The sequence below is a fragment of the Microbacterium luticellae genome (assembly GCF_050408645.1).
Lineage (GTDB): Bacteria > Actinomycetota > Actinomycetes > Actinomycetales > Microbacteriaceae > Microbacterium.
In genome coordinates this window covers 1-55709 of the sequence record NZ_JBNTKE010000006.1, presented here as the reverse complement: position 1 = coordinate 55709, position 55709 = coordinate 1, and the positions used below count along the sequence as shown (strand labels likewise).

General features: G+C 61.2%; 55 protein-coding genes (1 of these 55 running past the window's edge). 26 read left to right on the top strand and 29 right to left on the bottom strand.

Translation table 11 applies throughout. The annotated features are described in order from the left end of the window. Window positions 1–311, top strand: the 3' portion of a protein-coding gene (gene mnhG / locus ACQUSW_RS12725; protein WP_428932684.1) for a monovalent cation/H(+) antiporter subunit G. Its footprint begins 82 nt before the window's first position; the window shows 311 of its 393 coding nt (coding positions 83–393); the start codon falls outside the window, past its left edge; the stop codon is at window positions 309–311. Between the two features lie 4 nt (window positions 312–315). On the opposite strand, the gene ACQUSW_RS12720 is transcribed toward mnhG, so the two are convergent. The 5 genes from ACQUSW_RS12720 to argG form a co-directional block, all read right to left on the bottom strand. Then, on the bottom strand, window positions 316–2970 hold the full coding sequence (locus tag ACQUSW_RS12720; RefSeq protein WP_428932683.1) for a penicillin acylase family protein: 2655 nt from the start codon (window positions 2968–2970) through the stop codon (window positions 316–318). Between the two features lie 117 nt (window positions 2971–3087). After that, complete coding sequence (locus ACQUSW_RS12715) at window positions 3088–4905, bottom strand: YhgE/Pip family protein (RefSeq protein ID WP_428932682.1); 1818 nt, start codon at window positions 4903–4905, stop codon at window positions 3088–3090. Beyond that, complete coding sequence (locus ACQUSW_RS12710) at window positions 4902–5567, bottom strand: hypothetical protein (RefSeq protein WP_428932681.1); 666 nt, start codon at window positions 5565–5567, stop codon at window positions 4902–4904. Before ACQUSW_RS12710 ends, ACQUSW_RS12715 begins: the two co-directional genes overlap by 4 nt. Continuing rightward, window positions 5564–6271, bottom strand: coding sequence for a TetR/AcrR family transcriptional regulator (locus ACQUSW_RS12705; RefSeq protein WP_428932680.1), 708 nt, complete (start codon window positions 6269–6271; stop codon window positions 5564–5566). The genes ACQUSW_RS12710 and ACQUSW_RS12705 overlap by 4 nt, the downstream gene beginning before the upstream one ends. A gap of 149 nt (window positions 6272–6420) precedes the next feature. Next, entirely contained in the window at window positions 6421–7854 is a 1434-nt protein-coding gene (gene argG, locus ACQUSW_RS12700) for an argininosuccinate synthase (protein ID WP_428932679.1), read from the bottom strand. Between the two features lie 68 nt (window positions 7855–7922). On the opposite strand from argG, the gene ACQUSW_RS12695 reads away from it, so the two are divergent. After that, the gene (locus ACQUSW_RS12695; RefSeq protein WP_428932678.1) at window positions 7923–8258 is read left to right on the top strand and encodes a PadR family transcriptional regulator; all 336 of its coding nucleotides are present in this window, start codon (window positions 7923–7925) and stop codon (window positions 8256–8258) included. 163 nt (window positions 8259–8421) lie between these two features. Beyond that, window positions 8422–8598 (top strand): hypothetical protein, encoded by a 177-nt coding sequence (locus ACQUSW_RS12690; RefSeq protein WP_428932677.1) that lies wholly within the window; start codon window positions 8422–8424, stop codon window positions 8596–8598. 20 nt (window positions 8599–8618) lie between these two features. Here ACQUSW_RS12690 and ACQUSW_RS12685 read toward each other — a convergent pair whose 3' ends face one another. The 7 genes from ACQUSW_RS12685 to ACQUSW_RS12655 are packed head-to-tail and all read right to left on the bottom strand — an operon-like array spanning window position 8619 to window position 14830. Further along, complete coding sequence (locus ACQUSW_RS12685; protein ID WP_428932676.1) at window positions 8619–9746, bottom strand: hypothetical protein; 1128 nt, start codon at window positions 9744–9746, stop codon at window positions 8619–8621. Next, window positions 9740–10513 carry a hypothetical protein gene (locus tag ACQUSW_RS12680; RefSeq protein ID WP_428932675.1) on the bottom strand — a complete coding sequence of 258 codons (774 nt, stop codon included), beginning with the start codon at window positions 10511–10513 and terminating at the stop codon, window positions 9740–9742. The genes ACQUSW_RS12685 and ACQUSW_RS12680 overlap by 7 nt, the downstream gene beginning before the upstream one ends. Further along, entirely contained in the window at window positions 10513–11526 is a 1014-nt protein-coding gene (locus ACQUSW_RS12675) for a vWA domain-containing protein (protein WP_428932674.1), read from the bottom strand. Before ACQUSW_RS12675 ends, ACQUSW_RS12680 begins: the two co-directional genes overlap by 1 nt. Beyond that, the gene (locus ACQUSW_RS12670; RefSeq protein WP_428932673.1) at window positions 11523–12506 is read right to left on the bottom strand and encodes a vWA domain-containing protein; all 984 of its coding nucleotides are present in this window, start codon (window positions 12504–12506) and stop codon (window positions 11523–11525) included. Before ACQUSW_RS12670 ends, ACQUSW_RS12675 begins: the two co-directional genes overlap by 4 nt. Then, window positions 12497–12988, bottom strand: a complete 492-nt coding sequence (locus ACQUSW_RS12665) for a hypothetical protein (RefSeq protein WP_428932672.1) — start codon at window positions 12986–12988, stop codon at window positions 12497–12499. The genes ACQUSW_RS12670 and ACQUSW_RS12665 overlap by 10 nt, the downstream gene beginning before the upstream one ends. After that, the gene (locus tag ACQUSW_RS12660) at window positions 12972–13862 is read right to left on the bottom strand and encodes a DUF58 domain-containing protein (RefSeq protein ID WP_428932671.1); all 891 of its coding nucleotides are present in this window, start codon (window positions 13860–13862) and stop codon (window positions 12972–12974) included. The genes ACQUSW_RS12665 and ACQUSW_RS12660 overlap by 17 nt, the downstream gene beginning before the upstream one ends. 5 nt (window positions 13863–13867) lie before the next feature. Continuing rightward, complete coding sequence (locus ACQUSW_RS12655; RefSeq protein WP_428932670.1) at window positions 13868–14830, bottom strand: AAA family ATPase; 963 nt, start codon at window positions 14828–14830, stop codon at window positions 13868–13870. On the opposite strand from ACQUSW_RS12655, the gene ACQUSW_RS12650 reads away from it, so the two are divergent. The 7 genes from ACQUSW_RS12650 (at window position 14811) to ACQUSW_RS12620 (ending at window position 21672) form a co-directional block, all read left to right on the top strand. Beyond that, window positions 14811–15110: a hypothetical protein gene (locus ACQUSW_RS12650; protein WP_428932669.1), complete on the top strand. Its 300-nt coding sequence runs from the start codon at window positions 14811–14813 to the stop codon at window positions 15108–15110. The genes ACQUSW_RS12655 and ACQUSW_RS12650 overlap by 20 nt on opposite strands. 725 nt (window positions 15111–15835) lie before the next feature. After that, a complete protein-coding gene (locus ACQUSW_RS12645; protein ID WP_428932668.1) occupies window positions 15836–17122 on the top strand; it encodes an adenylosuccinate synthase in 1287 nt (428 codons plus the stop codon). Between the two features lie 88 nt (window positions 17123–17210). After that, window positions 17211–18242, top strand: a complete 1032-nt coding sequence (locus ACQUSW_RS12640) for a lactonase family protein (RefSeq protein ID WP_428932667.1) — start codon at window positions 17211–17213, stop codon at window positions 18240–18242. A 247-nt stretch (window positions 18243–18489) separates the two neighbouring features. Next, a complete protein-coding gene (locus ACQUSW_RS12635; RefSeq protein WP_428932666.1) occupies window positions 18490–19302 on the top strand; it encodes an ABC transporter ATP-binding protein in 813 nt (270 codons plus the stop codon). 1 nt (window position 19303) lies between these two features. Next, a complete protein-coding gene (locus ACQUSW_RS12630) occupies window positions 19304–19966 on the top strand; it encodes an ABC transporter permease (RefSeq protein WP_428932763.1) in 663 nt (220 codons plus the stop codon). Continuing rightward, window positions 19963–20706, top strand: a complete 744-nt coding sequence (locus tag ACQUSW_RS12625) for an ABC transporter permease (protein ID WP_428932665.1) — start codon at window positions 19963–19965, stop codon at window positions 20704–20706. The genes ACQUSW_RS12630 and ACQUSW_RS12625 overlap by 4 nt, the downstream gene beginning before the upstream one ends. Window positions 20707–20733: 27 nt before the next feature. After that, window positions 20734–21672: an ABC transporter substrate-binding protein gene (locus ACQUSW_RS12620; RefSeq protein ID WP_428932664.1), complete on the top strand. Its 939-nt coding sequence runs from the start codon at window positions 20734–20736 to the stop codon at window positions 21670–21672. 76 nt (window positions 21673–21748) lie between these two features. Here the strand turns inward: ACQUSW_RS12620 and ACQUSW_RS12615 are convergent, their stop codons facing one another. From ACQUSW_RS12615 to ACQUSW_RS12600, 4 genes are read right to left on the bottom strand one after another with little or no spacing between them, the layout of a single operon-like run. Next, window positions 21749–22027 carry a metal-sensitive transcriptional regulator gene (locus tag ACQUSW_RS12615; protein WP_428932663.1) on the bottom strand — a complete coding sequence of 93 codons (279 nt, stop codon included), beginning with the start codon at window positions 22025–22027 and terminating at the stop codon, window positions 21749–21751. Next, on the bottom strand, window positions 22014–23714 hold the full coding sequence (locus ACQUSW_RS12610; protein ID WP_428932662.1) for an FAD-dependent oxidoreductase: 1701 nt from the start codon (window positions 23712–23714) through the stop codon (window positions 22014–22016). The genes ACQUSW_RS12615 and ACQUSW_RS12610 overlap by 14 nt, the downstream gene beginning before the upstream one ends. A 9-nt stretch (window positions 23715–23723) precedes the next feature. Next, entirely contained in the window at window positions 23724–24104 is a 381-nt protein-coding gene (gene trxA / locus ACQUSW_RS12605; RefSeq protein ID WP_428932661.1) for a thioredoxin, read from the bottom strand. Between the two features lie 34 nt (window positions 24105–24138). Continuing rightward, window positions 24139–25308: an AI-2E family transporter gene (locus ACQUSW_RS12600; RefSeq protein ID WP_428932660.1), complete on the bottom strand. Its 1170-nt coding sequence runs from the start codon at window positions 25306–25308 to the stop codon at window positions 24139–24141. Between the two features lie 108 nt (window positions 25309–25416). Between ACQUSW_RS12600 and ACQUSW_RS12595 the strand changes: the two genes are divergently transcribed. Together ACQUSW_RS12595 and ACQUSW_RS12590 are read left to right on the top strand one after the other, a co-directional pair. Then, window positions 25417–25716: a chorismate mutase gene (locus tag ACQUSW_RS12595; RefSeq protein WP_428932659.1), complete on the top strand. Its 300-nt coding sequence runs from the start codon at window positions 25417–25419 to the stop codon at window positions 25714–25716. A 2-nt stretch (window positions 25717–25718) separates the two neighbouring features. After that, a complete protein-coding gene (locus ACQUSW_RS12590; RefSeq protein WP_428932658.1) occupies window positions 25719–26885 on the top strand; it encodes an ROK family transcriptional regulator in 1167 nt (388 codons plus the stop codon). On the opposite strand, the gene ACQUSW_RS12585 is transcribed toward ACQUSW_RS12590, so the two are convergent. After that, on the bottom strand, window positions 26882–27385 hold the full coding sequence (locus ACQUSW_RS12585) for an Lrp/AsnC family transcriptional regulator (RefSeq protein WP_428932657.1): 504 nt from the start codon (window positions 27383–27385) through the stop codon (window positions 26882–26884). The genes ACQUSW_RS12590 and ACQUSW_RS12585 overlap by 4 nt on opposite strands. Before the next feature lie 147 nt (window positions 27386–27532). Between ACQUSW_RS12585 and ACQUSW_RS12580 the strand changes: the two genes are divergently transcribed. Next, window positions 27533–28756, top strand: a complete 1224-nt coding sequence (locus ACQUSW_RS12580) for an NAD(P)/FAD-dependent oxidoreductase (protein WP_428932656.1) — start codon at window positions 27533–27535, stop codon at window positions 28754–28756. Here the strand turns inward: ACQUSW_RS12580 and ACQUSW_RS12575 are convergent. Then, the gene (locus tag ACQUSW_RS12575) at window positions 28707–30068 is read right to left on the bottom strand and encodes an MFS transporter (RefSeq protein WP_428932655.1); all 1362 of its coding nucleotides are present in this window, start codon (window positions 30066–30068) and stop codon (window positions 28707–28709) included. The genes ACQUSW_RS12580 and ACQUSW_RS12575 overlap by 50 nt on opposite strands. 73 nt (window positions 30069–30141) lie before the next feature. Between ACQUSW_RS12575 and ACQUSW_RS12570 the strand changes: the two genes are divergently transcribed. The 5 genes from ACQUSW_RS12570 (at window position 30142) to ACQUSW_RS12550 (ending at window position 35619) form a co-directional block, all read left to right on the top strand. Further along, entirely contained in the window at window positions 30142–30738 is a 597-nt protein-coding gene (locus tag ACQUSW_RS12570; RefSeq protein ID WP_428932654.1) for an ArsR/SmtB family transcription factor, read from the top strand. After that, a complete protein-coding gene (locus ACQUSW_RS12565) occupies window positions 30735–31934 on the top strand; it encodes a class I SAM-dependent methyltransferase (RefSeq protein ID WP_428932653.1) in 1200 nt (399 codons plus the stop codon). Before ACQUSW_RS12570 ends, ACQUSW_RS12565 begins: the two co-directional genes overlap by 4 nt. Before the next feature lie 368 nt (window positions 31935–32302). Then, complete coding sequence (locus ACQUSW_RS12560; protein WP_428932652.1) at window positions 32303–33595, top strand: quaternary amine ABC transporter ATP-binding protein; 1293 nt, start codon at window positions 32303–32305, stop codon at window positions 33593–33595. After that, on the top strand, window positions 33592–34593 hold the full coding sequence (locus ACQUSW_RS12555) for an ABC transporter permease (protein ID WP_428932651.1): 1002 nt from the start codon (window positions 33592–33594) through the stop codon (window positions 34591–34593). The genes ACQUSW_RS12560 and ACQUSW_RS12555 overlap by 4 nt, the downstream gene beginning before the upstream one ends. Window positions 34594–34701: 108 nt before the next feature. Next, entirely contained in the window at window positions 34702–35619 is a 918-nt protein-coding gene (locus tag ACQUSW_RS12550) for a glycine betaine ABC transporter substrate-binding protein (protein ID WP_428932650.1), read from the top strand. Between the two features lie 13 nt (window positions 35620–35632). Here the strand turns inward: ACQUSW_RS12550 and ACQUSW_RS12545 are convergent, their stop codons facing one another. From ACQUSW_RS12545 to purL, 5 genes are read right to left on the bottom strand one after another with little or no spacing between them, the layout of a single operon-like run. After that, the gene (locus tag ACQUSW_RS12545) at window positions 35633–36430 is read right to left on the bottom strand and encodes a hypothetical protein (protein WP_428932649.1); all 798 of its coding nucleotides are present in this window, start codon (window positions 36428–36430) and stop codon (window positions 35633–35635) included. Window positions 36431–36468: 38 nt separating this feature from the next. Continuing rightward, window positions 36469–36828 carry a TraR/DksA family transcriptional regulator gene (locus tag ACQUSW_RS12540; RefSeq protein ID WP_428932648.1) on the bottom strand — a complete coding sequence of 120 codons (360 nt, stop codon included), beginning with the start codon at window positions 36826–36828 and terminating at the stop codon, window positions 36469–36471. A 33-nt stretch (window positions 36829–36861) separates the two neighbouring features. Then, window positions 36862–37563, bottom strand: a complete 702-nt coding sequence (locus ACQUSW_RS12535; RefSeq protein ID WP_428932647.1) for an SGNH/GDSL hydrolase family protein — start codon at window positions 37561–37563, stop codon at window positions 36862–36864. Window positions 37564–37590: 27 nt separating this feature from the next. After that, window positions 37591–37734, bottom strand: coding sequence for a hypothetical protein (locus ACQUSW_RS12530; RefSeq protein WP_428932646.1), 144 nt, complete (start codon window positions 37732–37734; stop codon window positions 37591–37593). Further along, entirely contained in the window at window positions 37731–40058 is a 2328-nt protein-coding gene (purL, locus tag ACQUSW_RS12525) for a phosphoribosylformylglycinamidine synthase subunit PurL (protein WP_428932645.1), read from the bottom strand. The genes ACQUSW_RS12530 and purL overlap by 4 nt, the downstream gene beginning before the upstream one ends. 101 nt (window positions 40059–40159) lie before the next feature. Here purL and ACQUSW_RS12520 point away from each other — a divergent pair, with 101 nt between their 5' ends. Continuing rightward, the gene (locus ACQUSW_RS12520) at window positions 40160–40957 is read left to right on the top strand and encodes an alpha/beta fold hydrolase (RefSeq protein ID WP_428932644.1); all 798 of its coding nucleotides are present in this window, start codon (window positions 40160–40162) and stop codon (window positions 40955–40957) included. Between the two features lie 2 nt (window positions 40958–40959). Here ACQUSW_RS12520 and ACQUSW_RS12515 read toward each other — a convergent pair whose 3' ends face one another. Continuing rightward, on the bottom strand, window positions 40960–41751 hold the full coding sequence (locus ACQUSW_RS12515) for a class I SAM-dependent methyltransferase (protein ID WP_428932643.1): 792 nt from the start codon (window positions 41749–41751) through the stop codon (window positions 40960–40962). Further along, window positions 41741–42643 (bottom strand): LLM class flavin-dependent oxidoreductase, encoded by a 903-nt coding sequence (locus tag ACQUSW_RS12510; RefSeq protein ID WP_428932642.1) that lies wholly within the window; start codon window positions 42641–42643, stop codon window positions 41741–41743. Before ACQUSW_RS12510 ends, ACQUSW_RS12515 begins: the two co-directional genes overlap by 11 nt. Before the next feature lie 111 nt (window positions 42644–42754). Here ACQUSW_RS12510 and ACQUSW_RS12505 point away from each other — a divergent pair, with 111 nt between their 5' ends. Beyond that, window positions 42755–43069, top strand: a complete 315-nt coding sequence (locus tag ACQUSW_RS12505; protein ID WP_428932641.1) for a hypothetical protein — start codon at window positions 42755–42757, stop codon at window positions 43067–43069. Here ACQUSW_RS12505 and ACQUSW_RS12500 read toward each other — a convergent pair. The 4 genes from ACQUSW_RS12500 to ACQUSW_RS12485 all read right to left on the bottom strand — a co-directional run bounded on the left by ACQUSW_RS12500 (window position 43026) and on the right by ACQUSW_RS12485 (window position 46570). After that, the gene (locus ACQUSW_RS12500; protein WP_428932640.1) at window positions 43026–43196 is read right to left on the bottom strand and encodes a hypothetical protein; all 171 of its coding nucleotides are present in this window, start codon (window positions 43194–43196) and stop codon (window positions 43026–43028) included. The two genes, ACQUSW_RS12505 and ACQUSW_RS12500, sit on opposite strands and share 44 nt — an antisense overlap. Window positions 43197–43221: 25 nt before the next feature. Then, on the bottom strand, window positions 43222–43749 hold the full coding sequence (locus ACQUSW_RS12495) for a single-stranded DNA-binding protein (protein ID WP_428932639.1): 528 nt from the start codon (window positions 43747–43749) through the stop codon (window positions 43222–43224). Window position 43750: 1 nt separating this feature from the next. Beyond that, entirely contained in the window at window positions 43751–43975 is a 225-nt protein-coding gene (locus ACQUSW_RS12490; protein WP_428932638.1) for a hypothetical protein, read from the bottom strand. Window positions 43976–44053: 78 nt separating this feature from the next. After that, window positions 44054–46570: a DEAD/DEAH box helicase gene (locus tag ACQUSW_RS12485; RefSeq protein WP_428932637.1), complete on the bottom strand. Its 2517-nt coding sequence runs from the start codon at window positions 46568–46570 to the stop codon at window positions 44054–44056. Between the two features lie 101 nt (window positions 46571–46671). Here ACQUSW_RS12485 and ACQUSW_RS12480 point away from each other — a divergent pair, with 101 nt between their 5' ends. The 6 genes from ACQUSW_RS12480 to ACQUSW_RS12455 all read left to right on the top strand — a co-directional run bounded on the left by ACQUSW_RS12480 (window position 46672) and on the right by ACQUSW_RS12455 (window position 55006). Next, entirely contained in the window at window positions 46672–47733 is a 1062-nt protein-coding gene (locus ACQUSW_RS12480; RefSeq protein WP_428932636.1) for a DUF998 domain-containing protein, read from the top strand. A gap of 57 nt (window positions 47734–47790) precedes the next feature. After that, complete coding sequence (locus ACQUSW_RS12475) at window positions 47791–49440, top strand: SulP family inorganic anion transporter (RefSeq protein WP_428932635.1); 1650 nt, start codon at window positions 47791–47793, stop codon at window positions 49438–49440. Between the two features lie 69 nt (window positions 49441–49509). Further along, on the top strand, window positions 49510–49719 hold the full coding sequence (locus ACQUSW_RS12470; protein WP_428932634.1) for a heavy-metal-associated domain-containing protein: 210 nt from the start codon (window positions 49510–49512) through the stop codon (window positions 49717–49719). Window positions 49720–49784: 65 nt separating this feature from the next. Next, the gene (locus ACQUSW_RS12465) at window positions 49785–52040 is read left to right on the top strand and encodes a heavy metal translocating P-type ATPase (protein WP_428932633.1); all 2256 of its coding nucleotides are present in this window, start codon (window positions 49785–49787) and stop codon (window positions 52038–52040) included. A gap of 47 nt (window positions 52041–52087) precedes the next feature. Next, window positions 52088–54274 carry a heavy metal translocating P-type ATPase gene (locus ACQUSW_RS12460; RefSeq protein ID WP_428932632.1) on the top strand — a complete coding sequence of 729 codons (2187 nt, stop codon included), beginning with the start codon at window positions 52088–52090 and terminating at the stop codon, window positions 54272–54274. 60 nt (window positions 54275–54334) lie between these two features. Beyond that, window positions 54335–55006 carry a GTP pyrophosphokinase gene (locus tag ACQUSW_RS12455; RefSeq protein ID WP_428932762.1) on the top strand — a complete coding sequence of 224 codons (672 nt, stop codon included), beginning with the start codon at window positions 54335–54337 and terminating at the stop codon, window positions 55004–55006. The last annotated feature ends 703 nt before the right edge of the window (window positions 55007–55709 follow it).

The following is a 55709-nucleotide window of genomic DNA, read 5'->3' as shown; positions in this document are numbered from 1 at the left end:
GCCTGACAGCAGCGATTGGTCTGCTGCGTTTCCGCGATGTCCCCACCCGCCTGCACGCCGCAACCAAACCGCAGGTGCTCGGGCTCGTCTTTATTTGCGCGGCGGTGGCGCTGTCACAGCGGAACGTTCTAGGGATTTTGCTGGCCGCGCTCCTGGTCTTCCCCGTGATTCTCATGCAGTTTGCTACAGCACCGCTAGCCGCACACATGATCGGCCGTCAGGCGTACCGCAACGGACGCATCGAACGGCACGAAATGGTGATCGACGAGCTGGCAGAGTCAAAAAAGACTCCACCAGCAGCGGGCGGCTAGAGCGCTACTTTTTTGGGGTGAGCGTGAGCGTATTCGTGATCGTGGGGCTCACAGCATCCGGAGTAAACGCCCACGGTCGCTGAATACCCGCCGCCCAATCTTCCGCCTGGTCGACATAGTTGTCATGAAAGGCATGACCGCTCGTGCCGCTGAGGTTGATCCAGGTGGAGCGGTCGAAGTCGTCAAGGTCGATCACCATGCGGAATGAGGGCACCGTGGCGGTGGCGTACGATTCGCCGAGCACCCAGCCGGTGGCATTCACAACCGATGTGCCGCCGCCCGTCGCATATGGTCCGCGGTTGAACAGCCACTCAATGGGCGCGATACCCGATGTGCCGAGGGTGGCGTGTGTGAGTGTGAGGGCGTGAAGATCGCCCCAGTTCCAGCGCTCAACCTTGTCGCCCTGCAGTTCGCGAAGCTCGTCGTAGGCCTGCTCGGCCGAGAGCGCGAGCATCTCATGCATAGAAGAAACCCCGAGTGATTCGTTCACCCATCGTGGGTCATCGGGGTTGTCGAGCATGGGGCCAACGATGGTGAACAGGCGGCCGTGGTCGGTCAGGGGAGTGGGGTTCTCGCGCTCGGCAAAGACGTTGTCGGCTATGCGCGACCACAGCACATTGGCGTAGGCAGCGGCAGCCGAATCGGCGTTGTTTTGGGCATCCCAGTTGCCGAGCAATGCAATGGCTGCGCGAACCCCCTCATGAGAGACCGGCACGCCGGGCATAACGGTGGCCAACTTCTTGCCCAGCCACATCTCGTTGTCGTTCTGAATATTTTGCATATCGGCAACCGTGACGGGCCCCGCTGCTATCGCACGCTCGACGAGGTAGGTGATGCGCGCGGCACGGTAGCCGTAGTCCCAATCGCGCGACAAGAAATACGGATAGTTTTCGTCGACGATGGCGTTATTTGCCGTCACAATGTAGCCCTGCGGCGGGTTATACGAAACGGGCAGGTCTTCAAAGGGGATGAACCCGGTCCAGTCAAAAGAGCTATCCCAGCCCGGCTGCGGCAGTGTGCCATCGCCGCCCGAACGAATGGGAAGACGCCCGGGCGCCTGATAGCCAATGTTGCCGTCGATATCGGCATAGATCAGGTTTTGGGCAGGCACGTCAAACTGGGCCGCGGCGGCACGAAAGTCACCAAAGTTCTCGGCCGTGTTCATCGCAAAGATTGCTGATGCGGTTGTGCCGGGGTCAAGAGCCGTCCAGCGCAGGCTGATGGCGTACTCTCCTGGCATCTGTTCGTCGGGCGCCGCCTGCATTCCGCTGTCTTGTTCGAGGTCGTGGATGGCGTCGATGATGCCGGTGAAGTCGGCGGTGAGGCCCGAAACAATGGGGCCGTGTACGGTTGAGCGAATTTCAAGCGGCACGTCTTCGCCACCTGCTACGCGGATCGTGTCGGTGCGGGTCTCTAGCGGCACCCGAGCACCGTCGCGCCAGTAGTCGTCGCCATCGACGCGTTCAACATAAAGGTCGGCCACATCGGTGGTGAGGTTGGTAAAGCCCCACGCGATGCGCTCGTTGTGACCAATCACAATGCCGGGTAGACCGGAAAAGCTGTATCCCGCGACTGCAAAGGGGCAGTCGTCCGAGACGGTGCCGCATCGCAGCTGCATCTGGTGCCACACCGACGGCATAGCAGCACCCAGGTGCGGGTCGTTGGCCAACAGTGGCATTCCGGTTTTGGTATGTTGACCCGAAACGACCCACGAGTTCGAACCGATTCCTTCGCCGGCGCCGCTCACCAGCGTGCTGACGGCATCAACAACGCTGGCCACCTGCTCCCATTCAATGACCGATTCCGCAGGTGCTCCACCACCTGCGCCTTCGCCGCCGGCTTCGTCGTCACTGTTATCTGCGGCATCCGGGGCAGTGGCTTCGGGGTCTGTGGGCTCGGGCGCGGGGAGAATTCGCGGCACGATCACGGGGTTGGTGCCGAAGGGGTAGGGCGGGAAGAGGGCGTCGATCTCTTCGCTGTCGTAGGCAGAGAGAAGCAGTGCCCGCTGGGTTTCTTCTTCGACGTTGGTGCGAAGATCCCACGCCATGGCTTTCAGCCAGGCGACGGAGTCGGCCGGTTGCCACGGCTCGGGATCGTACTCGGGGTTCATTATGCCCAAAACGGCATATTCGAGTGAGAGGTCGGCTCCGCGATGTTCGTCGAGGTAGGCGTTCACGCCCTCGGCATAGGCCTCGTACATGCCGCGCGTTGCGTCGTCCATGGCTTCGACCTCTTGTTCGGCAACAACGCGCCAGCCGAGGGTGCGCAGAAAGGCGTCGGTGCCCACCTGTGATTCACCGAACAGCTCGGCCATGCGCCCCGAGGTCACGTGGCGCCGAAAGTCCATTTCCCAAAACCGGTCTTGAGCATGCACATAGCCCTGAGCCCGAAAAAGGTCGTGAGCGTTGTCGGCGGTAATGGTGGGAATACCCCGGCCGTCACGCTGCACGGTCACGGGTGAATCGAGCCCGGCAAGCGCTGCCTCGCCCGAGAGCTGCGGGAAGGAGCGCTGCACTGTCCATGCGCCAAAAGCACTGCCGGCCGCGGCAATAACAAGCACGATGGCAAGCACCCACAGCACGACTTTGACGATAACTCGGCCGGGGCGACGCCGTGCATTGCCGTCGGAGTATGTGGTTATGCTCGCGGTCGACGTCATCGCTGACCCTTTCGGTAAAGACAACACCCTCCTCGAAGAGGAGCATGCATTCGGGTGTGTCGAAAGCCTAGCGCGTCTGTTCGCCATGCCTCGAACTGATGGCGCTCGCTTGATTCTCTACCCGATAAGGCTCGGTTCGAGGTCGCGCAGGGTTCTGCGCTGTGTCATGCGCGACACACCCAACATGGCGAGTACGAGCGCGCCCGCCAGCCACGCCAGCAACACCGCAATATCAACGCCCACGCGCGAAAGGTCACCGCCGTACATCACCTGCCGCATGGCATCGACCACGTATCCCATGGGTAGTACGTGGTGCAGCCATGTGAGCGGCGCGGGTAGTGTCTGCCAGGGGAAGGTGCCGCCGGCCGTTACGAGCTGCAAAACCATCAGCACGAGCCCCATAAACTGCCCGACCGAACCGAGCCAGACGTTCAGCGCCAAGATAATCGCGGCATAGGTTGCCGAGGCGAGCACCATAATGCCGAGCGATGCCAGTGGGTTATGAAAGGTAAAGCCGAGAGCGACAGCGAGCACACCCAGTAGGCCCACCATTTGCACGCCACCAAACATGGCGGGTGTGAGCCATCCGGCCAGGGTGATGCGAACGGGGGAGTGCAGTGCTGTCACTGCGCGCCGCGAAATGGGTTTGACGATGAGAAAGAGCGCATAGATGCCAATCCACCCGGCAAGGGCGGCGAAGAATGGCGCGAGCCCCGCACCATAGTCGGGCGCGGCGGCCACTTTGTCAGAAGAAATTGTGACCGGGTCGGCGATGGTTTTCGCCTGGGCAGTGCGCAGCTGTGCCGTGGAGGCGGGAATCTCTTCGACACCGTCTGCGAGCCCATCGCGCAGGTCACTGCTGCCGGATGCCAGTTGTGAGAGCCCATCGCGCAGCGATAGCGCGCCCTCGTGGGCCGATGACGCGCCCTGCGATGCGGTCTCTGCACCGGCAGCAAGGTCTCCGGCACCGTCGGCAAGCTGCCGGGCTCCATCGGCCAGCAGATCGATCTGGCCAACAGCGTTTTGGGCGGCGTCGTTGCCCTCACGCAGGGTGTCGGCGAGTGGATCAAGCTGGGCGAGAACGTCGGCCACCTCTTCGGGAGTAAGGCCGCTGTCGTGCAGCATCCGGGATATTTCTTCTCGAATTTCGGGCAGTGAGTCGGTAGCGTTTTGTAAGGAGGCGGCCACATCGTCTGCTTTGTCCGACAGCGTTGAGTTGCCGTCGCGCACGCCACGGGCTCCCTCGGCCACCTGTGAGGCGCCCTCAGCCAGCGTGCGAATACCGTCGGCGAGGGTTCCCGTACCCTCAGCCAGGTCGCCGCTGCCCGTGTGCGCTGTCGACGCGCCGTCGGCAAGTTGCCCGGCGCCGTCGGCGGCATCGCTCAGGCTCGATCGAATATCGCTGAGCGCCGTCAGCATGGTGTCGGCGGCTTCTTTACCCACCATTTCTGCCACCGACCGGCGAATGCGTTCAACGGTTGTCGACCCAATCGATGAGGCTAGGTAGTTATTGGCGTCATTGGTTTCGAGCTCGATGCGGGCCTGCCGCGGATTATCGGTGCTGACCGAGACGAGGGCGTCAGAGAAGTCGGCGGGCAGGGTCACAACAAAATCGACACTGCCTTCGTGCAGCGCCTGGGTTGCTTCTTCACCCGTCATGCGCTGCCAGTCGAAGGCTCCGCCGTCGAGCAGGGTGTCGGCGACTTCTTCGCCAAAGTTGGTCCATTCACCGCTGCGAGCATTCGTGGCGCCCGTGTCGTCGACCACAAGCCCCACGGGTACATCCGGAAAACGACCGTAGGGGTCTTGGTTGGCCCACAGGTATAGTCCGCCATACAGCACAGGAACGGCGATGAGCGCCACGAGGGCGAGCACGGCCATGGGGCTCGCGGTGAGCCGCCGAACTTCGGCGGCGATCATCGAGGGAACCTTCATGCTGTGGTCTCCTTCACAGCCTCATCGGGCGTGATTTCGGCTGCCGAACGCGTATCGGTATACACCGTTTCGGGCATGCTGGCGATGACGGATGCAGCGGCACCGCCCACGATCACAAGCACGGCCTGCCCGCGGTCGGCAAACTCGCCCGCAATGCGCCACCACCCTTCGGGTGTTCCCCCGTGACGGTCGGGCGCAACAATGATGAGCCCGTCGATGTCGGGGCGCAGAACAGCCAGTTCACACATGATGCGCAGCCGCGCAGCCGGGTTGACATGGCCTATGGCAGTCGATGCAAGCTCGTCAAAACCCATGTCGCGCAGCCAGCGACGAGCATGACGCGGGGTCGCCGGCAGCCCCGCAAACATCAGCTCCTCGCCCACCACGGCAGCAACAGAAACACCCGGATGCGGGTCGCTGACCTCGGGCGCATCAACAAGCGCCGTGCGCCGGCGCAGCTGCGCAGCATCCGGAACCCCATCGATAAACACCGTGCCCGTGTCGGGGCGCATGCGGCCTGAGGCGATGAGGCCAAGAACAGTGGGGCGCATTTGGGTTTCGGCGATGGCAAAGCGGGCGTGCCCCGACTCGCAGGCCAGTGACGTTTCGGGCAGTGCGGCGCCGTCCTTGCCCTTGCTGACGTTGTGCAGTGTGATTCTCATGACTGAATTTCGGTTGTGACACCACCGGCGTCGGTGAGGTCGGGAGTTGTGCGCAACAGCTCTGCCGATTCTCGCCACGATAGGCCCGCAATGCTCAGTACTGCGTGAACCACTACCGTGGCCGTGTTGCTGCTGGGGTTGTCTTCGCTGGTGTGGCTGCGTGACGGTGTGCGCGTGACGATCGTGCGAGCGACCTCTTCGATCAGGCGCGATAGGGTTTCGGCCGCCATATCGGTGCGCAGTTCGTGGGCGCCTTGCCCGCGGCGAACAATGCTCAGCAGGCGCTCGCGCAGGGGTGCCAGGGCGAGTGCGGTTTTATGCACGTGGGCATCGTCGAGAGCGAGCGCGGCAGCGACCTGCACGTGCGAGGCCTCGGCCCATAGGTGTGCTGCCATGCGCGCCAGAGCCACACGAGAATCGCTGTCGCTAATGCTCGCGGCGATGCGGTTAAAGCGCTCGGCGCTCTGCTTGATGAGCGCGTGGACGAGGGCGTCGCGATCAGCAAAGTGGCCATAAAGAGTGCGGCGGCTAAGGCCCGCTTCGCGAGCGATGCCATCGAGTGAGGCGTGGGCGTCGCGCGCTAATGCGTCGGCTGCTGCCCGCAAGATTCCGGCACGGTTGGCGCGGGCGTCGCTGCGTGGGCGGCGTGACGGTACTGATCCGGATGCTGCGGGTGCTGCGGAAACCGTGGGTGTTGCGGGCATGAAGCCAGCATAAGTAACTTGCATATCTATGTGCAAGATAACGCCGGGACTACCAGACAACTGCCAGACAACTGCCAGAAACAGGCCAGAAACAACTGTGCTGCGCGGGCGTTTCCACCCACGCAGCACAGTGCTTGATAATGCGGCGTTTAGTCGGTGCCGGTGTCAAATGAGGCTGATACCGAAGCCTCGGCCACCGCCTCGGCGAGCTGAGCATCGCCTTCAATTTCTGACGTCGCGATTTCATCCGCGCCGCCGGAGGTAACACGACCCACGAGCTCGCCCGTCGGGCCGCCCACCAGGCCGAGCCCTGCGTACTGCTCGAGGCGCGAGCGTGAATCCGCGATGTCGAGGTTGCGCATGGTGAGCTGTCCGATGCGGTCAACGGGCCCGAAGGCAGAGTCACCCACGCGCTCCATCGACAGTTTGTCGGGGGCGTACGAGAGGTTGTCCGAAACCGTGTCGAGAATTGTCCAGTCGTCGCCACGGCGCAGACGCAGTGTGACGGTTCCCGAAATCGTGGAGCCCACCCAGCGCTGAATCGACTCGCGCAGCATGAGTGACTGTGGCTCGAGCCAGCGGCCCTCGTACATGAGGCGACCCAGGCGACGACCCTGTTCGTGGTAGGTGGCCAGAGTGTCTTCATTGAGAATGCCGTTGACCAGGCGCTCGTAGGCAATAAACAGCAGTGCCATACCGGGGGCCTCGTAGATGCCGCGCGATTTGGCCTCGATGATGCGGTTCTCAATTTGATCGCTCATGCCTAGGCCGTGTCGGCCACCGATCGTGTTGGCCTCGTGTACCAGTGCAACGGGGTCGCCATATTCCACGCCGTTGATGGCTACGGGGCGGCCGCCGTCGAAGGTGACCGAGACGTCTTCTGTGGCAATGGCAACAGATTCGTTCCAGTAGCGCACGCCCATGATGGGCTCGACGGTTTCGAGGGATACGTCGAGATGCTCGAGTGTTTTGGCTTCGTGCGTGGCGCCCCAGATGTTGGCGTCGGTTGAGTAGGCCTTTTCGGCCGAGTCGCGGTAGGGAAAACCGTGCTCGATGAGCCATTCGCTCATTTCTTGGCGGCCACCGAGTTCGGTAACAAAGTTTTCGTCGAGCCAGGGCTTGTAAATGCGCAGGCGCGGGTTGGCCAGCAGGCCGTAGCGGTAGAACCGCTCGATGTCGTTGCCCTTGTAGGTCGATCCGTCGCCCCAAATGTTGACGCCGTCGTCGCGCATGGCGCGTACGAGCAGGGTGCCGGTAACGGCACGACCGATGGGGGTGGTGTTGAAGTACGTCTTGCCGCCCGAACGAATGTGGAAGGCGCCGCACGAGAGAGCAACTAGGCCCTCTTCTACCAGGGCTGTTTTGCAGTCGATCAGTCGAGCCTTCTCGGCGCCGTATTCGAGTGCGCGGCCAGGGATCGACTCAATGTCGTCTTCGTCGTACTGGCCGAGGTCGCCCGTATATGAATACGGGATGGAACCCTTGTCGCGCATCCAGGCGACAGCTACAGAGGTATCGAGGCCGCCCGAGAAGGCGATGCCGACGCGCTCGCCGACAGGAAGAGACTGGAGGACTTTGGACATGGCTTCCATCCTAATCGGCGACACACGCTCCCATGACGATACTTGTATTGCATGATATGATGTATTGCATGCTGCTCGAAGATCGTGCACTGATTAACCTTCGAAAAGGCGTGAGCGAGTATTGCGTGCTCGCGATGTTGCGGCAGAGTCCGGCCTACGGCCTAGAACTCGCGCGGCGACTCGAAAGCGACGGGCTCATCGCCAGTTCCAGCACGCTCTACCCCCTGCTCTCACGACTCAGTGCCGCAGGCTTCGTCGACAGCGAATGGGGAGAATCCGACCGCGGTCGGCCCCGCAAATACTACGTACTCACGTCAACAGGCGAACGAGCGCTCGAAGCGTTCCAGTCCATCTGGATTCCACTGCGCGACGCCGTTGACCGCACCGTGAAAGGAGGACCATAATGACACTTCGATACGAACTATCCACGAGCGACAGTCACGCGCAACGCCGTTTTTCGGTGGGCAGCGCTAAACGTGCCATGCAAGTGGCGGGCGCCACACCTTCACCAGCGACACCGTTCTCCACGTTGTCGGGCCCGCCGTCCTCGGACTCCTGGCCATTCCGTTGATCGTTGCCGCCCTACCCCTGTTTGCTCGCGATCACGCATGGCAGCCAGCATCCATCGCCTCGGCGATTCTGCTCGCCGCCTTCGCGCTCGTTGCCGTCTTCACCGTAGGAATCTTCTATATTCCCGCCGTTATTGCGGCGATCACGGCCGCGAGCATGAAACCCCGGCAGTAGCATCCGGAACACACGGAGCGTTATTGGTACTCGGCCATCCGCCGCTCAAACTCGTCGCGATCAGCGTCACTGAGCAGCGGATCGCCGAGCACCATCAGCTGTAAAGCCTCGGCCGGTTCACCCGTCCGCGCCTGCGCATCGGTACGCTGCTGCCGAATAATGTCGCTGTCGCCCGCGCTCAAGTCATAAATATCGGCATAAAAACGCATCGGCCCCGGAAAATCAGTGGCATATGCTTCCCACGCCGGCTGATTGCGAGGCTCGGTGCCACCAAAAAGTTTCTCTTTCATCTCGGGCGTGATCGATAGGCCGTCACCATTGAGCTCATACAGCCGATACAGTCCGTGATCAGCAATAACATCGGCGATCGTGTCGAGCACATCCATTTTCAGGTCATAGCCACGAACCGGCTCATTCGTCGACCAGCGCACCGACGTGAACTGCTGCAGCATCGACTCACCGCCATAACCATTGCGTTCAGGACGCAAATCTTCTTCAGCAATCTGCGTCCACGTAAAGCCATACTCCTGCGACAAACGTTCACGCACATCCGCCATCAGCTCTTCAGACCAGTCGCGGGCCTCCTCGAGCGAACGCTGCTCAAGAACCTCCCACCGCGACACATCCTTCATGCCCGGATAAGCCTCCCAAAACAGCTGCTCATCCGACTTCACGCCCGCATATGTGCCCGTCGCGTCAGCACTCACCGAAGCCAGCGCCCCCGTCGTCACCACATTGATCAGCAGCGCCGCCGTCAACGCCATAGCACCCCACAGGCGTGACCGCTTCGACACCACCGCCACAATCACCACCGCGAGCACCAGCACCTGCACCAGCACACTCGTGACGTTGTAAATCAGATCACCACGACGAAAACCAGCCAACACCAGCAGCACAAAACCAAAAACACTCGCGGCAGTCAGAGCAACCATGCCCATCGCCGTCATCTGTGCGCGAGGCCGCGGCACCACCTCAACCGTCGCAGCAGCATCCGGAGTGGTTGCCTCTGCACGGGTGGCATCCGGATGCGCCGTGCCCCGCCGCGTCAAGGTGACGCGCTGAGCACCCCGATAGCCCCCCGGTGGCGGTAGCGGCGGCGCACCCTCAGCGCTACCGACATAGCGAGAACCCGAATCACGAATCACCACGGTTTATCGGTCCCCCAACCAGACTCGCCGTCGCCACGATCATGCTCTTGGCGCTCCTGCTCACCCTGCTCGAGGCGATCCTGCAACTCATCCAGCGCCGAGTCATCGGGCTTCGGCTTCTGCTGCTCGTCATCCCCCTGAGACTCGCCCTGCTCCGGCGGCGGATCAGACTGCTCCTGCTTCTCTTGCAACCGCTGCCGCTGCTCTTCCAGAGTGTCATTCATGCTGCGCTGCGAATCCGACGACTCATCATCAGCCGATGGATCATTGCACTCCTCAGGCGCCTCCACATTCACCTCAAGCGCACGACCATAAAACTCCACCGACGCAGCACCCAAGCCGTCTCTACGAGCCGCATCACCCTGCCACTCCAGTACAAGCGCCAAATTCACGCGAATATCGCACTCCTGCACACCCGAAGCCCAGTCAAGCGCCTGCGTAAACCGCTCCTCAGCGCCCTCAAGATCACCGGATGCCGCCAAACCCACCCCAACATTAAAAGGGGCCTTGCGTTTCTCAAACCAGTTCGCAAAATCCTGGCCCTGCGCAGCCCGCGTGCTGCCCGCATAATCGCCGGCGATAAAAGAACTAATCGACTGATAGGCAAAGCCATACATACTCAACAGCTTCGCCGAAAAAAGAATCGCCGCCAGAGCAAAAGGTGCCAGGCCAATAAACAACCAGCGCCGCACCGCACGAATGCGCCGATTCGCGGAAAGAAGCCGATGCGCCTCGCTATCAGTACGCACGTCACGATCGACGCTCATCACGAGACCCCCTCACTCGCGTGCGAACCCGAACGAGTCGTCGGTGCCGCAAGCTGCCGCATCCGGAAAATACGTGCGGCCGCCGCTGCCACCTCAACCCCAACCAGCACAACGATCACAAGAGCAAGAATCCACGAGACATCATCAATTGCCCCGGTCGTGCCCGCATCGCGATACGCCGTCGTTGTTGTCGGCGCCTCGGGCAACTCGATCGGGTTCGCTGCCGAACGGTGCTCATAATCAACACCCAACTGCTCGGCAATTGCCCGCAAATTGTCTTCATCAATCGTCGACAGCGCATCGGCACCCTCGTACTGAATGTACTCATCGTCGCTACCCCACCGGCCCGAAGTCACAGCCATACGCCCACCCTCGGCCGTACCGTAACCGAGCACAGCCCCACCACTAATGTGCTGGGCGCTGCGCTCAAACGATTCCGGCGACTTCGACACCGTCTGCTCGCCATCACCCAGATAAAACACCATGCGGGCACGCTCAGGCGCAGCATCCGCAGCTCTCGACACCGTGTCGGCCACAACCGAATGCGCAATACCAATAGAACTACCCTGCGAATTCGCCGTCACCTCGGGTGTTAACACATCGACCGCAGAAATCAGCGCCGTCGTATCCGTCGTTAACGGCAACCGTAACTGCGCCGAGGCGTCAAAGGTCACAAGCGCAAAGCGCGCACCCGGATACTGCGCAACAATCGCCCGCACATCATCACGCACGCCCTCCAGCCGCGGTTCACCCTCGCCCCAGTCTTCAGCCACAATGCTCGCCGTTGTATCAATAGCAATAACCACATCGACATCGGTCGCGAGAGTCTGCAACTCGCCGCCAGGAATCCCCGGACGCAACAGCAAACCCACCGTCGCAACCGCAATCGCCGTACGCACCGCCCACAGCGGACGCTGACCCGGCGAACGAACAAGCATGATCACCGTCACAGCAATCAGCGCAGCACCCACCAGAACAATCACGAAGAGCGGAAGAATCGGTTGAAAAATCACAGCCTCACCCGCCACAGCAGAACAACGAACCCGCCAATCAGTGTCAGCAGCGCAGCAATCCACAACCCCGGTGCGTCATTCCGCACCACCTGGGCTTCACCGCGCATCAGCGAAGCCTCCTGCTTGTGCACCTCATCAATAATCGCGTCGACCGTCGCCGTGTCACGCAGCGCAAAACCTTCACCGCCCGTGAGCGCGGCAGCATCCGCCAACTCTGACGTGTTGTCGGCATCTTTACCATCAACCGGGTTAATGGAATACACCCGGATGCCGCGCTCCGCAGCATACTGCGCGGCTTCTTCCAACGTCACAATCGCCGTGCCATTGGGCTCATTATCGGTAGCAAAAATGATCGACCGTGCCCGGTCGTCGTCGCCATGATCAAAACGCATGGCGCACGAAGCCAACCCATCACCGATCAGCGACGCCCCCGGCGCATTGAGAGTGCCCACCCAGTGCTCGGGCGTGACATCGGCATAGTCAAAACTCTTGCGAATGTTGGCCAGATGCTCGCGCACAAAGTCATAGTCGTCGGTGAGTGGAAAAATCTGCACCGAAGAACTGTTAAAAATCATCAAACCAATGCGTTCACCCTCAAAACCATCGGTCAGTTCTTCAAAAATACTCAGCACTTCAACATCAACATCAGCCATCGAACCCGAAACATCCAGGCACAGCATCACATCACGGCTCGTATTTTCGGGCTGAATAGTCTGAGCCACCTGCGGCCGGGCAGCAATCACACCCGCCACCGCCATCGCGGCAACACCCACCACCACAATCGCCGTCAAAGCCAGCATCCGGCGCTGCACAGCCCTACGAAAAGACGGCAGCGAACGCAACCGCTCAGCCCGCGAAAGAGGCGCACCGGATATCTGTCGGCCACCACCCGCTCGCAGCGCGACAACAATGCCGACCACCAGCGCCAGAGCAATAAGCGCCAGCACAATCCACAGCACCCACGCCTGTTTTAATACCACGTTGACACCACATTTCGAGCGGCTGCGACACTAGCATCCGGATCAACAGAAGCATGACGACGAAAAATACTCGGATAGTAGTGGTGCCGCAGTGCCCCAAGCAGCGAAGGATGCACGCCGCGCTGCTCAAGATCACGCAGCGCCAGCACAGGAGCCTCAATACCGCTGTATTCATTAGCGAAAGTACGCACCGTACGACTCAGTTCCGCACTCAGCTGGCGGTCGCTGAGCTCACCACTCCAATACGCCAGCTCAATTTGCGCAATTTTTTCGAGGTATTCATTGCGCAGCACAGCAATAACATTGTCAGGCGCCAAAGGAACATTTGCGTCACCGGCTGCCGCCGCCACCGTAGTTTTTGTGCGCGTCAACAGCGTAATAAGCCACGCTGCCAACACCACAAGCGCGAGCACACCGAGGGCAATCAGCAACCACCACATCTCATACTGCGCAGGCGGATACAGCTCATCGGGCGCGGGCATGCGACCTCCTGTTGAGCATATGCAACAGCTGCGGCACGGCCTCGTCCTGGCTGCCTAGAGCGACATGGTCGATCTCAAGACCATCAAGCACACGCGCGCGCGCCGCCTCGATCTCCGCATCGAGTCGCGCCAGTTCGCGCACCAACTCGGTATCACCATGCACAAAATCGGGCACACTCCAGCCCGTCACAACATCGGTGCGAGCACCAGGCTTCGCGCTTTCCAACACCGGCCGGGCATCATTCAGCGTCGCCCATAAAACATCGTGCTGCACCCGGATGCGGCGCAAAAGACGCTCCGACTCGGCATCAATCGGCGACTCATCCGTCACCACCACGACAATCATGCGCCGCTTGACCGAACGGATAACCGTGCGCAGCAACTCTTCACGACTGCTCGGCTGCGTTGCCCCGGCAATTGCCGTATCAATGTCACGCAGAGCATGCTCGAGAGCCGACTCCGAGCGGCCAATCGCCGTGCTCTTCGTACTATGACTATCCCCGAACACGACAGCAAAATCGTCACCATGACGCAGCGTCAACAAACCCAACGCACCCACCGTGAGTACAGCCAGCTCACGCTTAGGTTTTTCGTCAAAAGCCAGAGCAGACATCGATACGCCCGTGTCGACAACGAACAGCACGGTATGCATCCGGTTCGCTCGTGTGCGTTTTACTAGCGGCTCGCCAAACCGGGCCGTCGCCCGCCAGTCAATATCGCGCACGGGATCCCCATATTCGTACGAACGCAGGTCTTCAAAGTCCATGCTGCGCCCACGCATCAGCGACGCATGGGCACCATCGAGTGCATGCGTTGATTTACGTGACGAGTGGATGAAGAGTTTGCTCTTCACGGGCGTGAGCAGCATAGCCATAACGATCAGGGTGTTGGAACAGCACCAAAAATGGCGTCAATAATCTCTTCACTGTGCACACCCTCGGCCTCAGCCTCATACGTGAGCAACACACGGTGACGCAGCACAACATGGCGCAGTGCACGAACATCTTCCGGCACCACATACGAACGCCCCGACAGCAACGCTAACGCGCGAGCCGCCTGCAAGAAAGCGATCGAACCGCGCGGGCTCGCCCCATATTTGATGTAGCCGCCCAGCTTGTCGCCGATATAGGCGTTGGGGTTTCGGCTGACGTAAACGAGCGACACAATATAGTTGCGAATGGCCGGATCAACATAGATGCGCGACGAAATCTCTTGCAGCTTCTCAATATCGGCCAGAGTCACCGACGCCTGTTCATGCTGAGCAGAGAACACTCCCGCGTCGAGCCGGTCAAGAATCTCGAGCTCATCAGCCGGACTCGGATACTCCACAATTTCTTTCAACAAGAAACGGTCCATCTGCGCTTCAGGCAGCTCATAGGTGCCCTCCTGCTCGATCGGGTTTTGCGTGGCGATCACCAAGAACGGTTGCGGAACCGGATGCACCTCGCCACCGATCGTTGTTTGGCGCTCCTGCATGGCCTCCAACATGGCGCTCTGCGTTTTCGCGCTCGACCGGTTAATTTCATCCAGCAACACAAAGTTCGCGTGCACCGGACCCAAAACGGTGCGGAAAGACCCCGTTGACGCATCGTAAATTTGCGTGCCCGTAATATCGCCCGGCAAAAGATCGGGCGTGCACTGAATACGCTTAAAGTCGGCCTGCACCGCGGCCGCAAGAGTGCTCGCCGCCGTCGTTTTCGCCAGACCAGGAACACTCTCGAGCAGCACATGGCCGCCCGCAATCAGCGCAATCAGCAAACTGGCGCGCAGCCGTTCTTGCCCGACCATCGTGGCCGAATAGGCTTCGGAAACCGCGGTGATAATGCGTGAAGCCTCACTCATCTCCGATGGTGTCGGAGCCTTATCGCGGCTGGCCGCCGATGCGGCTGCGTCACTCGCGGAGGTTGAGGCCGACGAGTTGGTGGAGGGGGTCGGTGGCGCGGTGGGCGATGCCATCGAGGTCGGTGCCGGTGCGGGTGTTGGTGCGGGTGCGGGTGCTGGCGCACTGCCGGACGAGGCTTGTGGCGCGGCAGGGGATGCCGCTGGTGCTGGTGGCGCTGGGGGTGCTGAGGCCGGTGTTGGTGCTGCGGCCGGTGCTGGTGCTGGTGCTGCGCCATGCTGAGAGGGTGTGCTCAGTGGCCCGGGCGGGGGCGGCGGAACTACCATGCCCGCGCCTGCGGGTGATTGTGCAGGGCTGAACGCATCACGATGATTCTCCACGGACGGGCCGCCTCTCGTCTCCGGTCGTTTGTCGGCTCGGTCAGGTGCCCAGGTTACCCGTCACCCCTGTCAAATCTGTACAGAATGGCACCGCTGTTGTTCCCGTGCGGTGCAGGTAGGCCGAAACTCGGCAGCCCTGTCCTCACCCTGTTGGTTCCACCCTTACCAGGTACTCCTGCCCGCCAACCCGTTGGTTCCACCCTTACCAGGTACTCCTGCCCGCCAACCCGTTGCTTCCACCTCCTGCCCGCCAACCTGTTGCTTCCAACTCCTGCCCGCCAACCTGTTGCTTCCACCTCCTGCCCGCCAACCCCCGTTGCCGAGAACAGGAAAATTGCCGAATGGCGCATGATTTGGCGTGAATCGTCCGTCTTTGGGCAATTTTCCTGTTCTCGGTCAACATCAGGGCCGACGAGGTGAGGGGGGAGGGGTGCGACGCCAACGGAACAGGCCAGGGAGCCAGGGGGGAGGGGCGCTGCGCCACGGGAACAGGCCGGGGAGCCAGGGGGTGCGGCGCCAACGGAACCGGCCTGGGGCGCGGCGAAATGGGTCGTGTCGGTCATGCCCGGTAGGATGGTGCCGCCCGGTCGGGCCATCTACACGGCAGAGACCCAAGGGGGTTCACGCATGCCAGGAATCGTGATCGTCGGCGTCCAGTGGGGCGATGAAGGCAAAGGGAAAGCCACCGACCTGCTCGGCGAACGCACCGATTGGGTGGTGAAGTTCAACGGCGGCAATAACGCGGGCCACACGGTTGTTGTCGGCGACGAAAAATACGCCCTGCACCTTCTTCCCTCAGGAATTCTTACTCCGGGGGTTACTCCGATCATCGCTAATGGCGTTGTCGTTGACCTTGAGGTGCTTTTCCACGAGCTCGACGGCTTGGCCGCCCGCGGCGTTGATGTTTCGAAACTGAAGGTGAGCGCTAACGCGCACATTATTACTCAGTACCATCGCACGCTCGATAAGGTGACCGAACGTTTCTTGGGTAAGCGTCAGATTGGCACGACGGGTCGCGGTATTGGCCCGGCCTATGCCGACAAGATCAACCGTGTTGGTATCCGCGTGCAAGACCTCTTTGACGAAAATATTCTGCGTCAAAAAGTTGAGGGCGCTCTTGATCAGAAGAACCACCTGCTGGTTAAGGTGTTTAACCGCCGGGCGATCACGTGCGACGAAATTGTCGACGATCTGCTGTCTTATACCGAACGTCTGCGCCCCATGGTTGCCGACACCGGTCACCTGATCGATGAGGCACTGCGCCGCAATGAGGTTGTTGTGTTCGAGGGTGGTCAGGCGACCATGCTCGATGTTGACCACGGCACATACCCGTTTGTGACGTCGTCGTCGGCGACAGCGGGCGGAGCAGCAACCGGTTCTGGAGTGGGCCCGGGCTCGCTCGACCGTATTGTGGGCATCGTGAAGGCATACACCACGCGCGTTGGTGCTGGCCCGTTCCCCACCGAGCTCTTTGACGAGCAGGGTGAATGGCTGCGCACGCAGGGCTTCGAATTCGGTACGACGACCGGCCGCTCGCGCCGGGTTGGCTGGTATGACGCCCCTATCACCCGTTATGCAACGCGTATCAACGGCATTACCGACCTGGTGCTCACCAAGCTCGACGTGCTCACCGGTCTCGAGACTATTCCGGTGTGCGTGGCCTACGACGTCGATGGCAAACGCTACGACGATGTGCCCGTCAACCAGTCTGACTTCCACCACGCGAAGCCCATTTATGAGTCGTTCCCCGGGTGGAAAGAAGACATCACGACGGCCCGCAGTTTTGATGACCTGCCGAAAAACGCGCAAGACTACGTGCTGGCACTCGAGAAGATGAGCAACACTCGCATCTCGGTGATTGGTGTTGGTCCAGAACGCGACCAGGTTATTGTGCGCCACGACCTCGTCGACTAAACCCGGCTATCACCCAGCCCACAACCAGCCCACAACCAGCCCACCAATCCCTTTTATCCTTAGGCCGAATCGACCACAGGAAAACTGCATGACACGCTTTTGGCTCGGCGGATACAGCGCCGAGATGCAAGGAACAAGCACGGGCATCAACACGCTCGCAACCGACGAAAGTGGCCGGGCCAGCAGCCTTGCCGTACGGGGCACGGCGGTGCATGCACAGTCGCCGTCGTGGCTTGCGCAGCATCCGGTGCATGACATTGTTTATGCCGTGCAAGAGAGCAGCGATGCTGTGACCGCTTACCGGCGTTCGGGTGAAGATTCGCTCGAGCAGTGGGGTGAGTCGATTGCAGTGGGACACGGCCCGTGTCACGCCGTGGTGGCCGCCGACGCAAGCGCGCTGATTGTCAGCAACTATGGTGACGGCCATGTTGTGCGCATCGGTATTGCCGCCGACGGCAGACTGGGCCGCGCAACGGCAGCATCGCTAGCGACCGACCCCTATGGGGGCGGTGCCGAAGAACGCCAACCGCACGCGCATGCTGCGGCGTTCTTGCCCGACGGCCGCATTGCCACCACCGACCTGGGCTACGACCTGGTGCGCATCTGGCGTTTGACCACGGCCGGCCTCACGATTGACCACGAGGTGACTCTTCCGCGGGGTACCGGCCCACGCCACATGGTGGTGCACCCCAGCGGTCACCTGCATGTTGTCACCGAATATTCGTGTGAGGTGTTTACGCTCGCTGCGGGCCGTGACGGATGCTGGAGTGTTGTCGCCTCGACGCTGACAACCCCCGTGGCAGTGGTCGGTAACGACTACCCGGCGGAGCTTGCCATGTCGCGTGACGGCGAGACGCTGTACACCGCACTGCGGGGCAGCAATACGATTGCCGCGCTTCGCGTTCGAGGTGCGGGCGAAACCGTAGAACCCGTGGCTGTTACCGATTCCGGCGTCGACTGGCCCCGCCACCATCTCGTGCACGAGGGTGTTTTGCTGGTTGCCGGTCAGCGTAGCGACACCATTACGGTGATCGACCTCGACAGTCGTACGGGCGTGCCGGGTAGCATCCGGAACACCATCGATTCCCCCACGCCGACGCACTTCTTACTCGCCCGATAACACTGCTATGCCGACTCATAACATCGGCATACCAAAGCGAAAAGTTTGTGTGCGGGGCTGCCACAGGCGTGCACAATCGCCTACGCTCGAAGAAGCCGGTTGTGCTTGCGGGTGCGTCCGGCGGCAAAAGTGACCGCACTGTACCAACGCATAAAGACGTACCAACGCATGATGACAGCCAACGCCACACGAATCCCGGAGGTGCCGCCGTCGACACTGTGACCGGCGCCCACGGAGAAGGGCACGCATGATCGAGTTCCGCTCCGTAACAAAAGAATTCGCTGACGGCACACGCGCTGTCAACGAGTTCAGTCTCACGATCCCTTCGCGCCGCACCACCGTGTTTGTTGGGTCTTCCGGATGCGGCAAGACAACGCTTCTGCGCATGATCAACCGCATGGTCGAACCGAGCACAGGAGACGTGCTCATCGATGACGAGAGTGTGCTTGGCCAAGATCCCGTGAAACTGCGCCGCCGTATCGGCTACGTGATGCAGAACTCGGGGCTTATGCCGCACTTTAGTGTGCTCGATAACGTGACAACGGTGCTGCGCATTACCGGAACTCCGCGCGCTGCAGCACACAGTCGTGCGCAAGAACTTCTCGACACTGTGGGCCTTGATCGTGCACTAGGGACGCGGTACCCGGCCCAGCTCTCGGGTGGGCAGCAGCAGCGGGTCGGTGTGGCGCGAGCGCTGGCAGCCGACCCCAATGTGCTGCTCATGGATGAGCCCTTCGGCGCGGTCGACCCGATCGTGCGGGCCGACCTGCAACAAGAACTCGTGCGGTTGCAGCGCGAACTCGATAAAACCGTGGTGTTTGTCACACACGATATTGAAGAGGCTTTTTTGCTGGGTGATCAGGTTGTGATTCTTGATGCCGGGGCACGCATTGTGCAAAAGGGCAGCCCGAGCGAAATCATTGAAAACCCGATCGATGATTTTGTGGCGTCTTTTGTGGGGGTTGATCGTGGGGCGCGCACGCTGAGCTTGAAACAGACTCCGCGCGGCACGGTTGTTGTCGACAGTCTGGGGCGCACGCAGGGCGTGATTGGCGACTGATATGGACTGGATGATCGATAACGGCGGGCTGATTGCCAGCCTCACCGGCATCCATCTGCGGCAGAGTTTTATTCCTCTGGCCGCCGGTTTTATCGTCTCGATTCCGCTCGGCTGGGTGGCGTGGCGCTACCGTTTGCTACGCGGATGGATTGTCGTTATTACCGGACTCCTGTACACGATCCCTTCGCTGGCGCTACTTATTTTGTTGCCAGCAGCGCTGGGCATTTCGGTGGTGAGCGAGCTGAACCTGATGGTGGCGCTCGCGATTTACGCTGTTGCTATTCTGGTGCGCTCGGTTGCTGATGGTCTCGATGCTGTCGACCCGATTATTCGCGAGTCGGCGACTGCTGTCGGGTATGGACCTTTTCGTCGTTTTTGGGCTGTCGATTTTCCGCTGGCCGGGCCGGTGATTCTTGCGGGTTTGCGGGTGGCTGCTGTCAGCACTATTTCTTTGGCGACCGTGGGCATTCTTGTCGGTGTTAATAACCTCGGTTATCTGTTTACGACGGGTCTGCAGCGGCGCCTCGTGGTCGAGGTTTTTGCCGGGGTGCTGGCCGTTTTGGTTATTGCCCTCGTGGTTGACGCTCTGCTGGTACTGCTCGGTCGTGTGCTGATGCCGTGGAACCGGCTGACAACATTGGCAGGGGCGGGTGGTGTGCAGTGAACCTTTTTGCTGAGGCATTCGCCTGGCTGTTTTCGCCCGACCGCTGGGAAGGCAGTTACTCCCTTCCCACCCTTTTCGGCCAGCATCTGTGGTTCACGATTATCTCGGTGGTGGTGGCCGCTGTTATTGCGGTTCCGGCCGGTTGGCTGATTGGCCATACGGGCCGTGGTCGTGAGGTGGCTGTCGCTTTTACGGGCGCTGCCCGGGCGCTACCCTCTTTTGGGCTTCTTATTTTTCTGGTGCTGTTGCTGGGCGTGATTCGTACGCCGCTGGCCGCGGTGATCACTTTTGTGCTGCTGGCTATCCCGCCGCTGCTGGCCGGTGCGTATACGGGTTTTGAAGCCATCGATCGTCGTGTTATCGATGCGGCTCGCGCCATGGGCATGACGCCGTGGCAGGTTCTCACGAAGGTCGAGATTCCGCTCGGTCTACCGCTGCTGATTGCAGGTTTGCGTTCGGCAGTGCTGCAGGTGATCGCCACCGTGACGATCGCGGCCTACGTAAACCTGGGTGGTTTGGGTTGGCCCATTATTCAGGGCATCCCGCTGCGCAAGTTCGATCAGGTTTTGGGCGGCGCAATTTTGGTGGCAGCGCTGGCGCTTGCTGCCGATCTGCTGTTGGCACTTGCGCAGCGCGCTGCAGTACCGAAGGGAATCCGTGCCGATGCAGCAGCGTCACACGGTGAGTATGAAGGTGGTGAGCAGCATCCGGATGCCGATGCTGTGGCGTCGCCCCTGTAAGTTTCTGGTTTCTTGAGAGAGAGGTTCATGATGTCTTTTCTTCCCCTGCGTCACACCCGTGCTGGTTGGGCTGTTGCTGCGTTGGCGGCAACAGCGATGCTGGTTACCGCGTGCGGAAGCGGTAATCCGTTAGATGATCAGCCCGCCGGCGACACTGCGGCTCCGGATGCTGGTGAGCAGAGCACAATCGTTGTGGGTTCACAGGCGTACTATTCGAACGAGATTATTGCTGAGATTTATGCGCAGGCTCTCGAAAATGCGGGGCTTGACGTGAAGCGTCAGTTCAGCATTGGCCAGCGCGATGCTTATATGCCCGAAATTATTTCTGGGGCGATCACCGTGTTCCCGGAGTACACGGGCAATCTGCTGGAGTTCTTTGACCCCGACACGCAGGCAACGAGTCCCGACGAGGTGTATGCCGCGTTGCAAGAGGCGCTACCGGAGGGCCTGGTGGCGCTCGACTATGCCGAAGCGAGTGACCAAGACACATATACGGTCACGAAGGCTTTTGCGGATGAGCACGGCCTGACGTCGATCTTTGATCTCGCCAACGTTGATGGCGAGGTAACGATTGGCGCGGCGCCCGAGTTTGAGCAGCGCCCCTACGGCCCGGATGCTGCTCAGCAGGTTTATGGTGTTGATCTGGCGTTCTCGGCTACGGGCCCGACCACACTCGACGCGCTTCTGGCTGGAACCATTCAGGTTGCCGATATTTATAGTGCCGACCCGGCGTTTGAAACCGAAGATATTGTGGCGCTCGACGACCCCGAGAACATGATTTTGTCGTCGAATGTGGTGCCGATTGTTTCGAGCAGCGTGGCTGATCAGGTCGCCGACATTATCAACGCGGTGAGCGCGAAGCTCACGGTTGCCGAACTGGTGTCGCTTAACGTTCTCAGCACGGTTGACCAGCAGGAGGCGCCCGAGATCGCTCAAACATGGCTGAGCGATCAGGGGCTTATCTAGTAACCGGCGATCATCGAAGCATCACTGCGCGGGCACCCATGGCTATGGGGCGCCCGCGCAGTTGTTGTGTGAAGGCTTAGGCGAGGGTGAGAAAGATTTTCTCGAGTTCGTCGGTGCTGAGGCCATCGTGCGTGCGCGTGCCGTCGGGCGATTCGAGACAATCTTTCATAGTCTCGGCAACGATCACGAACCCCGCTCGTTGCAGCGCATGGGTGACGGCGGCCAGCTGGGTAATGACGTCGCGGCAGGACGAGTCGTCTTCGACCGCGGTGATCACGGCATCGAGTTGGCCACGGGCTCGTTTGAGACGATTGATGACGCGTCGGCGAGCAGCATCCGGATCAGAAAGGCTCACGATCTGACTCCTTTCGCGAAGTGAGAACAGAATCGATGCGGTTGCCCAGTAGTGCGCGGAGGGTGATCATGCCCCCCGAGAGCGAAGCCGAATCGAACCCTGCTTGCACGAGCACCCGGTGCGCAATCGCTGAGCGCACACCCGAGGCGCACATCACACGAACAGGGCGGCCGTGTGCTGCCGCGCGCACCTCGTCGAGGCGTGAGCGTAGTTCAGTGTGCGGAATGTGGAGTGCTCCGGTGATCATTCCGGTGGCGATTTCTTCGTCGGTGCGCACGTCGAGAATGACAGCGGTGGCGCGCACATGGTCGAGTTCGCGGGCGTTCCATGTGGCGAGCGTGCCGTCGAGCATATTGGCACCGACCATGCCGGCGAGGTTGATGGGGTCTTTAGCCGCACCGTAGGGCGGTGAGTAGGCCAGGTCGAGATCGCTGAGTTCTGTGATCGACCACTGTGCTCGAAGGGCCGTGGCAAACAGATCGATGCGCTTATCGACACCGTCGGGTCCGACGATTTGTGCACCCAACAGTTGCCCGGTGTCGGGTGCGAAGTGCACGGTGATGTGCATGGGTGAGGCGCCAGGAAAATATCCGGCGTGCTGCGGAGGGTGCAGGTGGGCGGTAGTGAACGGGATCGATGCCTTGCGCAGCGATTCACGGCCGGCTCCGGTCATGGCTGCCGTGAGTGTGCCCACGCGCACAATCGCTGTTCCGAGCGGACGCGGTATGGGGCGCGCTGTATCGGGGCGCAGAATACTGTCGGCAACGCGTCCGCCCGCTCGGTTGGCGGGGCCAGCGAGGGCAACGGGGCGCCGGATGCCGGTGACGGCGTCGATGCTCGCGGTTGCATCGCCGACCGCCCAAATGTGTGGCTTGCCGGTGCGGCCGTGTTCGTCGACGGTGATGGCGCCGTTCTCGGTGGGAATTCCGGCTGCTTCGAACACTGCTGTGTCGGGGCGTACACCAACCGACAGCACGATGATGTCGGCCTCGGCTGTTGTGCCGTCGCTGAGGTGCACCGTGTCGGCTTGAGCGCCGGGCGTGATGCGCTCGGCCGACACGCCTGTGCGTACGGTAATACCCAAACGCGCAAGCTCGTTCGTGATGAACCACGCGGGCTCATCATCGAGCGGCGGGAGCACATGGTCGGCTAGTTCGATGACCGTGGTGTCGAGCCCTTGCAGGGCCAGCGCCTCGGCCGCTTCGATGCCGATAAAACCGGCCCCGAGCACGACGGCTTTCTGTGCGCCTGCATCGACTCGGTCGCGCAGGGTAATGGCGTCGTCGACGGTTCGCAGGGTGCGCACGCGGGTAGATTCATCGATGCCGTCTATGGGCGGGCGAAAGGCCTGTGCCCCGGGTGCGAGCACGAGTGCATCGTAGGAAAGAGTTTGTGTGCCCTCCGGTGTGGCAACGGTCATGGTGCGATTGTCGGGGTCAACACCCGTGACGTCGTGATGCGGCCGTACGTCAAGGTTGAGAGAGGCAGCGAGCCGCTCGGGTGTTTGCACGAGAAGGTCGGCACGGTCGGTGATTTCGCCACTGACGTAGTAGGGGAGCCCGCAGTTGGCGAACGAAACGTAGGGGCCGCGTTCCAGAACAATAATCTCGGCAGACTCATCGATGCGGCGTGCACGGGCTGCACAGCTCATGCCTCCGGAGACTCCGCCCACAATGACGATACGCACGGTGTTCTCCTACGGAGCTTCTGTGTCGGCGGCGTCTTGCTCGGCAAGCTGCTTGCGAACGTCGTCCATGTCGAGGCCGCGTACGGCTTCGATGACCTGGGTCAACTGTGCGGACGGCAGGGCGCCGGGCTGAGCAAAAACGATGATTTCGTCGCGGAAGGCCATGAGCGTCGGAATCGACGTGATGCGAAAGTCGGCCGCTAGGCGTTGCTGTGCCTCGGTATCGATTTTGCCGAAGACGATATCGGGGTTCTCTTGCGCAGCCTGTTCAAAAATGGGCCCAAATGTGCGGCACGGACCACACCATTCAGCCCAGAAGTCCAGCAGCACAATGGAGTTGTCGGTGATGGTCTGTTCGAGGTTGTCAGAGGTGATTTCGATGGTAGCCATGGGCCCACCTTATACCCCAGGGGGTATAAGCGCTCTATGTGCGGGAATCTTGCCGGGGAATCCACACCTTTTTAATGATGATGAGAACCGATGCGGTAACCGGCACCGCCACCAGGGCTCCCAGCAGCCCCAGCAGGGTGCCTCCCACGAGTGCACCGATCACGACGAGGGAACCAGGAATGGCGATGGCGCGGTTCATGACGCGTGGTGTGATGAAGTAGGCCTCCACCTGCATGTACACGACGTAGACGAGAGCGAAGATGAGTGCCGCTACGGGGCTTGTGAACAGGGCCAGTACCGTGCCGAACACCCAAAACAGTACGGAACCGACGAGCGGGATGAGGGTGATGAGGAATGCGGCTGTAGCCATGAGTGGTGGAAAGGGCAGTTGCAGTACGAGGTGCAGTACAAATACGAGTGCTGCGTTGAAGAGTGCGAGAACGACCATGCCCATGACGTAGCCGCCGACCGAGTTGGTGATTTCGGTGACGATTTCGCCAATTCCGCGGCGGTCGCGGGCGGGGGCAAGGCGCAGGAGGCCGTCTTTCATGCTGGGCAGGGTTGCTAAGAAGTAGAGGGTCAGCACGATAACGATGAGGGCGCCGGAGAGGCCGCTTGCGATGGCGCCGCCCACCTGCAGGGCAGCGCCGCCGACCTGTGCGGCTCCGCCAAGAATCTGCATGAGCTTGTCGGGGTCGCTGAGAACTTTTTCGACCTCGCCCATGAGGTCACCGATGCCGCCACCAAACTGGGTTTGCAGCCGCGCATAGACATCGCTGGCTAAGAAGGTGTCGATGGTGTCGGGGATTGATTGCACAAACGAGGTGATCTGTGAGATCACTGTCGGCAGAATCGACAGCACGATGATGGCGAGCACGGCGGCAAAGCCAACGATCACGATTACGACGGCCCACGGGCGCGAAATTCCGCGTTTTTCGAGCCAACGCACGGCCGGGTCGAGGCCGAGTGCCGCAAAGAGTGCGAGGGCAATATAGATGAGTACGGTCGACAGGTTGACGAGGGTGAGTCCCAAGACAAAGGCGGTGAGCCCACCGAGGGTGAGCAGAAAACCGATGGCGAATGGTTTGTCGAGCCGAGCCCAGAACGCACGGGCGTTGCTTCCGTCGGTCAGCGCCGCCGAGGGGTGATCGTGCGTCACGCTCACGGCTTCGGCAGGGCTCCGCATTTTCTTCTTCGCCTTCATGGCACCACACTATGTTGTCCGCTGTGACTTGTGGGTTTGCCGTGCCGTGATCGAGGTGGTGTGTGGGCAGCGACTATCGTCAATAGTGCCGCAAGAAGGAGGGCACGCATGACCGCTGTCGAAGATCCCCGCGCTGAACTGCTGCGTCTGCGCGCCAGCATTGACAATATTGATGCCGCCCTGGTTTTTATGCTTGCCGAAAGGTTTCGTTGCACGCAGCAGGTCGGGCAGTTAAAAGCAACACACCGGATGCCACCCTCTGACCCGGGCCGCGAAGAGCAGCAGGTTGCCCGTTTGAAGGCTTTGGCGGCCGAGGCGCATCTTGATCCTGAGTTTGCCGAGAAGTGGTTCAACTTTGTTGTTGCCGAGGTGATTCGTCATCACACGGCTGCCGCGGAAGGGCAGTGATTGTGGCCAGGCGGGCACGTAACGAGGCTGATGAGTCACGTTCGCTGCTGCGACATGACAACCTGCGGCGTGCGATGCAGGTTATTGTGCAGCATCCGGGGATTGCTACTCGTGCCGAGATTGCGCGCACGACCGGGGTGACTGCGGCGACGGCGTCGTCACTCGTCGCGCAGTTGATTGATGCGAATCTGGTTGTTGAAGGCGAGCAGGCGGCCAGTAGTGGCGGCAAACGCGCCACCACTTTGCATGTTGACGGATCGTATTATGCGCTGGGTGTGTTTGTTGTTACTCCGAGCGATATTCGTGCGGCGCTGTTGGATTTGAACGCCACCGTCATCACCGAGCAGCGAGTCGAAGGCACCCCCACAACACATATCGCGGCGATCGTTGCCATCGCGCAGCAGTGGCAACACGACTATGGCGATCGTCTATTGAGTATTGCCGTGCAGGTGCAGGGTGCTACCGATGGTGAGGCCGTGCTCGAAAGCGTCGCGATGGGATGGCACGATACCGATATCGCCGAACCGATCAGCGAAGTATTTTCGGGCCCGATTCGGCTCGTTAACGACGTAGACGCCGCAGCCGTCACCGAGGCCCTGCTCGACAGTGAACCTTCGGGGCTTCGACTTTTTGCCTATATGGGCGAGGGTGTGGGTGCGGCGGTCACGATCGATGGTCGACTGTTGGCCGGGAAGCAGGGTCGCACGGGCGAGATTGGGCACGTGCGTTCGCTTGTGGGCGGCCACGATATGCGGTGTGAGTGTGGACGGATTGGTTGTCTCGAAGCGGTGGCATCGTTCCAGGCGATGGTGGGCATTGACTTTACTGAAAACACCGATCACGATGCGCTCGCACGGCACGTGACCGCGGCCGACCCGGAACGCATTGATCAGGGTGCGTTGGCGTTAGCCCAAACCCTGTCGTTGCTGTCGGCCATGCTTGCGCCGCGCGAGGTTGTGCTGGGTGGTGCTGCGCATGTGCTGGGCGAACCGTTCTTGCGTCGAGTGCAGAGCGTGCTCGCCGACCCGCCGCGCGGAACCCTGCCTGTTCCCGTGCGCTTTGCCCGACAGGGTGCGGCACCGTTTGCGGGTGTGGGGCAGGCGGCTCTGCAGATTGCGCTGGGTCTTGCGTGGGGGCCGGCTCAGATGCATCCGGATGCTGGCCGCTAGAGTCCTCTTTTTCCCGCGGCGTGGGCAAAGATCAGGCTCGTGCTCGTCGAGGCGACTTCGGGGCGCAGGCTGAGAGTGTCGCTCACGAGTTCGCGAAGCGCACCGGCGTCGTGCACAGCAACGTGCACGAGAAAATCGCGGTCGCCGGCCAAGAAATATACGCGCTGCGTGGCGGAGAGGTTTTCGAGATACTTCTGAAAGCGACGCAGATCGCCCCGGGCATGTGCATGCAAGCGAATAGTGATGAGGGCTTCGAGGTGAAGGCCCAGGGCAGTCGGTGACACATCGGCATAAAAACCGGTGATGACCCCGCGCATAACCAGCGAGCGCACGCGGTTGAGGCACGTGGATTCGGCGATGCCTGCGCGGGCAGCGAGCTCGGAGTTGGCAAGGCGGCCATTGCGGCTGAGCTCGTTGACGAGCGTGAGGTCGACATCGTCGAGGTCGCTGTGGTGGTGCAGACCGCGCTGTATGCGCAATGAAGAATCGCCCGTTGGCATCGTGTACTCGCCCCTTGAGTCGCAGATTATTTAATGAAAAATTTCTGAATCGAAGAATCTTCGTTCCGCAACATATTCTCGCGCAAATTCTGCATAATCACAGCAGAAGCTACTCTCGGTTTTTCGTGCCTGAACGGAGGAAACGCAATGACGCGCACAATTGTTGTTGGTGCGGGAATGGTGGGCCTAGCCACAGCCTGGCACCTGCAAGAACGTGGTGTTGAGGTGACGGTTATCGACCGCACCGGAATCGCTGCCGGTTCATCGTGGGGAAACGCCGGTTGGCTCACGCCGGGCAAGGCTATTCCTCTGGCCGACCCCAGCCTATGGACGTACGGGCCGAAGGCACTGATTGATCCGGATGCTGCGCTGCACGTGCCGTTTCGCGTTGACCCGACGCTGTGGACTTTTTTGGCGCAGTTCGCCATGCACGGTACGAACCGGGCCTGGGATCGCACCATGGCAGCGCTCACCCCCATCGACAAGATCGCTCTGGAATGCTTCGATGAACTCGAAGCGGGCGGGGTTGATTCGTGGACGCGTGAGGGGCCCTTTGTTATCGGTTTTGCAGAAGAAGCACATTCGAAAGGGTTTTTGTCAGAGGTAGAAGGCGTCATTCGCCACGGCCAAGACGTACCCTTTGAGCGGCTGCAAAACCCCCAAGAACTGGCCCCGCAGCTGTCTGACGCGGTCAAGGTCGCGTATCGCCTGGAGGGCCAACGATTTATTGAACCAGCGCCCTACGTTGAGGCGCTGGGTGATGCCGTAGTGCAGCGCGGCGCACAGCTGATGACCGGCGTTGAGGTGACCGATGTTTCGTCGACCAGACGGCCCGTCGTCACGCTGTCGAACGGTGAGCGCCTCGAAGCCGACTCCGTGGTGATTGCCACCGGCGCATGGATGCCGAAACTTGCCCGGCAGCTGGGGGTGCGCACGCGGGTGCAGGCCGGGCGCGGTTATTCGTTTACTGTCGAGAGCGAGCAGCCTGCGAAGCATCCGGTGTATTTGCCCTTCCAGCGCATTGCATGCACGCCGTACCAGGGGCGTTTTCGTATCGCCGGCACGATGGAATTTCGCGGCCCCGATGAGCCGTTCCAGCCGCGTCGTGTCGAAGCCATCATTGCGCAGTCGCGCCACCTGCTCACGGGCGTCGATCTTGAGAACAGGCACGACGAATGGGTGGGCTCGCGGCCGGTGACTCCTGATGGCCTGCCACTGGTGGGTGCCACGCAGGCCCCGAACGTTTATGTGGCGGGTGGACACGGCATGTGGGGAATCGTGCTCGGTCCGGCAACGGGCAAGCTGCTCGCCGAACAGATCGTTACCGGTCGCGTTGACCCGGCGATCGCACCGTTTGATCCGCTGCGGTAGGCCCTATTGCGGTAGCGCCTGAGTCGTTCGGCTGAGTGCAGGTTTCCGGATGCTGGAATTGCCGGGCGTGCGCGGCCCACTTCTTTTCGGCAGGGATAGAGCGAAGCGCCGGTGTCGTGATGGCCAAGATCGCTGCCGCGGCACAGATGCCCGCGCCGATGAGAATCGTGGCGCCTCGACCCCACAGAGCAAGACCAAACCCGGCAATGAGCGGAGCAAACGGCATGGAACCCATGCTGAAGATTCCCATGGCACTCGACGCGCGACCCATGAGCTCGGTGGGAGTGGCGACCATAAAATAGCCCCCGATCGCGGCGTTAATGGCAGGAAGAATAAGGCCGGGAACGCCCAGGGCAATAACGATGCCAATAGGGTCGCGAAGCGCTGAGACCGCTGCCGTGCAGAGGGTGAACACGATGAGCCCCGCGATAAGGATGGCACCCGCTCCGATGCGGCTGACCAGGAATGTGGCACCGAGCGCCCCGAGCAGCATGGCCACTCCGAAACCCGTGCCCACCCACCCGATGATGGTGGGCGAATAGCCGTCTTGCTGCAGGGCGTAGGTGACGGTGACCATCGCAGTGTTCACACCCAGGTTGATGGTGGTGAGCACCATGAGACTGCCGCGAGTGTCGGCCCGAGAAAACAGCCACGAGAAGCCTTCGCGTGCGTCGTGGAGCATCGAGGTCGTGCGTGCGACGGAGCGTGATTCCGGCGCGGCGGGAAGGCACCGTGGTCCTCGCGTACGGGGGATGAGCCATGCGGTAAACCCAGCGATGGCGTGCAGCACGCCCATGACGGCGGCGACAAGCCAGGCGCCCCCGGTCAGAAGCATGCCGCCGAGTGGCCCGCCCGCCAGCTGGAGTGCCGCATCGCGGGCCTGGTTGGCCGACTGTGCGCGGCCCATGGTGTCGTCGGTGACGATGTCTTTCAGCGCGCTTTCTCCTGCAGTGTCGTAGATTCCGCCGCGGGCAGCGAGAGCTGCAGTTAGCACGAGCAGCGTGGTGAAGGTGAGTGCTTCGCCAAGGGCGAGCAGGAGAAAAGCCAGTGCGATAAGGGCACCAAGTACCGAGCCCATGATCATGAGCGCTATGCGGTTGCGGCGATCGGCGAGCACCCCGCCGTACAGCATGAGCGTCACGCGCATTCCTCCGCTCACCGCGCCAATGATGCCGGCTTGAGCCGGGTCATCGGTGACGATGAGCGCAATGAGGGGCACAGCAAAGGCAAAAAGTGCCTGCGCGAGGCCCTTGGTGGTGTCGCTGATGAGCCATGCCAAATAGCGACGGTTGCTGTGCAAGACAGTGGTCATAGTCACCGACTATAGTTGTGCAATAAAACTTGCGCAACTAAATATGCGCAATTATTTCTGGTTGAATAACGCCATGACTAAGAAGCCGGGCAGTGCCAAAGAAGACCCCGCCCCGCGAACCATGACAACAGCGATGCTGAAAGCACTCGCCAACCCCCTGCGCCAAGAAATCATGCGTGTTGTTATGCGCGAGCAATTCGCACGCGCCGCCGACATAGCAGTGGCCCTCGACGAACCCGCCAACAAGGTCAGCTTTCACCTGCGAGTGCTCGCCGACGCCGAACTCATCGCCGAAGCACCAGAAAAAGCACGCGACCGCCGCGACCGCGTCTGGGCGGCGGTTCCCGCCTCCCTCAACGTCGGCGGACCCGAAGCGCCCATAACCGACGAAGCGCTCAGCAGTGCCCTCATCCGCGCACTCGTCGACGACCACAACGACCTCGTTCGCCGAGTCATCGCCTACTCGGCCGAATACATCAGCGGCCGCACCACCGAAGAACACGGCACTTTTGTGCAGTCGCGTCTGCGGCTCACACCGCAAGAGTTTCACGACATGTTCGCCACGATACAAAACATCGTCAACGACGCACGGCAAGAGCATGACCCGCAGCATCCGGAATCACGACTGTGGCAAATCGACTTCGTCGCCGGAGACGAAACCCTGCCATGACCGACTTTCCCTACCACCAGCTGCGCCGATACCCCGATATCGAAGCGCCCAATCTGCAAGCCCACGACGCCACCGACACTCTGCTCGTGCGCGAAGCGCTGCGTATCTACGAAGCCCGGCAGCAGCACGAACAGCAGGCCGCCACTCAACCGCCCGTCGTGATCGGCGACCGCTACGGAGCCATCGCACTCGCACTGCAACACGCAGGTATCGCCGACATACGCGTGCACCACGATGATGAAACAGGGCGGCGCGCGCTCGCCGCCAACGCACGCATGCTCGGTATGCAGACACCAACCATGGGCGACCTCGACGCCGACCTGCTCGCCGGTGCGACGCTCGTTATCGTTCAATTGCCGACCGTGCTTTCGGCGCTCGAAGAAATCGCCGACGCCATCGCGCGGTGGGCTGACCCTGCCGTAACCGTCATCGCCGGCGGCCGCGTAAAACACATGACACTCGGGCAAAATGACATACTCGCGCGCTACTTTCACCGCGTGCAGCCCCAGCGGGCCGAAAGAAAGTCTCGCCTCGTTATTGCCAGCGACGCCCGCCCGGTTGCACCCCAGCCACCATTTCCTACGAACGAAACGCACACGCTGCCGGGAGTCACCCAACCCGTCACGCTGTACGCCTACGGTGGCGTATTCGCTGGACCACGCCTCGACATCGGAACACGAGTACTACTCGACTGCCTGCCACGCCTCCGTCGAGAATATGCATCGGACCGGCGGGCGGCTGCCACGTCGACCATGCCGCTGACGGCCGTTGATATGGGATGCGGTACAGGGGCGCTTGCAGTTGCCTTTGCACTGCAGCATCCGGATGCCACGGTGTGGGCAACCGACCGTTCGGCTGCCGCGGTGCGCTCAACCCGCGCGACCGTGCGCGGACAGCAGCTCGAGCATCGCATTATCGTGACGCTCGACGACGCCGGATCGCGCCTGCCCGAGGCGCGCGCAGACATCGTGCTGCTCAACCCGCCGTTTCACGTGGGTGCGAGTGTGCACGAGGGGGCAGGGCGGCGCCTTATTGAGGCATCCGGCAGGCTGCTTGCGCCGGGTGGGCAGATCTGGACAGTTTTTAACTCGCATCTCGACCATAAACAGGCGCTCACGGCGCTCGTTGGACCCACGGAACAGATACATAGAACGCCGAAATTTACCGTTACGCGCACAGTTTTACGGGCAAAATAACACCCTCTGTCAACGGGGTTGCGCAACGTTCAGATAACGGTTCTCGATACTGGACCAAGTGCAGAATGTCGAGAATTCCGCAGAAAAACACGAAAAGTCACAATAACGCTGGGTGCCGCCGCTTGGCACAAAAGCGTCACTTTGTTACGTTGGTTCATTGGGCTTAGTGGCCTCAAGACCAGTCCGCGTCTGTGTCCTCCTTCGATTCTGTGCAATTCGGAGCGGCGCAGACGTATGGTCGGTAGTCTTTGCGCGGATCCGAAATCCGACGCCAGAGTCGCCAGCACGGCGAAATCGAAGCGGCCATGCGACTACCACCCGGGCGCAACCGAAGTGGACTCACCTGTGGGGTGAGCTACGGGGGAAACGTGACCGAAACCGCTCTTGAAGCGCATCATCTGTACAAGGTGTTCGGCAAGAATCCCGCCGCTGGGGTTCGGCGACTGAAAGCGGGCGAGACTCGCGACGACATTCTCGACGCGGGCACCGCAGCCGTGATCGATGCAAGCTTCTCTGTTAAAGCCGGTGAGATTTTCGTCATCATGGGGCTGTCGGGCTCCGGAAAATCCACCATCATTCGCATGCTGAACGGCCTGCTGACGCCCACCGATGGTGAAGTGCTCATCCAGGGACGCAGTGTGACCCGCACCAGCGCGAAAGAACTACGCGATATTCGGCGTAAAAGCGTATCGATGGTGTTTCAGCACTTCGCGCTGCTGCCGCACCGCACGGTGCTCGACAACGCCGCATACGCGCTCGAAATCCAGGGTGTCGGCCGCGAAGAGCGCAATGCTCGCGCGCAAGAGATTCTCGAAAAGGTGGGACTGGGCCTGTGGGCCGATAAGTTCCCTGACGAGCTCTCGGGCGGAATGCGCCAGCGTGTTGGCCTTGCCCGTGCGCTAACCTCGGGCAGCGATATTCTGCTCATGGACGAAGCGTTCTCGGCGCTTGACCCGTTGATCCGCCGCGAAATGCAAGAGCAGCTGGTCGAACTGCAGCAAGAGCTGGGCCGCACCATCATCTTCATTACGCACGATCTCAACGAAGCCATGTTCCTCGGCGACCGCATCGCCGTGATGCGTGATGGCCGCATTGTGCAAAATGGCACCCCCGAAGAAATTCTCACTGACCCGGCCAACGACTACGTGGCACAGTTCGTGCAAGACGTCGACCGTACGCGCGTACTCACCGCCAGCGCCGTCATGGAGCCGCCGCACTTGACGACGCCGCTCACCGCCGGTGTTCGCGGTGCGCTGCGCGTGCTGCGCGAGCACCAGGCCAGCGCCATCTTCGCGGTAGAGAACCGCCGCCTCGTCGGCGTAGTGACCGACCGCGCAGTGATTCGCGCAGTCAAGGCAGGTCAGACCGACCTGCGTCAGATCGTTGACGACACAGTGCTCACCGTGGGCCCCGACGACCTTCTCACCGACATTGTTGAGCGGGCAGTCGAAACACCTGTTCCGCTGGCCGTTGTTGACGAAGACCGCCGCCTCGTGGGCGTTATCCCCCGCGTTGTGCTCTTGGCCGCGCTCGGCAACGTTCCACCGACAACTCGCGAAATGCCGATCATTCAGACTCCGATCGACATGGTTGCCGAATTCACACCGCTGGTTGATGCGGTCGAATCCGGTGCAACGCCCGAAGGGAGCGTGAACGCATGAACCTCGTCGGCATGGTCGAAATCATTCCGTGGCTGCAGTCAGGCGGCCGAATTCCGCTCGGAAAATGGGTCAAGGAGTTCATTAACTTCTTGAAGGAATACGTCGGTTGGCTGTTTGACGCGCTCGCTGTTGTCTTCAGCACGCTGTATGACGCAGCCGCATGGCTCTTCACGGCTCCGCCCGCCTGGGTGATCATTATCGCGCTGGTCGCCGTCGCCTTCTTGGCGAAGGGATGGAAGCTGGCTCTGGGTACGGCTCTCGGCCTGATACTCATCATCACGATGGCGCAGTGGGAAAACGCTATGCTCACGCTGGCGCTCACGATTGTGGCGGTGCTGATCGCCACCGTTATCGCGATTCCGGTGGGTATTTGGGCGGCACGTTCGCAAGCCGTATCGAACACCGTGCGCCCCATACTCGACTTTTTGCAGACGATGCCCGCCTTCGTCTACCTGCTGCCCGCGATCTTTCTGTTCAGCGTTGGCCCCGTGCCCGGCATCGTGGCAACGATTCTGTTCGCTGTCGCGCCCGGTGTTCGCTTGACCGAACTTGGTATCCGCGGCGTGGACGAAGAGGTTGTCGAGGCAGGGCATGCGTTCGGCGCTACGCCGGGCCGTATTCTGCGACAGATTCAGCTGCCGCTGGCGATGCCGTCGATTATGGCCGGTGTCAACCAGGTGATCATGCTTTCGCTGTCGATGTCGGTTATCGCCAGCATGGTGGGCGCTCCCGGCTTGGGTCGCCCGATCGTGCAGGCGCTGAGCTCGGTCAACATTCCCCTCGGTTTCGAGGCCGGAACCGCCGTCGTGGTCATTGCCATGATTCTTGACCGCATCACGGGCGGTTTTGGTGGCCGTGGCCGCCGCCGCAAGAAGAACAGCAACGGTGAAAACGCCAACTCTGCCAACAACGGTGAAGAAGATTCAGGCTCATCGACTCCGGATGCTGGCGCATCGGGCGCCACCCCCACGGGCACGGCGACCATCCCCACCGCGTAATTGCGGAATCACTAGACCACGCGTGCACCCGACACGTGAAGGAACCCGCGCACACCGCGGAATATCCCCAACACCCGTGACACAGCACACGGGAGGAAAGGAAACACAATGAACAAGCGACACATTTTTGGTGCTCTCGCGCTGAGTGTTACCGCAGCTCTTGCCTTGACCGGTTGCGCAAGCGACGGCGGCAGCACGGACAGCGGTGACACCGGTGGCAGCACCACGGAAGAAAAAGCAAGCCTGACGATTGGTGTCTTCAACGGCTGGCCCGAGGGCGAGGCTGCCTCGTACCTGTGGAAGCTGGTTCTCGAAGACCAGGGCTACACCGTTGACCTGCAGTACGCCGACGCTGGCCCCGTTTTCTCGGGTGTTGCCGACGGTAGCTACGACCTGGCTCTCGATGGCTGGCTGCCGTTCACGCACGCCGACTACTTTGAGGAGTTCGGCAACGACATCGTTGACCTCGGCTCGTGGAACGACGACGCCAAGCTGACGATTGCCGTCAACGCTGATGCACCGGTCGACTCACTGACCGAGCTTGCTGAGAAGGCCGACGAATTCGACAACCGTCTCATCGGTATCGAACCCGGTGCTGGTCTGACCAAGGCAACGCAGGAGAACGCCATCCCGACCTATGGTCTTGAGGGCATGGACTTCATCACCTCGTCGACCCCGGCTATGCTCGCTGAGCTCGAGTCGAAGCTCGACGCCGGTGAGAACGTGGTTGTTACCCTGTGGCGTCCCCACTGGGCATACGACGCCTTCGACATTAAAGACCTCGAAGACCCCGAGCTGACGCTGGGCGAGGCCGAGTCGATCCACACGATCGCCGCGACCACGCTAGAAGAAGACGCACCGGAAGTTTTCCAGTGGCTGTCGACCTTCAGCATGAGCAGCGACGTGCTGTTCTCGCTCGAGAACGCCATGTACAACTCGGGTGAAGAAGACGTTAGCGACTACACCGACATTGTGCGTGCCTGGATGGACGAAAACCAGGACTACGTCGCAACTCTGACCGAGTAATCGACGACGCTATTCAGTGCCCCGGGTCTTTATGGCTCGGGGCACTGGTGTTTGTGGAGGGCAACTGCGGCGCCACCTTTTTCTGCAGCACCTCAACGGCTTCATCAGAGAGCGCGATAAGGCCGTCAATTTCTTCACGCACGCGCTTATATGCAACATTGCGTTCTGCTTGCGTGGCCGACTCATCAACAGCAACTTTGAGCAGCTGCTGCGCGCGGTCGAGCCGCTTGCGTTCTGGTTCGGTAAATGACGAGTCGCGCAGGCGGCGTGCGTCGCGCTCGGCGACGTCGAAGGCCACGGCATAGTTGCCGACGGCCTCTAAATATTCGGCCATCTGTTTTTCGCTCAGTTTCGCGTCGGTAGAGGCGGGGCGCAGGGCATCAGCAGTCTTTTTGGCGCGCAAAAATTCAGCCGTCAACGGTTGGCGACCGTCGCTCATCGCCGGAAAAGCGATCAGCTTAGCTACATCAAGTTCATAGTCGAGCCAGCGCGCAGTGACGTCATCGTGATCAGCAAAGAGGCGTTCGAGTAGCTCACGGTCGGTGGGCAGAGACGACGATGATTCAACGGTGGCGGGGGCGGTAGCATCCGGATGCTGAATACCAGCGCCCACCGCACGGCCGCTGCGTGCCGCGATCTGGGCGGCCTTGATCTCACCCTTCACTCGCAGTGTTTCGAGCCGCCGTTCGTGCCGCCGCTTTGCGCTCGCTTCGATCGACTTGCCAATGCCACCCGCGACGCCCATGAGCGGAAAAATGAGCCACCAGTATGAACCAACGAACTGCCAGAGGCCACTAAAGAATGCATCCATGATCCACTTAGCCTAACCAGGCGGGAATGGTGGCGGTGTCACCGTTTTTCGGCGCAGGGAACACACCGTTCGGCAAAGGGCCGTATCTCGAGCCGTGCAGCGGGGATACCAGTGCCGCACGAGATGCAGACGCCATAGGTGCCTGCGTTCCACCGGTCGAGGGCCGCTTCAATCTGCTGCTGCTCGGCGCGGGCCTCATCGAGCAGGCCACTCAGCCGCGACCACTCGCTCGACAGAGTCACACCATCGGGGTCGTGCTCGTCGTCATCGTTGGCCCCTTCGCGGTCGTGAACCAGTGTTTCGAGGGCAGTGGCGGTGGTCGTCACACGCTCACTGGCTTCGGCGTGCAAGCGGTGCAACATGGCCAGAAGCGACTCACTGTCGGTGGTGCTGTGCATATTCGCCGTGCTTTCTCTTGATGACCGGCCAGTTTAGCGGCGCTGTGCGAGGGCGATGCGGGCGCGCAGATCGGTCAGCACCCGTTCGGGGTGGTCGATCGTGTGCAGGTCGAGGGCTTCGGCGAGCGTGAGTGCGAGGGCTGCGTGACCGGCATCATTGGGGTGAAAGGGGTCAGACATAAAACGCCACGGCACGCCGCCGGCTGCCTCTTCGGTAAACCACGCATGCTGGTCGACGAGAATAACGTCGTCGAGGTGCGCAACGGCGCGAACCGCAGCAACAAACTCGGCAATGCGCGCTCTCTCGGGAGCGTGCGTAATGTCAACAAACGGCGGTGTTTGCAGCACCGGTATCGCATTGAACTGACGCACACGAGCAACAAAGGTGCGCAGCGAATCACCAAAGTTGTGTGGCTGCACCACCTCTGCACGGTTGGTGGCGGCGTCGTTCGTGCCGATCATCAGCGTGACGACATCCGGATGCCAGTCGGCCACGCGACGCCCGAAGTCGTCGAGTATCTGCGTGATGCGGTGACCACTAATACCGGTGTTGATAATGACGTCGCGGGTGCGCCCCAGGTCGCCACGGATCAACTCATGCAGATGGTCGACATAGTTTCGAGCACCGTGCGTGTGCACGAGGCCGTGCGTAATGGAGTCACCTGTCAGCACCCACGTTGTCGGTTCAGAAGACGCACACCGTGCCCGAAGGCGCTCGCGTTCAGTGTTGGTCATATCCCCATTGTGACCTGAGGGTGCCCGCTAACCGAACAGCAGCGTGATAACGGTGGCGCCTCCGCCCACCAAAATGAGTGAGGCAATCGTGACCCACGCGGTGATCCGGATGCGACGATTGCGGCGTTCGAAGCCGCTGTAGTCGTCGCTCGTGTCGATGGTGTCGCTCATGCCTGTGCCTCGGCAACCGTCGGGCCAAATACGGCGGGCAGTGTTGCCTGGGCGGTGGCTCGTAGTTCATCGACTGTCACAGTGAAGACGTCTTGTACTTCGAGCGTCGGCTCCGAGTCGGTGACACCAATGCGCAGCACCGGGTAGCCGCGGCCCTCGCACAGGCCTTTGAACTTGACGTCGTCTTCGCGTGGAACGGTCACAAGAACACGGGCCGTCGATTCGGAGAACAGCGCCGATGCGGCATCAACACTGTCGCGCTCCATAATCTCGGTGAGCCACACACGTGCGCCAACACCAAAGCGCAAGACGGCTTCGGTGAGAGCCTGACCGAGACCACCGGTCGACAGGTCGTGTGCGCTCGAAATGAGCGACTGTTCGGCCCCCGCCGCGATGAGTTCGGCGAGCCGCTTCTCGGCGGCGAAGTCAACAGCAGGAGGGCGCCCACCCAGGTGGTTGTGCACGGTGTCAGCCCACGCCGAACCGCTCAGCTCGGTCGACGTGACACCCAGCAGGTAGATGTTTTCTCCTGCGTCTTGCCAGCCAGAAGGAATACGGCGGGCGACGTCGTCAATAATGCCGAGCACACCCACGAGAGGAGTGGGGTGGATGGGTACATCGCCTGTCTGGTTGTAGAACGAGACGTTGCCGCCGGTGACGGGGGTGCCCAGTGCGTAGCATCCGTCGGCCAAACCATCCACGGTTTGACCGAACTGCCACATAACCTCGGGGTTCTCGGGCGAACCAAAGTTGAGGCAGTCGGTGATAGCCGTGGGTTTAGCGCCCGTTACAGCAACGTTGCGGAACGACTCGGCCAAGGCCAACTGTGCACCCGCATAAGGGTCAAGCTGGCTGTAGCGGCCGTTAGCGTCGGTGGCAATCGCACAACCGAGGCCCGATTCTTCGTCGACGCGAATCATTCCCGCATCGTCGGGGAAGGCAAGCGCCGTATTGCCGAGCACGTAATAGTCGTACTGGTTGGTGATCCACGACTTATCGGCAAGGTTGGGGCTACCCACGAGCGCCAAGAACTGGTCGCGCAGCACAGCGGGGTCGTTGGAGCGCGGCAGGTTTTCAGCCGCATCCGCCTGGAGCGCGTCAATCCACGAGGGGTAGGCGACGGGGCGTTCGTAAACCGGGCCGTCGACAGCAACGGTCGTGGGGTCGACGTCGACAATGCGCTCGCCGCGCCAGTCGATAACGAGGCGGCCGTCGCCGGTGACCTCGCCGAGCACAGATGTTTCTACTTCCCACTTGTTGGTCACAGCAAGGAAGGCGTCGAGTTTGTCGGGGGCGACGATGGCCATCATGCGCTCTTGTGACTCCGACATAAGAATCTCTTCGGCCGTGAGCGATGGGTCACGCAGCAGCACGCTGTCGAGGGAGACATGCATGCCCGAGTTGCCGTTGGCTGCCAGCTCTGACGTGGCGCAGGAGATTCCTGCTGCGCCGAGGTCTTGAATGGCTTCGACGAGCTCTGCCTGGTAAAGCTCGAGACAGCATTCGATGAGCACCTTTTCGGCAAAGGGGTCGCCCACCTGCACGGCGGGGCGTTTGGTGGGACCGCCGTCGTCGAAGGAGTCGGAGGCAAGAATAGACGCGCCACCAATACCGTCACCGCCGGTGCGTGCACCAAACAGCACAACCTTGTTGCCCACGCCGGTGGCGTTGGCCAGTTTGAGGTCTTCGTGGCGAAGTACACCCACGGCGAGAGCGTTCACGAGGGGGTTGGCCTGGTATACCGAGTCAAATACAGTCTCGCCACCGATATTGGGCAGGCCGAGGCAGTTGCCGTAGAACGAGATGCCGCTGGTTACGCCGTGTACGACGCGAGGTGTGTCGGGGTGGTCGATGGCACCGAAGCGCAGGGCGTCCATGACGGCGACGGGGCGAGCACCCATCGAGATGATGTCGCGTACGATTCCGCCAATACCGGTTGCGGCGCCCTGGAACGGTTCGATGTAGCTGGGGTGGTTGTGGCTTTCAGCCTTGAACGTCACGGCCCAACCTTCGCCGATGTCAACGACGCCCGCGTTTTGACCCATGCCGACCATGAGGCGTTCTTTCATTTCTTCGCTGACTTTTTCACCGAAGCGGCGCAGATAGATCTTGCTCGACTTGTAGGAGCAGTGCTCTGACCACATCACCGAGTACATGGCGAGTTCGCCTGAGGTGGGGCGGCGGCCAAGAATTTCTTTGATCTTGGCGTATTCGTCGGCCTTGAGCCCGAGAGCCTCATAGGGCTGTTCTCTTTCGGGGGTGGCGATGGCGTTCTCGACCGAGTCGGGAACGTGGTCAACAGGGGTGTTCACAGGGGTGTTCACGCGCACTCCAAGATCAGGCTGGCGGGGCAAACACAGTCTACCGGGGGTTGGGAGACACGGTTTCGACCCTTTTTGGTGCAGACAGGAGCAGAATGAGAGATATGTCTATTCCACTGTCTGACTTGCGTATGCCTGACCCTCAGCGTGTGTTTACGGGTGATGGTGTGCGGCTGGCGACGTATACGTGGGGTGAGGTTGATGCCCCGACGGTTGTTGTGCTGCACGGTTTTGCTTCGAGCACACATGATTCGTGGGTGTTGACCGGGTGGGAGCGTGCTCTGGTCGCGGCCGGTTTTCGGGTTTTAGGTATTGATTTTCGCGGCCATGGTGATAGCGAAAAGCCGCACCAGGTTGATGCCTATAGCGTGAAGACGTTGGCGAATGATGTTGAGCAGGTGCTCGATACGTATTTGATCGACGACGCCCTGCTGCTCGGTTATTCGCTGGGTGGGCAGGTTGCGTGGCGGGTTGCTGCCGAGATTCCCCATCGTGTTGACCGCATCGTTTTGGGGGGAGTTCCCGAGGGTGCGCCTTTTGCGGCGATTGATTTCGCGCAGGTCGAGACGCATGTGCGGGAGGGAACGGCGGTGTCGGATGCCGCTACCCAACAGTATGTGGCTATTACCGAGCGCGTGCCAGGCAATGATGCCTCAGCACTTTTGGCTATGGCGCGCGGCATTCATGAGACAGGTTTGACGTCGGACACACTGGCGCTTCCTGATCTGCCTGTGCTTATTGCCAGTGGTGAGAATGACCCGGATCTTGCTGCTTCGCGGGAACTCGCTGATGGATCCGGTAACGCAGAGCTCTTTGTTATTCCGCGCCGTCATCATTTCAATGCCCCTGCTTCACGTGAATTCCGTGAGGCTGCGGTGGAGTTTTTTCGCGCCGGACAGTGACGCTAGCGCGGCCGGCGGTGAGGCTCGCGGTCGAGGCGGCCGATGTAGGTGATGAGCGTTGACGCGAGGGTGTAGGACTCGCCGTCGCGTTCTTCGTCTATTTCGGCGCGGCCGGCGTTGGTGGTTACCGGACGCAACTCGTGCAGCGTGTCAGTGAGTATTTCGTTGACGTCGCGGCTAGAGAGACCGCTTTCGATGAGTGCGGGGCGCGGTTTGCCGGCACTGTCGATTTCATAGCGGTCGACAATGACGCCGAGGGCTATGACGCCACCTTCTCGCAGTGATATTCGAGCTTTTGTGAGCAGTTGCCGTACAGCAGTGACGCTTGGAAGGTGTTCGATTGCTGAGAAAGCAAAAATAAGGTCGACGTCGCTCACGAATTCGACGCTCGTGAGGTCTTGCTGGTGTGCATGGAGGCGCGTGGTTCCGCTTGTTGGCGCGAGAGTTTCGAGCTGCTGCACTGCTGTGTCTAAGAGGTCGATCGCGTAGACGTGGGAGCCATCAGGTAGATGTTTGAGCATTGGTACGACGTGACGGCCGACGCCTGCGCCGAGGTCGTAAGCGATAACGGGCCGGTTGTTGGGCAAGAGGTGGAGCGCATCGAAGATGAGGCGGTGCGGGCGTTCGAGCCACGTACCTTTTTCGCCGAGCTCGACGTTGGAGTAGAGCTCGTCGTGGTAGCGAATTGTTTCGCGTCGGGCGGAATCAAAGTCGGGCATCGTTGTCGCCCCCTTGGCGGCCTGCCGCTCGTGTTGCACGGTTCGGGTCTCGTACTTATCGCGGTTATGGGCCATCGTTTGCTTGATTTTCTTCGTTCTTTTCCGCAATGATGCGGCCCACTTCGCTCGTTGCTGCAAAGAATTCGGCAAGGTCGGGTTCAGCCGAGGTCGGCACGAGCGCCACCTCATTGGCGCCGACCTGCTGTAGTTGCCGCACAACATCGGCAACATCGGCCGGGTCGCCCCAGGCCGCGCGGGCGTTGTCGACGCCGCGGTCTCCCAGGTCTGTGGATACTCGTGCTCCGGCTCCGTCGCCGAACGAAGCGGTGAGATACATCGTGACGCGTGGCGTCTGCGTCTTTCCTGCATCCGCGGCACCGTGCTGCACATGAGCGATCTGCTCGCCAAACTCTTGCGGCGAGTACCCTCCGGCAAGAATGACACCATCGGCCAGAGCACCCGCCAGCTGCAGTGTTTTGGGCCCCTCACCGGCCGCGTAGAGGGGCGGGGTCGATGTTGGCGGCCAGTCGAGAGCTACCTCTCGCAGAGTCACATACCTGCCCTCGACGGTGCACTTCTCTCCCTGCAATAGCGCACGAATAGCGGGGATTGACTCTTTCATGAGAGTCAGCGGTGATGCAACGCGCGCACCGACCTGGCTCATCCAGTCGAGTACACCATGCCCAAATCCAGGAATCAATCGGCCGGGAAACATGCGTTCGATGGTTGCGATCTCCATGGCCGTGAGCGCCGTGTTGCGCAGTGGAAAAGGAGAAATACCTACTCCTACGCGCAGGTTCTCGGTCCACGCGAGTGCTGCCGCTGCCGAGGCATAGGCCGACTCGCGAAAACAGTCTTCCCACAGCCACAGCACCGGTAACTCTGCGCGTTCTGCTGCGATGACGGCACCGCGAAACTCTTCGGGCGCATAGTGATAGGGACTAAAAACTGCACTGACCGTTGTCATCAGCCACCTCCGCGAAAAACGAACCTTCTCGGCATCGTAACGTCGACCTCAGACACGCACACGTGATCGTGAATTATGCCGAGGGTGTCGACCTGCCGATACGCTCGATACATGATTGCCGCCGCCGTGAAGTTCTTGCTGATACTTGCGGCTGCTGCTTTTCTCCTCGGTGTCATCGTTGCCCGGTGGCGTCGACCAGCGCCTAACGACGCGGCCGCTACAGCACGACACACGTCACCCATGCTTTTTATCGCTGGCTGTGCCGTGCTGATCGCGGGCCTCGTGGTGGGCGCCATGGCATTCTTATCGCGCACACAAAACAATGTTGTCGAACTGCGCATCGCTTCGGCAGCGCTCGCTGCTGTTGGCCTCATTATTCTGTTTATTTATTGGCTGGCGCGACGCCGAGCTCAGCGGCCGCGGTAATTTCGAGCCATTCCCGGATGCCGGCATCCGGGGCTTTTTCAATGGCATCGCGGCGCGCTTGCTCAATAACGCTGTCGATCAACACGCGCTGGTGCTGTTGGGCGGAGAGCACGGCGGCTTCGACCATGGCGAGGCTGCGGCGTGTTCGCGCGCTAGAACGGCGTATCTTCGTCGCCCGGAAGCGCCCAACCGTCGGCCGAACCCGGCGTTGCCCACGGTGATTCTTGAGCCGCGGGCGCGGAGCCGCCATAGCCACCGCCGCCTCTTGCGGGAGTCTCGGTCGGCGCTGGGCTGGAGCCCGGGCCACCACCTTGGCGTGCCGCGCGAGTGACCTGTGCGGTAGCGAAGCGCAGAGATGGTGCGACTTCGTCGGCGGTCATTTCGACGACGGTGCGGTTGTTGCCTTCACGGTCTTGGTAGCTGCGCTGCTGAATGCGGCCAGTGACGACTACGCGCATGCCTTTTGTGAGCGACGATGCAACGTTTTCGGCTGCTTCGCGCCAAATGGAGCAGCGCATGAACAGGGCCTCACCATCACGCCACTGGCCGGAGGCCCGATCGAAAGTGCGCGGCGTGCTGGCCACCGTAAAGTTGGCCACGGCCACACCAGACTGGGTGAATCGGAGTTCGGGGTCGGCGGTCAGATTGCCAATAACGGTCAGGTTCGTTTCGTTCATCACTTCACTCGCGTTGTGTATCTTCTTCGCCGGGTTCGACTGTGTCGGGGGTGGCAGGAATCGGGATAGAGATTGAGGTTACCCCTTCGCCTGCAGGATCAAGGCTAGCTGCTGCTACTGTCTGCTCTTCGGGCAGTGCTTCGGCAAAGCCTTGCGGTTTTAAGGGTTCTGAGGGAAGCCCCGCCCATTCGTCGTTGTGCTGTTCGGGTCGCTGCTGAAATAGTCCCATGCTTCTATTGTGCGCGCCGTGACTGGAGGGCGCATGAACGAGTGCACGGGCAGACCCTCGCACAGGCAGGCTGGGGTGCTAGAGGCGCGCGAACTGGTCGATGGCGATGACCGCTTCGCCTACGGCATCCGATGCATCAAGATCGACCCGTGCCGTGATGCGCCAGTCATGGTGCCCTGCCGGGTCGTCAATAATCTGGTGCACAACCCATTCGCGCGGGTTTTCTGCCGTGTCGATGAGTAGGAGCGCAGAGCTGCGCGCGTCGGCACCGGTGAGTATTTCGTCGTGCTCATCGTAGTAGCGGGCCAGGGCGTCGTCCCACCTGGCCTCACCGAAGTCGGGATCGAGCCTGCCGAGTTCTTCGACGTCGTCGCGTGCGGCCAGGAGTACACGGCGAAAAAGTTCGTTGCGCACCAGAATACGAAAGGCCCGTTCGTTGCTGGTGAGGGTGCGGGGTGCCGGGGGCACGATCGGTTCGCTATTGTCGGCGCGTGCCGGGCCTGCCGACACCAGTTCTTCCCACTCGTCGAGCAGCGATGAGTCAACCTGTCGCACAAGTTCACCGAGCCATTCGATGAGATCACGGAGCTCATCGTTTTTTAGGTGCTCAGGGATCGTTTGTGAGGCAGCACGGTAAGCGTCGGACAGGTATCGAAGAACCACACCCTCCGAGCGCGCGGTTTTATAGAACGCCACATATTCACCAAAAGACATGGCCCGTTCATACATGTCTCGCACGACCGACTTCGGATGCAACTCACTGTCGCGAATCCACGGCTGCGCGGCGCTGAACGTCTCAAACGCCGCATGCAGTAACTCGTCGAGCGGGCGGGGGTAAGTGATCTGTTCGAGCAGTTCCATGCGTTCGTCGTACTCGATACCCTCGGCTTTCATCGCGGCGACAGCTTCGCCGCGCGCCTGAAACTCCTGCTGGCTGAGCACCGCTCGCGGGTCGTCGAGGGTGGCCTCAACGATCGACATCATGTCGAGCGCAAAAGTGGGCGATTCAGGGTCAAGCAGTCCAAATGCCGCGAGAGCAAAGGGTGAGAGCGGCTGGTTGAGCGCAAAGTTGGGCTGCAGGTCGACCGTGAGCCGAATCGTGCCGTCTTCGTCTTGCTCAACGACACCCGACTCCCGCAGCGTGCGATAAATGCCGAGGGCGCGAAGCGCCAGTATCCGCTGCTGCGCACGCGACTCATGATTATCAAAGATGAGTTTCCGGATGCTGCCAAAAACGTCGCCCCCGCGAGCAATAACGTTCAGCATCATGGCGCTGGTGATGTGCATGTGCGAGGTAAGCGTTTCGGGTTCGGTGTCAACCAGTTTGCGAAACGACGGTTCACCCCACGAAACAAAACCATCGGGCGCTTTTTTGCGCACAATCTTGCGCCGCTTCTTCGGGTCGTCGCCCGCTTTGCGCAGAGCAGCCAGGTTTTCTGTTTCGTGCTCGGGCGCCTGCGCCACAACGGTGCCTGCCGTGTCGAAACCTGCGCGGCCCGCACGCCCGGCAATCTGGTGAAATTCGCGGGCGTTAAGGTGCCGCATCCGGAAACCATCAAACTTCGTGAGGGCGGTGAGCAGCACCGTGCGAATGGGCACATTAATGCCCACGCCCAGGGTGTCGGTGCCGCAGATGACGCGCAGGAGCCCCCGCTGTGCGAGCTGTTCTACCAGGCGGCGATACTTGGGCAGCATTCCGGCATGGTGCACGCCGATACCCAACCGCAAGAGACGCGACAGTGTTTTACCGAATGCGGTCGTGAAACGAAAACCACCCATGAGTTCAGCAATCTGATTGCGCAGCTCACGGGAGGCCACCTGTGCGCTGGCCAGCGCCTGGGCGCGTTCCATAGCGGCAGCCTGCGAAAAGTGAACAATGTACACCGGTGCGCGGTCGGTGCTGAGCAGCTCGGTGATCGTCTCGTGAATGGGTGTGGTCTCATAAAAAAAGTGCAGTGGAACCGGGCGCTCCACACCCGTAACCACGGCCGTTTCACGAAGCGTGCGGCGCGTGATGTCGGCGGCAAGCTCGGTGACGTCGCCGAGCGTTGCCGACATGAGGACAAACTGTGCCTGTGGCAGCGTCAGCAGAGGAACCTGCCACGCCCAACCGCGTTCGGGGTCGCCATAGTAGTGAAACTCATCCATCACCACCTGGCCAATATCGGCGTCATCGCCCTCGCGCAGTGCAAGGTTAGCCACGATCTCGGCCGTGCAGCACACGATAGGGGCGTCGGGGTTCACAGCAGAGTCACCCGTGACCATACCCACACTGTCGGCACCAAAAATGTCGACGAGAGCAAAAAACTTTTCGCTCACCAGGGCTTTAATCGGTGCCGTGTAATGGCTGCGCTGACCGCGCGCCAGAGCCGCGAAGTGGGCACCGACAGCTACCAGCGACTTACCCGTGCCGGTGGGCGTGGAAAGAATAAGATTGCTGCCCGACACGATCTCGATGAGGGATTCGTCTTGCGCGGGATACAGCGAGAGACCGGTGCTTTCGACCCAGTCAACAAACGCCGCGTACACGGCATCCGGATCAGGGCTTGACGCAGCCAGGAACGGAGAGGGATCAAGGCGGGGAGAAGAAGACATGCTCTCTTGATCATGTCACCGAGCACCGACAAAGTCGCATTGGTGCGGTTGCGGGTGCTGTGGGTTTCGGCAGCGTCGGCTGTGCATGGTTGCATAGAGGAGTGCAGCAGACACAGCGAGTGCGTTGGGTAGGGCGATCGATCATCGCCACGGTTGTGTGCTTTATTGTCGGCGCCCTCGCCGGGCTCGTTGTGTTGTGGGGGCCACCGCGGCCGCTCGTCGGTGAACTTTCACTCTCTGTGCCCGCTGCAGGTGTCGCCGGTGTTATTGCGGCGGCAGCGTTTGTGGTGAGCACCGTCATGTATCGCCGCGGCGAAACTGGCGGCATGCCCCGCTGGCAGGCCGTCGTCTCAAACCTCTCGGCGGTATCGCTCACCCTGGCCTTCGCCGGAATCACGGCCCTGGGGCTATTGCTCGCCGGTCAAATCTTGACCATCGGTTTGCAGGGGCTGCGCCTCCCTATGTGGGGCGGCGCAATCTTTACCGGCGCTGCAGCGGCCACCGGAGGCCGATTTGCCTTTACCGCCGGTGTAGGGCTCCGCACCCGCGACCTCGCCAGCGTCCTCTTTGGTTTTCTCGTGATCGGCACACTCTTTGCCATGGTGACCGCCGCCGACGCCACGTGGTGGCAACGCAACTTCTCGCAACTAGGCACAGGCGCCGGAGCCTGGGCATTTAACGGCACGGTGATTGTTGCGGGGCTGCTGATCGCCACCGTGGGCGCATATATCGGCCGTGACCTGCACCGGCTGTATGGCGACGACTCTTTTGCCTCGATCACGTGGTCGGTCGTGCTGTGGGCGGCAACCGGACTCGCGCTCGCTGCCGTCGGGCTGCTGCCCGAACATCTTGTGCCGTTGCCGCACGCCGTGGCTGCTGTTACCGCACTGGCACTGCTTATCGTGAGTGCCATCGCCACCACCGCCGTGCTCAAAAACGCGCCCCGTTTTCTGTGGGTTTCCACGGCCGGATTCGTACTGCTTTCGCTCGCCTCACTCATACTCGCCGACCCGCTCGGCGTTTTCCCGGTGACCGTGCTCGAAGTGATCGTCGTGGGCATCTGCCTGCTGTGGATGTCAACGTTTATTCGCACGCTCGCAGCTCTCACCCCCGATCGCCCCCGCGCCTCACACCGCGGAAAGCTGATGCCCGTGCAGCACTAGTGGTGTTTACAATCAGGGCAGGTAAGCAAACACCCCCAACGGAAGGGTTGTGATGATGTGGATCACGCCTTATCGGGCCTAAAAGCACTGCTGCCTTCGCTGGCCGATTACCGCGACATCAAGCGCACGTGGCGGGGCGACCTCATGGCGGGTGTTACCGTCGGGATCGTTGCGCTGCCGCTGGCGCTCGCTTTCGGGGTGAGCTCGGGAGCAGGCGCCGAAAGCGGCCTGGTCACCGCCATTATTGCGGGTATTGTTGCCGCGATCTTTGGTGGCTCTAATGTGCAGGTCTCGGGCCCCACCGGAGCCATGGTTGTCGTGTTGGCACCCGTACTTGCCGTGCACGGGGCAGGCGCTCTTGCGCTACTGTGCCTGATGTCGGGAGTCATCGTGATCGCCGCCGGGGTCTTCGGTCTCGGCAGGTCGGTGAGTTTTATCCCCTGGCCCGTGATCGAAGGGTTTACCTTCGGTATCGCTGTCATCATCTTTTTACAGCAGGTGCCCACCGCCGTGGCTGGCACGCAGGCCGACAGCACGAACGCTGCCATCGCCGCATTCCAGGCAGTCACCAGTGTTGACCCCGCCAGGGTGGGCTGGGCGCTGCTCATGGTGGCAATCGTTGTGATCACGATGCTTGTAACTGTGCGTATCCACCCACAGTTTCCGGCCTCGCTGGTAGCAATTGTTATTACGGCCGTGCTGGCCGTAACGACGGGCATGCCGGTCGACACCATCGGTGCACTACCGACAGGCCTGCCCGCCCCCATGTTCCCCGAGGTGTCGGGCGAACTCATCGCCGTACTCGCCGGGCCAGCCGTTGCCGTTGCCGCGCTCGCTGGAATCGAATCCCTCCTCGCCGCCCGCGTTGCCGCATCTATTTCTGACACCGGTCCGTACGAAGCCGACCGCGAACTCGTGGGGCAGGGTCTGGCATCTATCGCAGCCGGTCTCTTCGGAGGCATGCCCGCAACAGGCGCCATCGCCCGCACAGCCGTGAGTGTGCGTGCCGGGGCGCAAACACGGCTCGCCGCCATCATTCACGGCGTGCTGCTGCTTCTGGTTGTGCTCGTGGGATCGGCAGTCGTCGCGCACATTCCACTCGCAGCGCTCGCAGGAGTCTTGATGGTCACGGCCATGCGCATGATCTCACTGGCTACCGTGCTCACGGTGATTCGTTCTACACGGTCCGATGCGATCATCTTCATCATTACCGCCATCATCACGATCAGTGTCGACCTGGTTTATGCGGTCATTATTGGTATTGCGGCGGCTGCGTTCTTTGCACTGCGTCAGCTGGCGGGTACCAGTGGTGTGCAGCGGGCCGATCTGCCCGGCCCTGTGCGGCCCGGTGATGAACGCATCGCCGTGTTCCGCTTGGAGGGGGCACTGTTTTTTGGTGCGGCCGAAGCGATGCTCGAGCGCATCACCGAACTGCGCGATATTCACGTGGTGATTATCAGCATGTCGAAGCTGCAAATTCTTGACGCCACGGGTGCTCAGGTGATCACCGAACTGACCTCGTCGTTGGAGCGGCGGGGCATGACCGTGCTCATCAAAGGTATTCAGCCCCAACACTTGGGCCTCGCCGAACGCGTGGGCGTGGTGCGGTCATTGCGACACCGCAATCACCTCTTTGATGACCTCGATGCTGCGGCCGCACATGCGCGAAGCCATGTGGAGCGTTTGCGTCCGGTCGAAGAAAAGTAGCGATCACGGAATACCCTAGGGGGGTATATGGTTGAGGTGTAGTAACGGTCCCCCTAGGAGGAAACAGCCATGACCACCCGCACCTTTACCGTCACCGGAATGACCTGCAGCCACTGCGAAATGTCCGTGCGCGAAGAAGTAGAAAACGTTGCCGGAGTCACACGCATCACCGTGAGCGCCGCCGACGGCACACTCGTCGTTGCAGGCGACGGCGACATCGACGCAGCCGCTGTTATTGCCGCTGTTGACGAGGCCGGGTACAGCGCGGTCAGCGTCTAATCCGCCGAGCACCGGCATCCGATACCGGCATCCGAATACCTCCCGAGCAGAACAGGAACCCATGCATGACCACCCCGACAAACCTCACTCAGGTTGAACTCGAAATCGGTGGAATGACCTGTGCCTCGTGTGCCATGCGCATCGAGAAAAAGCTCAACAAGCTCGATGGCGTAACCGCAACGGTCAACTATGCCACCGAAAAAGCGCGGGTCACAAGCGAAAACACGCTCGATGAGGCCCTGCTGGTTGCCACGGTAGAAAATGCCGGATATAGCGCGACGGTGCCCCCGCCGCCCCAGGCGGCTACAGCCCCCAGCGATACGACTCCGGATGCTACGCCCACGGCCGCCGACCGCGAACTGCAGGGCCTGCGTCAGCGTCTTATCGGTTCTGTCATTCTGTCGGTGCCCGTAATCGTGCTGGCGATGGTGCCGCCCCTGCAGTTCACCTATTGGCAGTGGTTGTCGTTGGTGTTGACGGCGCCCGTTGTGGTGTGGGGTGCGTGGCCGTTCCATCGCGCCGCGGCTGTTAATGCCCGGCACGGCGCAGCCACTATGGACACCCTGATTAGCGTGGGCACGAGCGCCGCGTTTTTGTGGTCGCTGTACGCGCTGTTTTTGGGCACCGCAGGTGTGCCGGGCATGACGCACGGTTTCTCTTTTGCGCTTGAACGCACCGACGGTGCCGCGGCGATTTATCTTGAGGTCGCGGCGGGCGTAACCATGTTTGTGCTTGCCGGTCGCTACTTTGAAAAGCGCGCGAAACGGCAGGCCGGTGCCGCACTGCGTGCCCTGCTCGAACTGGGTGCAAAAGAGGTGGCTGTGCTGCGTGACGGCACAGAAAAACTCGTCGCTATTGATGACTTGCAGGTGGGTGACGAGTTTGTTGTGCGGCCGGGCGAAAAAATCGCGACCGATGGTGTGATTATTGATGGTTCCTCGGCCATTGACGCGTCACTGCTCACGGGTGAATCGGTGCCGACCGAGGTTGCCCCGGGCGATGCCGTTACTGGCGCCACCGTGAACGCCGGTGGCCGTCTGGTAGTGCGAGCCACGCGGGTGGGTGCCGATACGCAGCTGGCGCACATGGCTCGCATGGTCGAAGACGCCCAGACCGGCAAAGCCGAAGTGCAGCGCTTGGCCGACCGAATTTCGGCTGTTTTTGTGCCCATTGTGATTGTTATTGCCCTGGCCACGCTCATTGTGTGGGCAGCAACGGGGCAGGGCTGGTCGATGGCATTCACCGCCGCGGTGGCCGTGCTGATTATCGCGTGCCCGTGCGCTCTAGGATTGGCGACACCCACGGCACTGCTGGTCGGTACCGGCCGGGGCGCACGCATGGGAATCCTCATCAAGGGCCCAGAAATTCTGGAATCAACCCGCCGCGTCGACACAGTTGTGCTCGATAAAACAGGCACCGTCACCGAGGGCCGCATGACCCTCGTCGACACCATTCCGGATGCCACAACCCCCGCCGCCGACCTCCTGCGCCTGGCCGCCGCCGTCGAAAACGGTTCCGAACACCCCATCGCCCGGGCCATAGTGCAGGCAGCAACTGATGGGGCCGGTGTGCTTCCGCCAGTGAGCGACTTCGCTAACCATGCCGGCCACGGCGTGAGCGGGCTTGTTGAGGGCCGTACCGTACTAGTGGGGCGGCGAGCAATGATGTCTGCCCGAGGCATCCGGGTGTCAGAAGAGCTCGAAGCGAGCATGCGCGAGGCAGAAGCTGCCGGACAAACCGCCGTTATTGTGGCGTGGGACGACGCCGTGCGTGGCGTGCTCGTGGTGGCCGACCAACTGAAGGCCAGCAGCAAAGAAGCCGTAACGGCCCTGCGTGCCCTGGGCCTCACCCCGATACTGCTCACCGGAGACAACACGGCAGCAGCCGAACACATTGCCGCGCAGGTAGGAATCGATCGCGTGATCGCCGAGGTCATGCCCGCCGACAAGGTCGATGTTGTGCAGCAGTTGCAAAACGAAGGAAAAGTTGTGGCCATGATCGGCGACGGCGTCAACGACGCACCCGCCCTGGCACAGGCCGACCTGGGCATGGCCATGGGGACCGGTACGGACGTGGCCATCGAGGCATCCGACATCACCCTTGTCCGTGGCGATCTGCGCGTCGCCGCCGATGCCATAAGGCTCTCGCGGCGCACACTCGGCACCATAAAAGGCAACCTGTTCTGGGCTTTTGCCTACAACACCGCCGCGATACCCTTGGCAGCACTCGGGCTACTGAGCCCCATGATCGCCGGGGCAGCAATGGCGTTCTCGAGCGTCTTTGTTGTTGGTAACAGTTTGCGACTGCGGCGGTTCCGGTAACGAACCGGCACGCACTCCGCCACGAAAGTGATACGAGAGGACTCCGCATGACGACCTCGCACGACGAACACAGCGCGCACACGGGGCACGGTGACGACACTGGGCATGGCGCTCACGGTGGGCATGGCGCTCACGGTGGGCACGGTGACCATGGCGGGCACGGCGGTCACGGCGGTCACGGCGGCCACGAAGCGCATGTCGCCCAGTACCGACGGCTGTTCTGGATCAACCTGATTATCGCGATTCCCGTCGTCGCATTTTCGGGAATGTTCGCATCACTCATCGGCTACACGATTCCCGAAAGCGGCCCCACCACCTGGATCGCCCCCATCCTCGGCACCCTCATGTATGTGTGGGGTGGCCGCCCATTCCTGACCGGCGCGGTCGATGAACTACGAGCACGCAAACCCGGAATGATGCTTCTGGTGGCGCTCGCGATCACCGTCGCGTTCCTCGCCTCATGGGGCTCGACACTCGGAATCATCGACAAAGAGCTCGAATTTTGGTGGGAACTCGCCCTGCTCGTCGTCATCATGCTGCTCGGCCACTGGCTCGAAATGCGTTCGCTGGCGCAGAGCAGTTCGGCACTCGATTCGCTCGCCGCTTTGCTCCCGGATGCTGCAGAGCGCATCACCGACGACGGTGTCGAAACCATCCACCCCGACGACCTCCGCATCGACGACGTTGTCGTCGTACGACCCGGCGGCAGTGTTCCCGCCGACGGCATTATTGTCGACGGCCAAGCTGCCATCGACGAATCGATGCTCACCGGTGAATCACGCACCGTCACCCGTAGCGAAGGCGAACACGTCACCGCAGGCACCGTCGCAACCGACTCAGGGCTACGAGTAAAAATCACGGCCATCGGCGACGACACCGCGCTCGCCGGAATACAAAAACTCGTCACCGAAGCACAATCATCAAGCTCACGGGCACAACGCCTCGCCGACCGCGCAGCCGCCTGGCTCTTCTGGTTCGCGCTCAGCGCCGCCATCATCACCGTCATCGTCTGGCTGCTCATCGGCTCACCCGACGACGCCATCGTGCGCACCATCACCGTGCTCGTCATAGCATGCCCCCACGCGCTAGGCCTTGCCATACCCCTCGTCGTATCGATTGCCACCGAACGAGCCGCACGCGCCGGAGTGCTCGTCAAAGACCGAATTGCGCTCGAAACCATGCGCACCGTCGACACCGTACTCTTCGACAAAACAGGCACACTCACCCGCGGCGAACCCGTCGTCACCGCCATCGCGCCCGTTGACGGCCACAGTGCCGACGAAGTGCTGGCGCTCGCGGCCGCCGCCGAAGCCGATAGCGAGCACCCGCTCGCCCGCGCCATCGTGCGCGCCGCCGAAGAAAAAGAACTGGCGATACCTGCGGCATCCGGATTCTCTTCATCCCCCGCCGTAGGAGTAACAGCCACCATCGACGGCGCGACCGTGAGCGTCGGCGGCCCCTACCTGCTCGAAGAAAACGGCGCAGACCCTGTCGCCGAAGCCGAAGAATGGTCGCAAGAAGGCGCCATCATCGTGCACGTTGTCCGTGACAGAAAAGTAGTGGGAGGCCTGCGCCTGGCCGACGAGATCCGCCCCGAATCACGGCAAGCGATCGACGAACTCCACGAACGCGGCGCCGAAGTGGTCATGATCACCGGCGACGCACAGGCCGTCGCCGACTCCGTCGCCCGCGAACTCGGCATTGACCGCGTCTACGCCGGAGTGCGTCCCGAAAACAAGGCCGCCAAGGTTACCGAACTACAAAACGAAGGCAAAACCGTGGCAATGGTCGGCGACGGCGTCAACGATGCACCCGCACTGGCACAGGCCAACGTCGGCATCGCCATCGGAGCCGGAACAGACGTCGCCATCGCCTCGGCCGGCGTCATCCTTGCCGGATCCGACCCCCGCGCCGTCACCTCCGTCATGACGCTCTCCCGCGCCAGCTACCGCAAAATGCGACAAAACCTGTGGTGGGCTGCCGGATACAACCTCATCGCCGTGCCCCTCGCAGCAGGCGTGCTCGCGCCCATCGGCTTCGTCATGCCCATGTCGATCGGTGCGCTACTCATGTCGCTCTCCACCATCGTCGTCGCCATCAACGCACAAACGCTGCGACGCCTCGACCTCGAACGAGAGCCCGCCAAAATCGAAACGCGACCGGATGCTGCGCAGCATCCGGGGCACTCGGGGCATTCGGGGGACACCGGGCACTCGGAGCACACCGGGCACTAATTTCCAGCCGATTCCGAAACGGACTGCGTAGCGTCGGAGGCAGGAGGTAGCGTCATGACCATGGAGATTTCTCCCGTCGACAAAGCAACACTCGCTCAAGCCCGCGATTTACGTGACCGATTTGAGCGGATGCTGCGCGAATACGAGTTCGGTATGCGCGAGGTCGAAACCAAAATTACGATCCTGCGCGACGAATTCACGCACCTGCACGCCTACAACCCCATCGAACACGTAAAAGTGCGGCTCAAATCAGCCGACAGTATTGTCGAAAAAGTGGTGCGAAAAGGCCTCGATGGCGACTTCGACACGATCCGCCGCGAAATTACCGATATCGCAGGCGTGCGCGTTACTTGCAGTTTTGTTGCCGACGTCTATCTGCTGTTCGAACTGCTCACCCAACAAGACGATGTGAGCGTGCGAGTCGTCAAAGACTACATCGCCAGCCCCAAACCTAACGGTTACAAAAGTTTGCACGCCATTATCGAGGTGCCCGTGTATCTATCGACCGGCACCATCCGTGTACCCGTCGAAGTACAATTTCGCACGATCGCCATGGACTTCTGGGCGAGCCTCGAACACAAAATCCACTACAAATTTGCGGGCTCCGTACCACCACGCCTCGTGCAACAGCTCACGGATGCCGCGTCGGCAGCGTCACAACTCGACGCCCAAATGGAACAGCTCCACCGCGAAGCCCACGCCGGCCCCGACATTCACATCGTCGACGTCTAACCGACCGCGTTCGCTACTCGCGTCTCCTTCTTTCCGTCACGTGGCTTAGCTTGCTCGGCCTGGTCCTCCTTGACCTGCCGCTGCGCCTGGCACTCCTTCCTTCCCTCGCCCCGGGTTGCCGAGAACAGGAGAATTGCCGAAAAATGCATGATTTCTGGGATTTTGGCCTCCTTTCGGCAATTTTGCTGTTTTCGGTCAAGTGGTGGGGAGAAAGTAGGGGCAGGCCTGGCTTAGTGCGGTGAGAGGTGTTCCCGGATGCTGGAGATGGGTCGGTTGGCCTGCGGCATCCGGGTCGTGGTTGGTGTGCTGCATGCAGGGCCGGACTGGATCCGGGGGTGGGTTGGCCTGCGGCATCCGGGGGGTGTGGGGTTTGGTGTTGCCGAGAACAGGAAAATTGCCGGGAGACGGATGATTTGTGGGATTTTGGCCTTCTTTCGGCAATTTTGCTGTTCTCGGTCAAGTGGTGGGGGAAGGGTGCAAGAAGGGTGCGGGAAGGGTGCAGGAAAGGTGCAGGAAAGGTGCACGAAGGGGCAATCCGGGAGCATGGGTAGTTGTCCCCATCGCGGTGCCGCACAGAATTTCGTAGTTTGGTTGTTGTCGGGCCGGGGTGGTCCGGTTCGTAAGATTTTCGGAGGTGTGCACGATGGCTGATTTTGGTGCATCATATGGTGCGATGGAGCAGGTCGCATCGTCGTTGTCGCAG

What these genes read in the sequence shown, in the direction of transcription:
- ACQUSW_RS12720 (WP_428932683.1), bottom strand. Translation starts at nt 2,970, where the DNA reads ATGACGTCGACCGCGAGCATAACCACATACTCCGACGGCAATGCACGG.
- ACQUSW_RS12715 (WP_428932682.1), bottom strand. Translation starts at nt 4,905, where the DNA reads ATGAAGGTTCCCTCGATGATCGCCGCCGAAGTTCGGCGGCTCACCGCG.
- ACQUSW_RS12710 (WP_428932681.1), bottom strand. Translation starts at nt 5,567, where the DNA reads ATGAGAATCACACTGCACAACGTCAGCAAGGGCAAGGACGGCGCCGCA.
- ACQUSW_RS12705 (WP_428932680.1), bottom strand. Translation starts at nt 6,271, where the DNA reads ATGCCCGCAACACCCACGGTTTCCGCAGCACCCGCAGCATCCGGATCA.
- argG (WP_428932679.1), bottom strand. Translation starts at nt 7,854, where the DNA reads ATGTCCAAAGTCCTCCAGTCTCTTCCTGTCGGCGAGCGCGTCGGCATC.
- ACQUSW_RS12695 (WP_428932678.1), top strand. Translation starts at nt 7,923, where the DNA reads ATGCTGCTCGAAGATCGTGCACTGATTAACCTTCGAAAAGGCGTGAGC.
- ACQUSW_RS12680 (WP_428932675.1), bottom strand. Translation starts at nt 10,513, where the DNA reads ATGAGCGTCGATCGTGACGTGCGTACTGATAGCGAGGCGCATCGGCTT.
- ACQUSW_RS12665 (WP_428932672.1), bottom strand. Translation starts at nt 12,988, where the DNA reads ATGCCCGCGCCCGATGAGCTGTATCCGCCTGCGCAGTATGAGATGTGG.
- ACQUSW_RS12660 (WP_428932671.1), bottom strand. Translation starts at nt 13,862, where the DNA reads ATGGCTATGCTGCTCACGCCCGTGAAGAGCAAACTCTTCATCCACTCG.
- ACQUSW_RS12650 (WP_428932669.1), top strand. Translation starts at nt 14,811, where the DNA reads ATGCGTGAAGCCTCACTCATCTCCGATGGTGTCGGAGCCTTATCGCGG.
- ACQUSW_RS12655 (WP_428932670.1), bottom strand. Translation starts at nt 14,830, where the DNA reads ATGAGTGAGGCTTCACGCATTATCACCGCGGTTTCCGAAGCCTATTCG.
- ACQUSW_RS12645 (WP_428932668.1), top strand. Translation starts at nt 15,836, where the DNA reads ATGCCAGGAATCGTGATCGTCGGCGTCCAGTGGGGCGATGAAGGCAAA.
- ACQUSW_RS12640 (WP_428932667.1), top strand. Translation starts at nt 17,211, where the DNA reads ATGACACGCTTTTGGCTCGGCGGATACAGCGCCGAGATGCAAGGAACA.
- ACQUSW_RS12635 (WP_428932666.1), top strand. Translation starts at nt 18,490, where the DNA reads ATGATCGAGTTCCGCTCCGTAACAAAAGAATTCGCTGACGGCACACGC.
- ACQUSW_RS12630 (WP_428932763.1), top strand. Translation starts at nt 19,304, where the DNA reads ATGGACTGGATGATCGATAACGGCGGGCTGATTGCCAGCCTCACCGGC.
- ACQUSW_RS12620 (WP_428932664.1), top strand. Translation starts at nt 20,734, where the DNA reads ATGATGTCTTTTCTTCCCCTGCGTCACACCCGTGCTGGTTGGGCTGTT.
- trxA (WP_428932661.1), bottom strand. Translation starts at nt 24,104, where the DNA reads ATGGCTACCATCGAAATCACCTCTGACAACCTCGAACAGACCATCACC.
- ACQUSW_RS12600 (WP_428932660.1), bottom strand. Translation starts at nt 25,308, where the DNA reads ATGAAGGCGAAGAAGAAAATGCGGAGCCCTGCCGAAGCCGTGAGCGTG.
- ACQUSW_RS12595 (WP_428932659.1), top strand. Translation starts at nt 25,417, where the DNA reads ATGACCGCTGTCGAAGATCCCCGCGCTGAACTGCTGCGTCTGCGCGCC.
- ACQUSW_RS12585 (WP_428932657.1), bottom strand. Translation starts at nt 27,385, where the DNA reads ATGCCAACGGGCGATTCTTCATTGCGCATACAGCGCGGTCTGCACCAC.
- ACQUSW_RS12580 (WP_428932656.1), top strand. Translation starts at nt 27,533, where the DNA reads ATGACGCGCACAATTGTTGTTGGTGCGGGAATGGTGGGCCTAGCCACA.
- ACQUSW_RS12575 (WP_428932655.1), bottom strand. Translation starts at nt 30,068, where the DNA reads ATGACCACTGTCTTGCACAGCAACCGTCGCTATTTGGCATGGCTCATC.
- ACQUSW_RS12570 (WP_428932654.1), top strand. Translation starts at nt 30,142, where the DNA reads ATGACTAAGAAGCCGGGCAGTGCCAAAGAAGACCCCGCCCCGCGAACC.
- ACQUSW_RS12565 (WP_428932653.1), top strand. Translation starts at nt 30,735, where the DNA reads ATGACCGACTTTCCCTACCACCAGCTGCGCCGATACCCCGATATCGAA.
- ACQUSW_RS12555 (WP_428932651.1), top strand. Translation starts at nt 33,592, where the DNA reads ATGAACCTCGTCGGCATGGTCGAAATCATTCCGTGGCTGCAGTCAGGC.
- ACQUSW_RS12550 (WP_428932650.1), top strand. Translation starts at nt 34,702, where the DNA reads ATGAACAAGCGACACATTTTTGGTGCTCTCGCGCTGAGTGTTACCGCA.
- ACQUSW_RS12545 (WP_428932649.1), bottom strand. Translation starts at nt 36,430, where the DNA reads ATGGATGCATTCTTTAGTGGCCTCTGGCAGTTCGTTGGTTCATACTGG.
- ACQUSW_RS12540 (WP_428932648.1), bottom strand. Translation starts at nt 36,828, where the DNA reads ATGCACAGCACCACCGACAGTGAGTCGCTTCTGGCCATGTTGCACCGC.
- ACQUSW_RS12535 (WP_428932647.1), bottom strand. Translation starts at nt 37,563, where the DNA reads ATGACCAACACTGAACGCGAGCGCCTTCGGGCACGGTGTGCGTCTTCT.
- ACQUSW_RS12530 (WP_428932646.1), bottom strand. Translation starts at nt 37,734, where the DNA reads ATGAGCGACACCATCGACACGAGCGACGACTACAGCGGCTTCGAACGC.
- ACQUSW_RS12520 (WP_428932644.1), top strand. Translation starts at nt 40,160, where the DNA reads ATGTCTATTCCACTGTCTGACTTGCGTATGCCTGACCCTCAGCGTGTG.
- ACQUSW_RS12515 (WP_428932643.1), bottom strand. Translation starts at nt 41,751, where the DNA reads ATGGCCCATAACCGCGATAAGTACGAGACCCGAACCGTGCAACACGAG.
- ACQUSW_RS12510 (WP_428932642.1), bottom strand. Translation starts at nt 42,643, where the DNA reads ATGACAACGGTCAGTGCAGTTTTTAGTCCCTATCACTATGCGCCCGAA.
- ACQUSW_RS12505 (WP_428932641.1), top strand. Translation starts at nt 42,755, where the DNA reads ATGATTGCCGCCGCCGTGAAGTTCTTGCTGATACTTGCGGCTGCTGCT.
- ACQUSW_RS12500 (WP_428932640.1), bottom strand. Translation starts at nt 43,196, where the DNA reads ATGGTCGAAGCCGCCGTGCTCTCCGCCCAACAGCACCAGCGCGTGTTG.
- ACQUSW_RS12490 (WP_428932638.1), bottom strand. Translation starts at nt 43,975, where the DNA reads ATGGGACTATTTCAGCAGCGACCCGAACAGCACAACGACGAATGGGCG.
- ACQUSW_RS12485 (WP_428932637.1), bottom strand. Translation starts at nt 46,570, where the DNA reads ATGTCTTCTTCTCCCCGCCTTGATCCCTCTCCGTTCCTGGCTGCGTCA.
- ACQUSW_RS12470 (WP_428932634.1), top strand. Translation starts at nt 49,510, where the DNA reads ATGACCACCCGCACCTTTACCGTCACCGGAATGACCTGCAGCCACTGC.
- ACQUSW_RS12465 (WP_428932633.1), top strand. Translation starts at nt 49,785, where the DNA reads ATGACCACCCCGACAAACCTCACTCAGGTTGAACTCGAAATCGGTGGA.
- ACQUSW_RS12460 (WP_428932632.1), top strand. Translation starts at nt 52,088, where the DNA reads ATGACGACCTCGCACGACGAACACAGCGCGCACACGGGGCACGGTGAC.
- ACQUSW_RS12455 (WP_428932762.1), top strand. Translation starts at nt 54,335, where the DNA reads ATGGAGATTTCTCCCGTCGACAAAGCAACACTCGCTCAAGCCCGCGAT.